This window comes from Brevibacillus laterosporus (assembly GCF_030489605.1).
In the GTDB taxonomy this organism is placed as follows: domain Bacteria; phylum Bacillota; class Bacilli; order Brevibacillales; family Brevibacillaceae; genus Brevibacillus_B; species Brevibacillus_B laterosporus_E.
Map to the genome: position 1 here is coordinate 57,672 of NZ_JAUKFY010000007.1, position 57,671 is coordinate 115,342.

General features: G+C 42.7%; 60 protein-coding genes (2 of these 60 cut by a window edge). 3 read left to right on the forward strand and 57 right to left on the reverse strand.

Annotated features, from left to right (window positions below):
- From fliM to QZ995_RS09870, 29 genes are all read right to left on the reverse strand, one after another.
- Window positions 1-576: the 5' portion of a flagellar motor switch protein FliM gene (fliM, locus tag QZ995_RS09730; RefSeq protein ID WP_018670832.1), read on the reverse strand. Its footprint begins 420 nt before the window's first position; the window shows 576 of its 996 coding nt (coding positions 1-576); the start codon lies at window positions 574-576; the stop codon falls past the left edge of the window.
- Between the two features lie 55 nt (window positions 577-631).
- Window positions 632-1,081, reverse strand: a complete 450-nt coding sequence (locus QZ995_RS09735; protein ID WP_212931459.1) for a flagellar basal body-associated FliL family protein — start codon at window positions 1,079-1,081, stop codon at window positions 632-634.
- A 15-nt stretch (window positions 1,082-1,096) separates the two neighbouring features.
- Window positions 1,097-1,312 carry a flagellar FlbD family protein gene (locus QZ995_RS09740; RefSeq protein WP_031413680.1) on the reverse strand — a complete coding sequence of 72 codons (216 nt, stop codon included), beginning with the start codon at window positions 1,310-1,312 and terminating at the stop codon, window positions 1,097-1,099.
- Between the two features lie 96 nt (window positions 1,313-1,408).
- Window positions 1,409-2,206 (reverse strand): flagellar basal body rod protein FlgG, encoded by a 798-nt coding sequence (gene flgG / locus QZ995_RS09745; protein ID WP_301806120.1) that lies wholly within the window; start codon window positions 2,204-2,206, stop codon window positions 1,409-1,411.
- Between the two features lie 81 nt (window positions 2,207-2,287).
- Window positions 2,288-2,692 (reverse strand): TIGR02530 family flagellar biosynthesis protein, encoded by a 405-nt coding sequence (locus QZ995_RS09750; RefSeq protein WP_301806122.1) that lies wholly within the window; start codon window positions 2,690-2,692, stop codon window positions 2,288-2,290.
- A gap of 25 nt (window positions 2,693-2,717) precedes the next feature.
- The gene (locus QZ995_RS09755) at window positions 2,718-4,052 is read right to left on the reverse strand and encodes a flagellar hook-length control protein FliK (protein ID WP_301806123.1); all 1,335 of its coding nucleotides are present in this window, start codon (window positions 4,050-4,052) and stop codon (window positions 2,718-2,720) included.
- Window positions 4,053-4,108: 56 nt separating this feature from the next.
- Entirely contained in the window at window positions 4,109-5,011 is a 903-nt protein-coding gene (locus tag QZ995_RS09760) for a MotE family protein (RefSeq protein WP_301806125.1), read from the reverse strand.
- A gap of 14 nt (window positions 5,012-5,025) precedes the next feature.
- Complete coding sequence (fliJ, locus tag QZ995_RS09765; RefSeq protein WP_301806128.1) at window positions 5,026-5,478, reverse strand: flagellar export protein FliJ; 453 nt, start codon at window positions 5,476-5,478, stop codon at window positions 5,026-5,028.
- Between the two features lies 1 nt (window position 5,479).
- Window positions 5,480-6,802, reverse strand: a complete 1,323-nt coding sequence (gene fliI, locus QZ995_RS09770; protein ID WP_301806130.1) for a flagellar protein export ATPase FliI — start codon at window positions 6,800-6,802, stop codon at window positions 5,480-5,482.
- Entirely contained in the window at window positions 6,799-7,635 is an 837-nt protein-coding gene (locus QZ995_RS09775; RefSeq protein ID WP_301806132.1) for a FliH/SctL family protein, read from the reverse strand. The genes fliI and QZ995_RS09775 overlap by 4 nt, the downstream gene beginning before the upstream one ends.
- Window positions 7,619-8,632: a flagellar motor switch protein FliG gene (gene fliG / locus QZ995_RS09780; RefSeq protein WP_031413673.1), complete on the reverse strand. Its 1,014-nt coding sequence runs from the start codon at window positions 8,630-8,632 to the stop codon at window positions 7,619-7,621. Before fliG ends, QZ995_RS09775 begins: the two co-directional genes overlap by 17 nt.
- A gap of 12 nt (window positions 8,633-8,644) precedes the next feature.
- Window positions 8,645-10,222 carry a flagellar basal-body MS-ring/collar protein FliF gene (gene fliF, locus QZ995_RS09785; RefSeq protein ID WP_301806134.1) on the reverse strand — a complete coding sequence of 526 codons (1,578 nt, stop codon included), beginning with the start codon at window positions 10,220-10,222 and terminating at the stop codon, window positions 8,645-8,647.
- 37 nt (window positions 10,223-10,259) lie between these two features.
- Window positions 10,260-10,562, reverse strand: coding sequence for a flagellar hook-basal body complex protein FliE (gene fliE / locus QZ995_RS09790; protein ID WP_064016850.1), 303 nt, complete (start codon window positions 10,560-10,562; stop codon window positions 10,260-10,262).
- A gap of 19 nt (window positions 10,563-10,581) precedes the next feature.
- Complete coding sequence (gene flgC, locus QZ995_RS09795) at window positions 10,582-11,043, reverse strand: flagellar basal body rod protein FlgC (RefSeq protein WP_301806137.1); 462 nt, start codon at window positions 11,041-11,043, stop codon at window positions 10,582-10,584.
- 3 nt (window positions 11,044-11,046) lie between these two features.
- On the reverse strand, window positions 11,047-11,457 hold the full coding sequence (gene flgB, locus QZ995_RS09800) for a flagellar basal body rod protein FlgB (RefSeq protein WP_301806138.1): 411 nt from the start codon (window positions 11,455-11,457) through the stop codon (window positions 11,047-11,049).
- Between the two features lie 345 nt (window positions 11,458-11,802).
- On the reverse strand, window positions 11,803-12,582 hold the full coding sequence (gene codY / locus QZ995_RS09805; protein WP_003336902.1) for a GTP-sensing pleiotropic transcriptional regulator CodY: 780 nt from the start codon (window positions 12,580-12,582) through the stop codon (window positions 11,803-11,805).
- Between the two features lie 57 nt (window positions 12,583-12,639).
- On the reverse strand, window positions 12,640-14,040 hold the full coding sequence (gene hslU / locus QZ995_RS09810; protein WP_301806139.1) for an ATP-dependent protease ATPase subunit HslU: 1,401 nt from the start codon (window positions 14,038-14,040) through the stop codon (window positions 12,640-12,642).
- 6 nt (window positions 14,041-14,046) lie between these two features.
- Complete coding sequence (gene hslV / locus QZ995_RS09815) at window positions 14,047-14,598, reverse strand: ATP-dependent protease subunit HslV (RefSeq protein ID WP_301806140.1); 552 nt, start codon at window positions 14,596-14,598, stop codon at window positions 14,047-14,049.
- Between the two features lie 6 nt (window positions 14,599-14,604).
- Entirely contained in the window at window positions 14,605-15,531 is a 927-nt protein-coding gene (gene xerC / locus QZ995_RS09820) for a tyrosine recombinase XerC (RefSeq protein WP_301806141.1), read from the reverse strand.
- A gap of 61 nt (window positions 15,532-15,592) precedes the next feature.
- Window positions 15,593-16,906, reverse strand: a complete 1,314-nt coding sequence (gene trmFO, locus QZ995_RS09825) for an FADH(2)-oxidizing methylenetetrahydrofolate--tRNA-(uracil(54)-C(5))-methyltransferase TrmFO (protein WP_301806142.1) — start codon at window positions 16,904-16,906, stop codon at window positions 15,593-15,595.
- Window positions 16,907-16,965: 59 nt separating this feature from the next.
- A complete protein-coding gene (topA, locus tag QZ995_RS09830; protein ID WP_301806143.1) occupies window positions 16,966-19,044 on the reverse strand; it encodes a type I DNA topoisomerase in 2,079 nt (692 codons plus the stop codon).
- An 84-nt stretch (window positions 19,045-19,128) separates the two neighbouring features.
- Window positions 19,129-20,217, reverse strand: coding sequence for a DNA-processing protein DprA (gene dprA / locus QZ995_RS09835; protein ID WP_301806144.1), 1,089 nt, complete (start codon window positions 20,215-20,217; stop codon window positions 19,129-19,131).
- Window positions 20,218-20,359: 142 nt separating this feature from the next.
- Window positions 20,360-21,262 (reverse strand): succinate--CoA ligase subunit alpha, encoded by a 903-nt coding sequence (gene sucD, locus QZ995_RS09840; protein WP_301806145.1) that lies wholly within the window; start codon window positions 21,260-21,262, stop codon window positions 20,360-20,362.
- A 54-nt stretch (window positions 21,263-21,316) separates the two neighbouring features.
- Window positions 21,317-22,477 (reverse strand): ADP-forming succinate--CoA ligase subunit beta, encoded by a 1,161-nt coding sequence (sucC, locus tag QZ995_RS09845; protein WP_301806146.1) that lies wholly within the window; start codon window positions 22,475-22,477, stop codon window positions 21,317-21,319.
- A 198-nt stretch (window positions 22,478-22,675) separates the two neighbouring features.
- Window positions 22,676-23,743, reverse strand: a complete 1,068-nt coding sequence (locus QZ995_RS09850; protein ID WP_301806147.1) for a hypothetical protein — start codon at window positions 23,741-23,743, stop codon at window positions 22,676-22,678.
- Window positions 23,744-23,779: 36 nt separating this feature from the next.
- On the reverse strand, window positions 23,780-24,670 hold the full coding sequence (locus QZ995_RS09855) for an AlbA family DNA-binding domain-containing protein (RefSeq protein WP_301806455.1): 891 nt from the start codon (window positions 24,668-24,670) through the stop codon (window positions 23,780-23,782).
- Window positions 24,671-24,946: 276 nt separating this feature from the next.
- Window positions 24,947-25,405: a tRNA (N6-threonylcarbamoyladenosine(37)-N6)-methyltransferase TrmO gene (tsaA, locus tag QZ995_RS09860; protein ID WP_301806148.1), complete on the reverse strand. Its 459-nt coding sequence runs from the start codon at window positions 25,403-25,405 to the stop codon at window positions 24,947-24,949.
- A gap of 221 nt (window positions 25,406-25,626) precedes the next feature.
- Window positions 25,627-26,814 carry an outer membrane protein assembly factor BamB family protein gene (locus QZ995_RS09865; RefSeq protein ID WP_301806149.1) on the reverse strand — a complete coding sequence of 396 codons (1,188 nt, stop codon included), beginning with the start codon at window positions 26,812-26,814 and terminating at the stop codon, window positions 25,627-25,629.
- A gap of 398 nt (window positions 26,815-27,212) precedes the next feature.
- The gene (locus tag QZ995_RS09870; protein WP_301806150.1) at window positions 27,213-29,147 is read right to left on the reverse strand and encodes an ABC-F family ATP-binding cassette domain-containing protein; all 1,935 of its coding nucleotides are present in this window, start codon (window positions 29,145-29,147) and stop codon (window positions 27,213-27,215) included.
- Between the two features lie 279 nt (window positions 29,148-29,426).
- Between QZ995_RS09870 and QZ995_RS09875 the strand changes: the two genes are divergently transcribed.
- A complete protein-coding gene (locus tag QZ995_RS09875; RefSeq protein WP_301806151.1) occupies window positions 29,427-31,004 on the forward strand; it encodes a YifB family Mg chelatase-like AAA ATPase in 1,578 nt (525 codons plus the stop codon).
- A gap of 338 nt (window positions 31,005-31,342) precedes the next feature.
- Window positions 31,343-31,594 (forward strand): AbrB/MazE/SpoVT family DNA-binding domain-containing protein, encoded by a 252-nt coding sequence (locus tag QZ995_RS09880; protein ID WP_018670802.1) that lies wholly within the window; start codon window positions 31,343-31,345, stop codon window positions 31,592-31,594.
- A gap of 305 nt (window positions 31,595-31,899) precedes the next feature.
- On the opposite strand, the gene QZ995_RS09885 is transcribed toward QZ995_RS09880, so the two are convergent.
- The 27 genes from QZ995_RS09885 to QZ995_RS10015 all read right to left on the reverse strand — a co-directional run bounded on the left by QZ995_RS09885 (window position 31,900) and on the right by QZ995_RS10015 (window position 55,542).
- On the reverse strand, window positions 31,900-32,280 hold the full coding sequence (locus QZ995_RS09885; RefSeq protein ID WP_301806152.1) for a YraN family protein: 381 nt from the start codon (window positions 32,278-32,280) through the stop codon (window positions 31,900-31,902).
- Entirely contained in the window at window positions 32,280-32,588 is a 309-nt protein-coding gene (locus QZ995_RS09890; RefSeq protein WP_301806153.1) for an EscU/YscU/HrcU family type III secretion system export apparatus switch protein, read from the reverse strand. The genes QZ995_RS09885 and QZ995_RS09890 overlap by 1 nt, the downstream gene beginning before the upstream one ends.
- Before the next feature lie 20 nt (window positions 32,589-32,608).
- Window positions 32,609-34,678 (reverse strand): hypothetical protein, encoded by a 2,070-nt coding sequence (locus QZ995_RS09895; RefSeq protein ID WP_301806154.1) that lies wholly within the window; start codon window positions 34,676-34,678, stop codon window positions 32,609-32,611.
- Window positions 34,679-34,829: 151 nt separating this feature from the next.
- Window positions 34,830-35,612 carry a ribonuclease HII gene (locus QZ995_RS09900; RefSeq protein WP_301806156.1) on the reverse strand — a complete coding sequence of 261 codons (783 nt, stop codon included), beginning with the start codon at window positions 35,610-35,612 and terminating at the stop codon, window positions 34,830-34,832.
- Window positions 35,613-35,824: 212 nt separating this feature from the next.
- A complete protein-coding gene (gene ylqF, locus QZ995_RS09905; protein WP_301806158.1) occupies window positions 35,825-36,721 on the reverse strand; it encodes a ribosome biogenesis GTPase YlqF in 897 nt (298 codons plus the stop codon).
- Between the two features lie 39 nt (window positions 36,722-36,760).
- Entirely contained in the window at window positions 36,761-37,321 is a 561-nt protein-coding gene (gene lepB, locus QZ995_RS09910) for a signal peptidase I (RefSeq protein ID WP_031413644.1), read from the reverse strand.
- 174 nt (window positions 37,322-37,495) lie between these two features.
- Window positions 37,496-37,843, reverse strand: coding sequence for a 50S ribosomal protein L19 (rplS, locus tag QZ995_RS09915; protein ID WP_301806457.1), 348 nt, complete (start codon window positions 37,841-37,843; stop codon window positions 37,496-37,498).
- 254 nt (window positions 37,844-38,097) lie between these two features.
- A complete protein-coding gene (gene trmD, locus QZ995_RS09920; RefSeq protein ID WP_301806161.1) occupies window positions 38,098-38,844 on the reverse strand; it encodes a tRNA (guanosine(37)-N1)-methyltransferase TrmD in 747 nt (248 codons plus the stop codon).
- Between the two features lie 14 nt (window positions 38,845-38,858).
- The gene (gene rimM, locus QZ995_RS09925; protein ID WP_301806163.1) at window positions 38,859-39,380 is read right to left on the reverse strand and encodes a ribosome maturation factor RimM; all 522 of its coding nucleotides are present in this window, start codon (window positions 39,378-39,380) and stop codon (window positions 38,859-38,861) included.
- Window positions 39,380-39,796, reverse strand: a complete 417-nt coding sequence (locus tag QZ995_RS09930) for a YlqD family protein (protein ID WP_301806165.1) — start codon at window positions 39,794-39,796, stop codon at window positions 39,380-39,382. The genes rimM and QZ995_RS09930 overlap by 1 nt, the downstream gene beginning before the upstream one ends.
- Window positions 39,797-39,934: 138 nt before the next feature.
- Window positions 39,935-40,162: a KH domain-containing protein gene (locus tag QZ995_RS09935; protein WP_003336874.1), complete on the reverse strand. Its 228-nt coding sequence runs from the start codon at window positions 40,160-40,162 to the stop codon at window positions 39,935-39,937.
- Between the two features lie 21 nt (window positions 40,163-40,183).
- Window positions 40,184-40,459, reverse strand: coding sequence for a 30S ribosomal protein S16 (gene rpsP, locus QZ995_RS09940; RefSeq protein ID WP_003336873.1), 276 nt, complete (start codon window positions 40,457-40,459; stop codon window positions 40,184-40,186).
- Window positions 40,460-40,554: 95 nt separating this feature from the next.
- The gene (gene ffh, locus QZ995_RS09945) at window positions 40,555-41,997 is read right to left on the reverse strand and encodes a signal recognition particle protein (RefSeq protein ID WP_301806169.1); all 1,443 of its coding nucleotides are present in this window, start codon (window positions 41,995-41,997) and stop codon (window positions 40,555-40,557) included.
- A gap of 11 nt (window positions 41,998-42,008) precedes the next feature.
- A complete protein-coding gene (locus QZ995_RS09950; RefSeq protein WP_003336871.1) occupies window positions 42,009-42,347 on the reverse strand; it encodes a putative DNA-binding protein in 339 nt (112 codons plus the stop codon).
- Between the two features lie 161 nt (window positions 42,348-42,508).
- Window positions 42,509-43,522 carry a signal recognition particle-docking protein FtsY gene (gene ftsY / locus QZ995_RS09955; protein WP_301806171.1) on the reverse strand — a complete coding sequence of 338 codons (1,014 nt, stop codon included), beginning with the start codon at window positions 43,520-43,522 and terminating at the stop codon, window positions 42,509-42,511.
- A 71-nt stretch (window positions 43,523-43,593) separates the two neighbouring features.
- Complete coding sequence (smc, locus tag QZ995_RS09960) at window positions 43,594-47,166, reverse strand: chromosome segregation protein SMC (RefSeq protein WP_301806173.1); 3,573 nt, start codon at window positions 47,164-47,166, stop codon at window positions 43,594-43,596.
- A gap of 316 nt (window positions 47,167-47,482) precedes the next feature.
- Window positions 47,483-47,638 (reverse strand): sigma factor, encoded by a 156-nt coding sequence (locus QZ995_RS09965; protein ID WP_301806175.1) that lies wholly within the window; start codon window positions 47,636-47,638, stop codon window positions 47,483-47,485.
- 113 nt (window positions 47,639-47,751) lie between these two features.
- Window positions 47,752-48,441, reverse strand: coding sequence for a ribonuclease III (gene rnc, locus QZ995_RS09970; RefSeq protein WP_301806186.1), 690 nt, complete (start codon window positions 48,439-48,441; stop codon window positions 47,752-47,754).
- A gap of 33 nt (window positions 48,442-48,474) precedes the next feature.
- Window positions 48,475-49,716, reverse strand: coding sequence for a beta-ketoacyl-ACP synthase II (gene fabF / locus QZ995_RS09975; protein WP_301806188.1), 1,242 nt, complete (start codon window positions 49,714-49,716; stop codon window positions 48,475-48,477).
- Between the two features lie 131 nt (window positions 49,717-49,847).
- Window positions 49,848-50,081 carry an acyl carrier protein gene (acpP, locus tag QZ995_RS09980; protein WP_003336866.1) on the reverse strand — a complete coding sequence of 78 codons (234 nt, stop codon included), beginning with the start codon at window positions 50,079-50,081 and terminating at the stop codon, window positions 49,848-49,850.
- A gap of 52 nt (window positions 50,082-50,133) precedes the next feature.
- Complete coding sequence (fabG, locus tag QZ995_RS09985; RefSeq protein ID WP_003341448.1) at window positions 50,134-50,874, reverse strand: 3-oxoacyl-[acyl-carrier-protein] reductase; 741 nt, start codon at window positions 50,872-50,874, stop codon at window positions 50,134-50,136.
- Window positions 50,874-51,830: an ACP S-malonyltransferase gene (fabD, locus tag QZ995_RS09990; protein WP_301806459.1), complete on the reverse strand. Its 957-nt coding sequence runs from the start codon at window positions 51,828-51,830 to the stop codon at window positions 50,874-50,876. Before fabD ends, fabG begins: the two co-directional genes overlap by 1 nt.
- Before the next feature lie 33 nt (window positions 51,831-51,863).
- Window positions 51,864-52,877, reverse strand: a complete 1,014-nt coding sequence (locus QZ995_RS09995; RefSeq protein ID WP_031413629.1) for a beta-ketoacyl-ACP synthase III — start codon at window positions 52,875-52,877, stop codon at window positions 51,864-51,866.
- The gene (gene plsX, locus QZ995_RS10000) at window positions 52,874-53,887 is read right to left on the reverse strand and encodes a phosphate acyltransferase PlsX (RefSeq protein ID WP_301806190.1); all 1,014 of its coding nucleotides are present in this window, start codon (window positions 53,885-53,887) and stop codon (window positions 52,874-52,876) included. The genes QZ995_RS09995 and plsX overlap by 4 nt, the downstream gene beginning before the upstream one ends.
- A 32-nt stretch (window positions 53,888-53,919) precedes the next feature.
- Entirely contained in the window at window positions 53,920-54,486 is a 567-nt protein-coding gene (fapR, locus tag QZ995_RS10005) for a transcription factor FapR (RefSeq protein WP_031413627.1), read from the reverse strand.
- A gap of 173 nt (window positions 54,487-54,659) precedes the next feature.
- Window positions 54,660-54,830 (reverse strand): 50S ribosomal protein L32, encoded by a 171-nt coding sequence (gene rpmF, locus QZ995_RS10010; RefSeq protein WP_018670782.1) that lies wholly within the window; start codon window positions 54,828-54,830, stop codon window positions 54,660-54,662.
- 193 nt (window positions 54,831-55,023) lie between these two features.
- Complete coding sequence (locus QZ995_RS10015) at window positions 55,024-55,542, reverse strand: YceD family protein (protein ID WP_003336859.1); 519 nt, start codon at window positions 55,540-55,542, stop codon at window positions 55,024-55,026.
- Between the two features lie 167 nt (window positions 55,543-55,709).
- Between QZ995_RS10015 and QZ995_RS10020 the strand changes: the two genes are divergently transcribed.
- The gene (locus tag QZ995_RS10020) at window positions 55,710-56,942 is read left to right on the forward strand and encodes a nucleotidyltransferase (protein WP_301806193.1); all 1,233 of its coding nucleotides are present in this window, start codon (window positions 55,710-55,712) and stop codon (window positions 56,940-56,942) included.
- 14 nt (window positions 56,943-56,956) lie between these two features.
- Here the strand turns inward: QZ995_RS10020 and QZ995_RS10025 are convergent, their stop codons facing one another.
- A protein-coding gene (locus QZ995_RS10025) for a SepM family pheromone-processing serine protease (protein ID WP_301806195.1) crosses the window boundary here: on the reverse strand, window positions 56,957-57,671 show its 3' portion. 374 nt of this gene lie beyond the right edge of the window; only the last 715 of its 1,089 coding nucleotides appear in the window; its start codon lies beyond the right edge, outside the window — the gene reads right to left on this strand; it ends in the stop codon at window positions 56,957-56,959.

A 57,671-nucleotide genomic window follows, 5' to 3' on the forward strand; every position in this document is an offset into this window, starting at 1 on the left:
TGAAACAATCTGCATAAATTGCGGATTCATTTCCAGAACTTCCAAATATGGATCTAATTCAATAATTTGTTTCCAAGCTTCGTGAAAACTATCTAGCGCCTTGCTGAAGACGCGTTCCATTACGGTCGTTTCAATCTCGGTCAATGCTCCCATTTTATCCGGGATCATTCCTTGACCGCCCAATAATCGATCCAGCATCGCATATGCGATATTTGGATTTACTTCCATTACCATTCTACCTTCTAAAGGCGGTGCCTCAAAGATATTTAGGATGGTCATCTTCGGTATAGATCGGATAAATTCGTCGTAAGGCAACTGGTCAACAGAGGCGACATTAATTTGCACGAAGGTCCGAAGCTGCGCTGAAAAATAGGTAGTTAAGAGTCTGGCATAATTCTCGTGAATTCGCGTAAGTCCGCGGATCTGATCCTTAGAGAAGCGAAGCGCTCGCTTAAAATCATATACCTTGATTTTTTTCTCGGCATCTTCTTTTTTAAGTTCATTAGCATCCATTTCTCCAGAGGAAAGAGCAGCTAATAACGCGTCTATCTCACTTTGTGAAAGTACCTCGGCCATGGCGGTCACCTCCTTTTGCGCTTTGTTTCATCCCACTCATCGTTTTTCTCATCTCTTATGTCTTTTTTAGGTTCGTTGTGCTAACAAGAATGATTCTACCATCTTGCATAATTGAATTCACATCATTTAGGACTTTGGCCTCAAGCTTGTTAATGCCTTCCGTTCCTTTTAGATCCTCTGGAGTCAATCCAGCCAGACTTTTAATAATAACCTGCTTTACTTGCGGCAATCTTTTTTCTAGCTCAGCTTTGCCGTCTTTACCGTCTGCTGTAATGCTAAAGCGTACTACCACGAAGTTATTGGTTAAGAGGTTAGTGGTAATATCTTCGGTATCTACCGAGTATTCCTTCATTTCATCTGCATTTAACGCTTTTACTACCTCTGCTCCGTTCGTTTGTTTTGCCGGAGCAAACGTGTACATGTACATAAAGAATGCTGCCACACCTAACAGAGTGATAGCAATTAGAATAATAAGTGCCATATTTACTAATTTATTTTGAAACATAGCGGCCTCCCGTTATTAGCTAGATTCGCCTGGTTGCTCAAGCGTCTTTGCCAAATACGATTCCTGATAGAACTGCTTCATTTGAAGAATGATGTCTTCGACTGTCTCTTTGACCAGATACTTTTTGCCAGTGGTTAAGGTAATAATGGTATCTGGTGTTGCTTCTACTACTTCAATATGAACCGCATTTAAATAAAATGTGTTTCCGTTAAAACGGGTCAAGCGAATCATCGAACGACTCCTTTCAAAGGTGGCAGAGGAGGAGTTATTCCTCCTCTTGCCTTATCGTTGTGATGCGGATGGTTACTTCTTACTACTAGCTGTTACCTAGCGTTTTAGGTTAATCAGCTCTTCCAAAACGGTGTCGGAAGTGGTGATAATACGGGAATTCGCTTGGAAACCACGCTGTGCAACAATCATTTCAGTGAACTCTTCGCTTAGGTCTACGTTGGACATTTCAAGTTGACCTGAGAGAATTTTAGAGTTAGCTCCTGTTGGAGTAGTAGTTTCCATTTCAATGTTCCCTGATGCTACTGTAGTTTTAAATAGGGAACCGCCCACTTTTTCTAATCCCCCTGGATTTGGGACTGTAACCATACCTATTGTAGCAGCTGTTTGTACTTGTTGATCGTTCCCAACAGTAGTGATTACCCCATCAGAACCAATTGAATAAGACACTACATTATCTCTCTCAATCTGAACAGGTTGTCCAGTCTCATCTAGTAGCTTCATTCCTTGTGGGTTAACAAGAAATCCCTCAACATCACGCTCAAAGTTACCGGCACGAGTCAGATATTTATTCTCTCCATCCGAAACCACGAAGAATCCATCACCTTCAATAGATAAATCAGATGTCAAATTCGTGGTCATTGGGCTACCAACAGAGTGAACGACGTTAATGGCAGCAACTGTGGTTCCCAAACCTATTTGCTTTGGATTAACACTACCGCGTGTTTCAGATGGTCCTGATTCACTACCAACCTTTTGGCTTAAAATATCCTGGAACATGACACGGCTCTTTTTAAAACCAACCGTATTCACGTTAGCAATATTATTACCAATTACATCTAATTTTGTTTGAAAACCCTTCATGCCGGATACACCGGAATACATCGAACGAATCATCAATAAACCTCCCTTTTTAAAGTATGGATTACCTCAGTCATTTGGTAATCCGCGGGCTTCCTACATGAGGGCCGGCCCTGTTTATACAAAGACTGCACTGTCAATATTGGTAAATACATTTTCCTTCATTCGGCTTTCATCCATAGCCGTAATTACCTTTTGATTCGAGATGCTCACGACATAGGCGACATTATCCATTAAGATTAGGGACTCTCGTGCTCCTTTGTCCCTCGCCTTTTGAAACCCACTCTCCAACCGCTGCATATCTTCTGGTTGCAGCTCAATACCACTCTCACGCATCCTTTGTACCGCATGCTGGCTAAAGGAGAGGGCTTTTGGAGAGGAGCTCTGACTCTTGTGGGTCGTTAAGGAATCAGAAAGCCATTGATCAAATGGCTTAGTCGCTGGTTGCGAAGCTCCCGTCTTCTTAGGAGTGGAGAGCCGCGAAGGATAATAGGTGCTTCCTACACGTATATGATGGTTCAAAGCTATCCCTCCATCCTTATACCCTTTATGCGTTCAGGTTTACGCGAGATGCTCCCAGTCTTTTACTGCTTTCACGCTCGCCATCGAGAACACTGTCAAAGGAAGCCTCTGATTGCTCGCTCTGTGCACCTTGATCCTGCGATTGCTCACGAGCCTGCTGACCACCATTTCCCTTGTCCTGATCAAATGAGAATGTGGAATTATTGTTTTGTTGGCTTACTTCCAGCTTATCCACTTGTATCCCCTGCTGGGCAAAAGCGGTTCTAAGCTGAGCCATTTGTTGATCCAGCATGTCTTTGCCATGTTTGGATTCAGCAATAAAGTGAGCGGTAATCACACCGTTGTGTGAGCTAATACGCACATCAACTTTACCTAGCTCCTGTGGATAAAGGATTAGCTTTGCTTCCGTTACCCCTTGGAGTGTTCCTACTTTTAGCTGACGGACAAATACATCCGTAACCTGCTGTGGCATCTGTTCTGCTCGAACAGGGAAGCTTCTCATTTCCGGTGTTGTAGCTGATTGCTTTTGTACCGGAGTAGCTGAAATGCTCTCCACGTGAAGTTGAGCGGTCGCATCTGCGTCTCCATCAACTGTCTCTTGGTTCACAGCTACTGGTGTGATTGCTTCCTGCATGGTGGCTTGGAACGATTTCACCTGAATACCCGCTTCCTGGCCATATTGGCTCAGTGCATGATGAACACGAACGGGTTGCATCTGAGTAGGGATTTGGTTGGAAACCTCTACTCGATTAGCTGTAGCAGGCATCGACTGTTTTTTCAATTGAGGAGTAACCAATACGGATTGTTGCTCTTCTAAAGCCCCATCCTTTTGTAAGGAAATCCCCATTTGTCCCAGCGTTTTTTGCACGGTTTCAAGCAATTTTTGATAATCTCCCTTTGCTTGATCAGGAGTCATCGCCGGCAGCTTCTGCAACAAATCAGTTAATTTGTTAGCATCCTCTGAAGACATTCCTTGTGCTGTTAATGCTTGAAGTAAGGTTTGTTTTCCTTCATTCGTTGTAAGTGTGATGATTGGAAGCTTGCCGTCAGCAGCTTCCTCAGCTTGTCCATCCCCTACACTGATTTGCTGTTCCTGTGGCAAGAGCATCTGTTGATTGGCTCCCAGCAACTGCTGAAGCATCGCCATCAGATCCTCCAAAGCACTTGCATCTTCTTCAGAAAGACCAGGAAACTCCACTTCAGGCATGTTGGTAAAGGCTCCAACCGCTAAGCCTAATTGCAAAGAAAAAATTCCTTGCTCCTGGCCGGCTGCAGAAGCTTGTCCTCCATTTGATACTAGAGTCGCTCCTGCAGTACCAGTTCCCATAGGCATCACAGCTTGCATGTTTCCAATATTCATCTAATCACCTCCTATATAATTTCGTTGCTATGTAAACGATGAAGAACATTTGTACTTCATCGAGGCAACGCATTCGTCAAGCGCGCTGCTAATTCGGGGTTTGTCTTGCTAATTTCACTTAGAAACTCGCCCCGTTTATTGTCAGATACTTGTCCCAGTACGCTTAAAGCACGTTCTGAATTAATTTTATACAGTGAGATGATAATTTTAGATGCATCTCCTGCATTCATAGATTCAAAGCTTTTCATTAACTTCTCTGCATCTATTTTGCTTGATTCCCTAGTTTCACTTAAGGCTTTCGTTAAAATTTGGACCCGCTGTTGTAAGGCTGCTATGTCATCATCCTTGGAAATTTGATTATCCTTTAGCAGGATAGAAATGTCTGCGGCCTTTTTTGGGTCCATCTTTGCCAGTAGCTGAGCCTGTTCGTCTGTCTTCATCTTGGAAAGAACAACAACGGCTTCCTCCTTGCTAAGATTACTTACTATCGCGGCTGCATTTTTAGCCGACATAGAGCTGTATATCTTCGCTAAATCCTGAAACTGTTTTTGTCTTTCTTCCTCTTCTACGCGCTTTTCTTCAGTTGCTTTTTGTAAATTGGCAATTTGTTTTTGCAAAGCTGCAATCGTGCTATCTTTTTGACTTACCTCTTTTTGCAATTGATCAGCAACCTGTTTGCTTTTAGCTGCATCCTCATTTACCTGAGCTTTTTTTGCTTCTGTTTTGCTATCTTCTTTGCTACCTTCTACCGTTTGGCTAGTTGGTGTATCGTCTGGTATCAGCTTTTCTACATATGGAATGTTATTTAGCCAATCTTTTACGCTTCCCACGACATCGTAGCCAAGGAGGCTTGCCAAGATTCCAGCTAACAAACTAGCAAATAAGGCAGGAATTACAATGATGTATAAGAGCCACTCTAGCCTGTTATACTCGCGTTCCTCCTGGATTTCCTCTTCCATGAAGACGCCTCCTTTCACACCTGCTTCAATTGTCGGAGGAATCGATTTGTGCCGATCTCATCCATTTCTTTTTGTTCTACTTGATTTTGCCATTCGATATACTTGGTTTGAGCTTTATCACGCAGAGTTGACCACAGCTTGGATTCTTGCAAATGGTAGTGCAATTTCTCCTTGCAGCGCTCAATTTCCTTATCACAACCAATAATGCGGCGTTTTTGCGTCGCAATCTGGCGGTCAACTACCTGCTGAAATCTCGTTACGGCTAATAAGTCAGATGCGCTGCATGCAGAATGTTGCATATCCACAAGCGAATCGGACATCGTATTTCGCTTATCAACAAGTCGATATAGCTTTTGCTCTTCTTGTTGTTTTTGTTGTACCGATCGACCAAATGCCCATTGTGCTTGTTCTGTTTCTTTTTCCTTTAAATCAAGTACTTTTTGCATATGGAAGCGAAAAGGCTTCACGTTACATCACACTCCCAAAATGAGCGGTTAATGCTTGCAGAGTCGTATCAAAATCGGAGGGTTCGTTAACACCCTGTGCCGTAAATGCTCGAATCGTCTCTCTATGACGAATAGCGGCATCAATTTCCCGGTTCGTTCCCATCTTGTACGCTCCAATATTGATTAGATCCTCTGCCTCTTTATATGTAGCCATGTGTCGTTTTAATTCCTGAGCTGCTTGTAAGTGCTGTGGAGTGCAAATCTCACTCATTACCCGACTCACGCTTTGCAAAATATCAATCGCAGGAAAATGCCCTCGTTGGGCAATTTTGCGATCCAATACAATATGACCATCTAATATCCCCCGTACAGCGTCGGCTATCGGATCATTCATATCATCAGAGTCAACCAATACGGTATACAAAGCAGTAATGCTGCCTTTGTCTGATGTACCTGAGCGTTCCAGCAGCTTAGGCAACATAGCAAATACAGACGGGGTATATCCGCGTGTAGCTGGCGGTTCACCAATGGCGAGACCAATTTCACGCTGGGCCATAGCAAAACGTGTCACAGAATCCATCATTAACATCACGTTAAGCCCACGATCTCTAAAATATTCAGCAATCGCAGTAGCAATCATCGCACCTTTAATACGAATCATTGCTGGTTGATCTGATGTAGCAACTACAACAACAGACCGTTTTAATCCCTCTTCGCCTAAATCTCGCTCGATAAAATCTCGTACTTCACGTCCACGCTCTCCGATAAGAGCAATAACATTAATGTCAGCAGTCGTATTGCGAGCAATCATGCTCATCAAAGTACTTTTTCCTACCCCAGAGCCGGCAAAGATACCTACACGCTGACCTTTTCCCATAGACAATAAGCCATCTATAGCTCGAACGCCTAAACTTAGTGGTTCTGCTATTCTCGGTCTCGTCAATGGGTTAGGTGGCATGTTATCAGTTGGATAGTTCGTTAGTCCATAGGGAAGCGACTCATTTGATAAAGGACGACCTAAACCGTCAAGAATACTTCCTAAAATTTCGGGTCCTACCTTCACTGATAAAGGTCTACCTGTAGCTACCACATCACATCCAGGACCGATGTACGACAAATCACCAAGTGGCATTAATAGAACCTTTGTATCTCGAAACCCCACCACCTCAGCCATAATTGGCTCTTTGTGATGAGGCGATTCAATCATGCAAATCTCACCTAATTTAGCTTCAGGTCCTTGGGATTCTACAGTGAGTCCCACTACCTGTGTCACCTTGCCATTTATCCGGTGAGGAGTGATTGTTTGCATAGCAACTTTATATTTATCTGCGTTTAATGTAATCATTGGGATTCACTTCCCCGCGCTACGTCCATCAGAATTTGTTTGATTTCTTTTAGTTGAGTGTCAATTTTGGCATCCACGCTTCCGTAGGCTGTTCGGATAATGCAGCCTTCATCTTCAACGGCATAATCTGGATAAATGCCAAGTTCCGCTTGCCCGTCAATTAACGAAAGCAGCTGTTCACGATGCTCTTCGACAAATGGATATAGTTTGTGATTCACCAAAATAGATACTTCTCCATGCGAGCGTGAGCTTTTTAAAGCCTGTCGAACAATCTCAACGACCTTTTCAGGTGCCAGCGTCAGCTCATCATGAATGATTTTTCGAGAGATATCTAAGCTCAGTTCAACTAAAAATGGCTCGGCTTCCGCTATAATCTTCTCTTTGGTCTCATAAGCTTTCGTTAAAACATCCTTAGCCTTTTGAACATTTTCCTCCTGTTCAAGACGTGCTTGCTCTAAGCCCTGCTCCTGTCCAAGAGTGTATCCTTCCTCACGAGCTATTTCCTTGGTCTGCTGCGCCATTTCCTCTGCTTCTTTTTGCTTTTGCTCCCACCACTCGGCTATCTCCTGCCGGGCTTGTTCGCGCAATTGCTCTGCTTGATTAGAAGCATCAGCCATAATACTTTCAGCTAGCTCTTCCGCATCTCGTATAATGGCTTTCGCTTCTTCTTCCAGTTTCTGATGTTCTAAAACTTTATTTTCCAGCAACATTTCGTCTACTTCATCCGTCTGTACTTGTAAAGCAGCATTCATTTTCTGAGTTGCTTCAAGTACATAGGCATCTACAGACTGGACATATCGATTTGCCTTAAAAATCCTAGACAATGATATCATCTCCTCCACCGCGGGCGATGATGATTTCTCCAGCTTCTTCTAAGCGACGAATCGTAGCAACAATCCGGGATTGTGCCTCCTCAACATCACGCAATCGCACAGGTCCCATAAATTCCATTTCTTCTTTGAAGGTATCCGCCATCCGTTTGGACATGTTGCGGAAAACCGTTTCGCGAACTTCTTCACTTGCCACTTTAAGCGCAAGCTGTAAATCGTTGTTGTCCACATCGCGAATAACACGTTGAATGGAACGATTGTCCAGTGTAGCAATGTCTTCGAATACAAACATCCGTTTTTTGATCTCTTCCGCAAGCTCTGGGTCTTGAATCTCTAGTGAATCAAGGATGGTTCGTTCCGTACTACGGTCAACGCCGTTTAAGATGTTTACGATGGATTCAATACCACCCGCTTGTGTGTAATCTTGGGTTACAGTTGCAGAAAGTTTTTGTTCCAATACCTGTTCGACCTGGGCAATTACCTCTGGAGATGTGCTATCCATTAAAGCTATCCGTTTAGCTACATCTGCCTGACGATCCTGCGACAGTGATGACAAGATCATGGATGATTGCTGCGGTTCTAGATAAGCTAGAACCAAAGCAATGGTTTGTGAATGTTCATTTTGAATAAAGTTAAGGATTTGACTAGGGTCCGCTTTTCTAGCAAAGTCAAACGGGCGCACTTGTAAATTGGCTGTCAATCGGTTCAAGATATCTAGCGCTTTGCTTTCCCCTAATGCTTTTTCCAAAATTTCTTTTGCGTAAGTAATACCACCTTGTGCTATTACTTCCTTGGCAACTGCAATCTGATGGAATTCTGCTAGAATTTTGCCTTTTTCTTCATGATCCACTTTACGTACACTGGCAATTTCCAGTGTAAGCTGTTCAATCTCATCTTCACGTAAATGCTTAAATACCTGTGCCGAGACATCTGGACCAAGCGAAATGAGCAAAATCGCAGCTTTTTGCCTTCCAGTTAACTCTTTTGCGACACGAGCCACTATACTCACTCCTTAGTCTTCTGCTAGCCACGTACGAAGCAGAACGACGAACTCGTCTGGATTGCTTCGAGCCAATTTTTCCAATTGTTTACGAACCACCGCTTCATCTGTATTCTCTTCCAATGAAGATAGGTCTGGAATATCAGGCGATGGAGTAAAAGGAAATTCCTCTTCGAACTCTACTTCTTCTTGTTGCTGTTGCTGTTTGCGTCGACGAATAAGCATAAACGCAAGTGCTCCTATGGCTAATAAAGCAACTGCTCCGACTCCATACATCACGGTTGGAGTAAAGAAGCCGTTGTTGTTATCATCTAGCTTGCCGGAGAACGGTTTTGCAAAAACAGAAATACGCTTGTTCACTTCATCATCGGGTAAATTCTTATTGCTGACGGCTACACGAACAACATTACCAATTACTTTTTGTATGTTTTCTTTGGTAGCGTCATCCAACGTTCCTCCATTTGGAGGCTCAACCCCAACGTTGATAGAAATATCGACAATTTGATATGGACTAGCGGTTACGTTCTTCGTTATACGATTTACTTCACGATTGACAGTATCAGATAGCTCTTCATATTCACTGTTGCTACCTTGAGTTGTAGCAGACTGATAGCTGCCAACCTGGTTATCACCTGTACCGGCTACACCACCGATCGGCGGAGTTCCTTGTCCGGTATATGCTTTTGATAATTTTTGAGAACTAATTATAATACCTTCATCATTTACAACAGGTGAAACTAAATTTTCTACACGGTTTTCTTTTGAGAAATCCATTTGTACCATTGTATGTACGACAACTTTGTCCCGGCCCATAATGGTGGACAGCATGTTGAATAAGTTCTTCTGTATTTCTCTTTCTACTTTGTTACGTATCCGCTCTTGCTGTTCAAAAGCAGTCAATGAACTGCCCTCTTCTTTACCAGCCAATTCCAATGTATTGGAATACTGATCGGTAATCGTTATGTTTTCTAAAGGCAAGTTTTTCACTGAACGTGAAACAATATGATACAAAGATTTGATTTGTGCATCGTTTAATTGAGTACTTGGGTCTACTTCTACCATGACTGATGCTGTGGCTTTATCTGTGTTGTCCGTCACAAACGTGGTTTCTTCCGGCATGGTTAGAATGACTTGGGCAGTACGAACCCCTTTGACTTTTTCTAAGATTTTTCGAATCTCCTGTTGAAGAGCGTCTTTCTTCATCACTTCAAACTGGCGATCGGTCAAGCCAAACATATTATTAGAGAAGATTTCAGAGCTGATCCCAGCATCCTTAGGAATTCCTTGAGCTGCTAAATCAACTATTACATCTTGCGCCATTGTTTGCGGCACCTGAATACCTGTCCCATTTCCGGTTAAACGATATGGGATGTTTTTTGCTTCTAGTTCTTGTTTGATCGCACCAACTTCTTGCTCACTCAATCTGTCATATAAATTTACATATACAGGGCGAGAAGCTATGTATAAATAAAGGGAAAGCGCGATAAGTAGGAAAAGAGCTGAAGCACCTATCAATAATTTTTGTTTTTTCGTGAGCTTGTCCCACATTGTCTTTATCTTGTCTCGATATAACAATAAACGTTCGTTCATGGTTCACCTCTACAGAGCTGCATACCAGTTTGGAACCTTACACCTGCATGCGCATGATTTCCTGATATGCTTCGATCGCTTTGTTACGTACTTGCATCGTCATTTGTAACATGAGAGAAGCTTTTTGACCCGCTACCATCACCTGATGGACATCGTTCACTTCTCCTGCAGCATATTTTATTGCCATTTCCTCTGAAACTAATTGCGCCCGATTCACCTGATCAAGGGCATCGGTCATATAGGCCGAGAAATTGCGCGCTACTTCAGCTGGTGAAGCTGTATTTTTTACTTGTTGTAGCGGCTGCGCATTTATGACTGAACCTATGTTATTAATTTCCACTTGTCAGCCAACCCCTTTATTATTTACCATTAATCTCTAGTGCTTTTTGCATCATGCCCTTTAATGCATTCATAGCTGTAACATTTGCCTCATAAGACCTAGAAGCAGAAATCATGTCAACCATCTCTTTTGTCACGTCTACATTAGGCATCAGGACATAGCCATCTAGGTCTGCGTCCGGGTGCTCAGGATTATAGACCCTTTGAAATTGACTATTGTCCTCCTTAATCGCGGTAACATGTACCCCAGATTCCTGGCGACCTGCTACATTCCCGACTGCTGCTTGTAGAAGATTGTCGAACGACTCTCCTGTTCTTGGTGATAATTCTACCATCTTACGTCGGTACGGTTGCCACGCCCCATTTACGAATTTCCCGCGAGTCGTATTGGCATTTGCGATATTAGAAGCAATCGTATCCAGCCTTAGCCGATTGGCAGTCAAGGCAGAGGCACTTGTATCAATTCCACGAAACAGACTCATCTACTATCTTCCTCCCTCAACAACACTCTTCAGTTTAGTAAAGTATCCATTTGTTAGCTGAACTAGGCCGTTATACCAAATGATGTTCTTAGCCTGTTGGCTCATTTCAGATTCAATGTCCACATTGTTTCCATTGTTTTGAATTGACGTTTGGTTGTTCGTTATGGTCCGGGCCTGAGGGATATTACCTAAACCTGTGCCAAATGGAATGTGTCTCTGATCCGTTCGATATGCTTCTAAGGTTCGACCACTATTTCCTTCCAATGCCTCCTTCAGCAAGCTTTCAAATACTACCTGCTTGCTCTGAAAATGAGGAGTATCAACGTTAGAAATATTGTTGGCAATCACTTTTCCTCTAAGCATAGCGGCGTCCAATGAGTTTTCTAGTACATTTAATTGCGTAGATTGAATCAAGTTTCTCTCCCCTCCTTTGTGCCTAAGCTTACATTTTTCTTCTATTTTCTTTGCAATTCGACATCTAACACGCACCTATAATACCATGAAGAAAACTACTAAGAAAGCCCTATCTTACTAGGACTAGGAAAAATGTTACAAAAGTCTCAATTGGTTAAAATGCCTATAAAAACAGTGCTTTTTACCAATTTTGTCACATTCGTTTCATAAATGTATTAATAATGTGAATACTTATTGTGAATACTATATAAATAAGTGATAAATATGAAAAAAAAGAGAAGAAGGTCAATAGACCCCCTTCTTCATTTTTCAATAAAGCGCATAACAACTGGGTTTTATGTCAGTTTATGGCGTTTTAAGCTTTTCTAATTCCGGAAGAAGTTTGCCATTTAGAACTTTAATAAATGTACCCTTCATACCCAAAGAACGTGATTCAATAACACCAGCACTCTCTAATTTTCTCAAAGCGTTAACAATAACAGAACGTGTAATACCTACACGGTCAGCAATTTTGGAAGCAACAAGTAGGCCTTCTTTCCCATCTAATTCTTGGAAAATATGCTCAACCGCTTCAAGTTCACTATAGGACAATGAGCCAATAGCCATTTGTACAACAGCTTTGCTGCGCGCTTCTTCTTCAATTGCCTCTGCACGTTCACGCAAAATTTCCATACCTACTACAGTAGCGCCCACTTCAGTTAGAATTAGGTCACCTTCGACAAATTCTTTATTTACACGAGCCAAGATCAATGTACCCAATCGATCTCCGCCACCCATAATTGGAACGATTGTAGTCCAACCTGTAGGGAATACTTCTTTCATTTCCACTGGGAAAGCACTATGTGGACTGTTTACATCAAGGTTTGCAGATGTTTCTTCAACTTTTAATAGACCATTGCTATATTCTTCTGGGAAACGGCGATCCTCTAGCATTTTGCGAATACGATCATTGTCGATTTCCTGTGCAATTGCATATCCCAGTAATTTTCCTTTTCTGCTTAAAACGAAAATATTTGCGTCAATAACGTCACTTAGTACGCTTGACATTTCATTAAAGTTAACCGCGTTACCAGCCGTTTTTTGAAGCATACGGTTAATCCTTCTAGTTTTTGTTAGTAAATCCATCGTATATTTCCTCCTGACATCTTCTCACAAATAGATCGCCAATATATGTTTTTCTCTCTATAAAATGTATTGACTTAGGTCGCGATTCTGTACAATACTATTTAACTTTTCTTGTACATACTGAGCGGTAATGTTGATTACACTCAGGTTAATATCTGGTGCTTCAAAAGATAAATCCTCAAGCAATTTTTCTAATAGGGTGTGTAGCCTTCTTGCTCCGATATTATCGGTACTTTGATTCACCTCTGTTGCCAATCGTGCTATCTCATGTATAGCATCTTCAGAAAACACAATTTTAATTCCTTCCGTTTCCAAAAGGGCTTGATATTGTGTAATTAATGCATTTTTAGGTTCTGTCAATATTCTTATAAAATCTTCGGCTTTCAGGCTTGAAAGCTCTACTCGGATCGGGAAACGTCCCTGTAATTCCGGAATAAGATCAGAAGGTTTGGCTACATGGAACGCTCCAGCAGCCATGAAAAGCATATAATCTGTCTTCACTGGTCCATACTTGGTCATAATCGTAGAGCCTTCCACAATCGGTAAAATGTCACGTTGGACTCCCTCTCGTGACACGTCAGGCCCACGACTATCCTTTCCGGCGATTTTATCAATCTCGTCGATAAAGATAATTCCAAATTGTTCAGCTCGAGATATGGATTCTTGAGTCACTTCATCCATATCTACCAGCTTTTGAGCTTCTTGTTGAATCAAGATTTTACGTGCTTCTCGGATGGTCAGCTTGCGTTTTTTGGTTCGCTTGGGCATCAAGCTCCCAAACATCTCCTGCATCTGATTCCCCATCTGCTCTGCACCAGGAATTTGCAACATGTCAAACATAGACGGTGACTGATCTTCTATTTCTATTTCGATCTGTTCGTCCTCTAGCTGACCTGCCGCTAGCTTCCAGGCCATTTGTTTTCGCCGTTGCTCTAGGCTTGGATCTTCCTGATCGCTTTTTTCTGTTTGTTGCTGGTTAGAAAATAACATCTCAAACGGATTCTTAAAGTTGTTTTGCTGTTTCTTTGAAGGAAGTAAAAGCTGAACTAGCGCTTCTTCAGCATTTTTCTCCGCCTGTTCCTTGACTTTTTCCATCTTTTCCATTTTGACAATTCGGATAGACGATTCCACTAAATCGCGTACCATCGATTCTACATCGCGACCTACGTAACCGACTTCCGTATATTTTGTAGCTTCTACTTTTATAAACGGAGCTCCGGTTAGCTTTGCGATACGGCGCGCAATCTCCGTTTTCCCGACTCCAGTCGGTCCAATCATCAAGATATTTTTAGGAATCACTTCATCCCGAATTTGTTCCGGCAAGCGACTGCGACGATATCTATTGCGAAGCGCTACAGCAATGGCACGTTTGGCCTGCTGCTGCCCTACAATGTATTTATCCAAATGTTCTACAATCAAGCGGGGGGTCAATTGCTCCCAATTTAATAACAAGGACATCTCTCCCTACCCTTCCATTTTCATGTCTTCAATTACTAAATTCGTATTCGTAAAGACGCAAATTTCAGCGGCGGTTAAAAGACTGGCTTCAGCAATCTGCCGAGCAGTAAGCTCTGGCGCATATTTTTTCAAAGCCCGTCCCGCTGCAAGGGCAAAATTGCCGCCTGATCCGATGGCTAGTATGCCGTCGTCCGGTTCAATAATTTCACCATTACCTGAGATTAAAAGAAGATGCCTGCGATTGCACACAATCATCATGGCCTCCAAACGGCGCAATATTTTATCCGAACGCCATTCTTTAGCAAGCTCGACCGCCGATCTCTGTAAATTCCCATGATACTCTTCCAGTTTGCCTTCAAAAAGTTCAAACAAGGTAATTGCATCAGCTACAGAGCCAGCAAATCCTGCCATAACTTCCTCTCGATATAGTCTTCGTACTTTTTTGGCTGTATTTTTCATTACCATACTGTTGCCAAACGTAACCTGACCGTCTCCTGCCATCGCCGCTTCACCCTTATGCTGGATGGCAAAAATGGTTGTAGCATGAAATTGTTCCATAGTCGTTCACCCCCTGTGAAAATTTGCACGCGGATGTGCAGTATCGTATACCTCGCGTAATCTTTCTTTTGTAATGTGAGTGTATACTTGTGTAGTGGAGATATTCACATGTCCTAATAGCTCTTGTACCGTCCGCAAATCTGCCCCTGCATTAAGTAAATGAGTAGCAAAAGAATGACGGAAACTGTGCGGTGAAATCCCTAGATGAAGGGCTGCTTTCTGTAGATACTTATCTACCATTCGGCGTACACTACGATCAGATAAAGGGGTTCCCCTATAATTTAACAAGAGTATCGGGTTATCTTTTTCAGCCTTGGCTAATAGCTTCGGACGACCTGCCTGTAAGTATTCTTGCATAGCTTTGATAGCAAAACTCCCAATTGGCACATATCTTTCCTTAGCACCTTTACCGAACACAAGAGCAATTCCGTTCTGAAGGTCAACATCACTAATAGACATTGTTACCAACTCAGACACGCGCATTCCACTTGCATATAAAAGCTCCATAATAAGGAAATCACGAAGGCCAAGCGGTGTAGATGTATCAATTACTCCCAATAGAGCTTCTATTTCATGCGGATACATAAAGGTAGGTAGCTTCTTCTCTACTTTTGGTGTAGACACCATTTGAAAAGGATTTTGATCCAAATGTTCTTCACGCATTAAAAAGCGGTAAAAGCTCCGCAAGCTAGACAATTTTCTCGCAATACTTCGACGGGAAAGACCTTTTCTCGCAAGATGAGCTAAAAAAGACCGACCATGTAAATAAGAAACAGCAGCAAATTCATTGATTTGTTGCTGTTTCATAAATACGACAAATTCATTGATATCTGCTACGTATTGCTTCAGCGTATGAGGAGAGACGTTTTTTTCCACCTTTAGGTAATGGATGTAAGATGTGATCCATGCGGAAAACTCTGATGAATTGTCCATCTGAGATGTACTCCTCCCAAATCACATATATAGTAACATAGCGTTAAACAATGAAACAACTTTAATTATGTCTTTTATGTGTAAAATTCTGAATACTGCCAAGCGCCCGTTCAGCAAGCTTTTCGTTTTTTTCCTTTTTGTTCCTAATTTTAATTCCTAAACTTGGCAAAAGACCAAAATTAGCGTTCATTGGCTGGAAATGTTTGGCGTTGGTTGTTGTGATATAATGTGCCATACTGCCCATTACGGTTTCAACCGGAAGAATCATTAGCTCTTCACCCTTAGCAAGACGCGCTGCATTGATACCCGCCAGTAACCCAGAAGCCGCAGACTCAACATAACCCTCAACACCGGTCATCTGTCCAGCAAAAAACAAACTATCCCTATCTTTATATTGATAAGTTGGTCGTAGCAGCTTTGGTGAGTTGATAAATGTATTGCGATGCATAACCCCATAGCGAATGATTTCACAATTTTCCAGTCCTGGAATCATTTGAAAAACTCTCTTTTGCTCTGGCCATTTCAAATGAGTCTGAAAACCTACTATGTTATACAAAGTTGCAGCACTATTGTCTTGTCTTAACTGAATAACAGCATGTGGTTGTTCCCCAGTACGTGGGTCTATTAGCCCTACTGGTTTTAAAGGACCAAACAGCATGGTTTGCCGCCCGCGGGAAGCCATGACCTCAATCGGCATGCATCCTTCGAAAAAGACCTCTTTTTCAAATTCCTTTAGAGGAACGGTTTCTGCAGAAATTAATGCATCATAAAAACGATTAAATTCCTCTTCGTTCATTGGGCAGTTTAAGTATGCCGCTTCCCCTTTATCATACCGCGAAGCAACAAACACTTTTTCCATGTCAATTGAATCCTTCTCGATAATAGGCGCCGCTGCATCATAGAAATACAGATACTCTTCTCCCGTAAGCTGCTTTAATTTGTCAGAAAGTGCTGGGGAAGTAAGCGGACCAGATGCAACGATCACAATACCCTCTGGAATCTCCGTAATTTCTTCATTAATTACCTCAATTAACGGATGGTTACGTACAGATTCCGTAACATACTCTGCAAATTCATGACGATCAACAGCCAAGGCTCCGCCAGCAGGAACCTGGCATCGGTCGGCTGCCTTCATGATTACAGAATCAAATTGACGCATTTCTTCTTTTAAAACCCCAACGGCATTGGTTAATGAATTAGCTCTAAGCGAATTGCTGCAAACCAATTCAGCAAATTTATCTGTGTGGTGCGCAGGAGTTTGCTTAACCGGTCTCATTTCGTACAGCTTTACAGAAACACCAGCCTGAGCAATTTGCCAAGCAGCTTCACTCCCGGCAAGACCTGCTCCAACCACGGTTACAAAAGGTTGTGTCATGGTGAAAAATCCTCTCTATACCTACTATTTAATTGATCAGGGGAATAGAACAAAAAGTTCTAAGAATCCCCTTCTTCTTCGTAATCACATTTTGTACAGACAATATTTACGCCTTGTTTTTTCCGTTTCTTTTCAACGAGCAACTCGCCACACTTTGGACAAGGTCTGGAAATTGGTTTATCCCAGGATAAAAATTCACATTCCGGATAGTTGGTGCATCCATAGAAAATACGATTCTTTTTGCTTTTACGCTCGACTACCTCACCATCTTTACAGCTAGGGCATTTAACACCGATATGTTTGACAATTGGTTTGGTATTTCTACAGTCTGGAAAACCAGAACAAGCGAGGAACTTTCCGAAGCGCCCTAATTTGTAAACCAAATGCTTGCCGCATAGTTCACAAATCTCATCAGACACCTCATCCTTTAGTTCCACTTCCTTCATTTCTTCTTCTGCAACTTTAACCCGTTCAGAGAAGCCTTGATAGAAAGAATCGAGAACCTTTACCCAGTCTGCTACCCCTTCCTCAACCTGATCCAGCCCGCCTTCCATTCCAGATGTAAATTCTACATCTAAAATCTCAGGGAAAAACTCTTCAATCAAAGAGATGACGATTTGACCAAGTTCGGTAGGTATAAACCTCTTCTCTTCTAAAGCAACGTATCCACGCTTTTGAATTGTTTCTAGAGTAGGAGCATAGGTGGATGGACGACCAATTCCGTTTTCCTCTAACGTTTTGACCAATCTTGCTTCTGTATAACGTGGCGGCGGCTGTGTAAAATGCTGTTTTGGCTCAATGGTTCTCTCAGATAAAATCTGACCTTCTTCGATTGGAGGTAACAGCTTATCATCTTCATTGGAACCGTCATCATTTCCCTCAATATACACTTTCATAAAGCCTGCAAATTGTACTTTAGAACCGCTGGCGCGAAACATCACACCATTGTTTTCTATGTCTACGCTCATTGTATCGAGAACGGCTGAAGCCATTTGGCTTGCTAAAAAACGTTCCCATATTAAGCGATACAATCGCAGTTGATCTCGACTTAAGTACTCCTTCATGTCATCAGGTGTACGCAAGACAGACGTAGGGCGAACTGCTTCATGTGCATCCTGAGCATTTTCCTTCTTAGGTGCTTGACGAGGTTCCTTTACAGAAAACTCCTGCCCATAATGATTGATTATGAATTCCTTCGCTTCGTCTTGAGCAGTTTGGGATACGCGTGTTGAGTCTGTACGCATATACGTAATTAAACCAACCGTACCTTCTTTGCCTAAATCAATACCTTCGTATAGTTGTTGAGCAATCATCATCGTCTTAGCAGTACGGAAATTCAGCTTACGAGCAGCTTCCTGTTGCAAGGAACTCGTGATAAAAGCAGGAGCCGGATGACGCTTGCGTTCCTTCTTTTGCACTTTTACGACTCTGTATTCGTCTTTCTTGATTTTTCTCAAAATCTCTTGGACATTCTCTTCTGAAGAGAGTTCTACCTTTTCGTTAGCATATCCATAAAAACGAGCTTCAAATGGTTTTTTATTGGATTCTAATGTAGACGTAATCGTCCAATACTCTTCTGGAATAAACTGCTGAATCTCTTTTTCTCGATCGTTTATCATTTTTACTGTTACAGATTGAACACGACCTGCACTCAAGCCCTTCCGTACCTTTTTCCATAGGATAGGACTAATATTATAGCCCACGAGACGGTCTAAAATTCTGCGAGCTTGTTGAGCGTGAACCAAATCCATATTAATGTGTCTCGGATGCTTAAATGCATCTTTAATAGCTTCTTTCGTGATTTCATTAAACACAACACGCAGAGGCTTAGTCATATCAAGACCAAGATATGTGGCTAAATGCCAAGCAATAGCTTCCCCTTCACGATCCGGGTCGGCTGCGAGATATACTTTAGTCGCTTTCTTAGCTGCATCTTTCAATCCTTTTAAAATGTCACCTTTACCACGAATGGTTATGTATTTGGGTTCAAAATGGTTACCAACATCAACCCCCATTTGACTTTTAGGGAGGTCGCGCACATGGCCCATTGACGCTTTCACGACATATTTGCTGCCCAGATATTTACCTATCGTCTTTGCTTTCGCCGGGGACTCGACGATAACGAGAGTATCAGCCATTCTATTTTTTTCCCCCTTACAAAATGAATCTCCCCTATTATTCAATACGGGATATCCATTTGTCAAACTTCTAATATTTTCCTTCTACACTTTTCTTCTTCTATAAAATTGTCCAGCTTCCTCTTCAATCAAACCTTTCCCTACCAATAAAAGTAAAAAAACATGAAAATCACTCTGAAATTCCTTTGCTATTTTACCCTTGATCTCATCAATATGAAGACTTTTTTCCTGCATACTTGACAATAGTGCTATTTCACCTGCTGATAAATCTATCTCCTTCGTATCTACAGATTTTTTCTGAAATGTAGATTGTAAATGATAAGGCAGTTCCTCTATGATATCTTCCAATGAACCTATTAATTTCGCTCCCTCTTTAATTAAGCAATGAGTCCCTTCACTTCCTTTAGCAAAGATGGAGCCAGGAACAGCAAAAACCTCTCTATTTTGTTCCAGTGCACAACGCGCCGTAATAAGTGATCCGCTTTTCTCTGCTGCCTCTACAACTATTGTCCCCCAACAAAGCCCGCTAATAATCCGATTGCGTTCAGGAAAAAAACCAGTCCTCGGAGCTTTTGCTTCTGAATATTCAGATATAAGCAATCCATGCTGTACCATTTGCGTATATAATACCCTATTTTGAGCGGGATAAATCCGATCCAGTCCGTTTCCAAGAACACCAATTGTTTCCGCCCGATGCTGGAGGGCAGTCTGATGTGCTATGGTGTCAATTCCTTTCGCTACCCCCGACACAATAACCATGCCAGATTCAACTAAACTACTCACCAGCATCTTACAAGCATCTCGACCATAAGCTGAAGGATTTCTTGTTCCCACAACTCCAATTGAGATTTTATGCAGCAGTTCTAAATTCCCGCGATAATATAAAAGGATGGGAGGATCAGGTATCTCGCGTAAATTCTCTGGATACTCTCGATCCCAATATGTAATAAATTGGATTTTCTTCCGTTCTCTTTCTACTTTATCCTCATACACCTGTTTTGTAGTGAGATTAGTAAGAAAGCTCCCGTCTTCCTTTCTGTTTCGGAGCCAATCTAAGTTATAAGGAGGTTCAAAGCCTCTCTTTTCTTCATAAATAGCCCACAAAGCTTTTCGCCCTATTCCATGCTGTCTACTCAATGTATATACCCAATCACGTTCCTCTAGCACTCTCATCTGCCTTCACTCTTTCTTTTTCTTCATTATAAAAAGAGTAAGAGGGGTAGCACAAAAATAAAAACAAAAAGCCAAGCAAACCCAAACCTCTCTCCAAGTCTTGTTTTTGGAGCAGTTTAGTCTGTTGACTTTTTGTAACCAATTATTTATTCATTACTTTATCTAGCATACCTTTTTCTGTCAGGAATTCTACTAATGTTTCACCGATAACAGCAGGAGTTTTAGCAACACGTACACCGCATTCCTCTAGTTTCGCAATTTTCTCAGCGGCTGTTCCCTTACCACCTGAGATAATCGCTCCTGCATGACCCATACGTTTGCCTGGAGGGGCTGTTTGACCACCGATGAATCCAACCACCGGCTTTTTCATGTTAGCTGCAATCCACTCAGCCGCTTCCTCTTCTGCTGTACCCCCGATTTCTCCGATCATAATAACCGCTTCTGTATCAGGATCTTCATTAAATAATGATAATACATCGATAAAATTAGTGCCGTTTACTGGGTCGCCACCAATACCAACTGCTGTTGATTGGCCCATACCACGCGTTGTCGTTTGATGAACTGCTTCATATGTCAATGTACCGGAGCGGGATACAATCCCCACTTTGCCTGGTGTATGGATATAACCTGGCATAATCCCGATTTTACACTCCCCTGGAGTAATGACCCCTGGGCAGTTCGGACCGATTAAACGCGTCTTTTTGCCTTCCATGTAGCGTTTTACTTTAACCATATCAAGAACAGGAATTCCTTCAGTAATGCAAATAACTAAATCTAGATCGGCATCTACTGCTTCCATGATGGCATCTGCTGCACCTGCTGGCGGTACGTAGATTACAGAGACAGTGGCTCCTGTTTTTTCTACAGCTTCCACAACGGTATCAAAAATTGGAATCCCGTCTACTTCTTGTCCACCTTTTCCAGCGCGTACTCCACCTACCATTTGTGTTCCGTATTCAACAGCACCGCGAGTATGGAACAAAGCTGTAGAGCCTGTAATCCCCTGTGTAATCACTTTCGTATTTTTATTAATTAAAATACTCATCGCGTATGTTTCCCACCTTTTTATCGTCTTCTTGCTTCTGTAACGGACAACATCCTACTTTACGAGAGCAACGATTTTCTCGGCTCCATCAGCCATGGAATCAGCTGCAACGATATCTAATCCTGAATCCTTCAGAATTTGTTTGCCAAGCTCAACGTTTGTACCTTCCAGACGAACGACTAGAGGTTTGTCCAAACTTACTTGTTTCGCCGCTGCTACTACACCGCTCGCGATAATGTCACATTTCATAATACCACCAAAGATATTGATGAAAATACCTTTTACTTTAGGGTCTGACAGAATGATTTTGAAAGCTTCCGTTACTTTCTCTTCTGTTGCACCGCCCCCAACATCTAGGAAGTTAGCCGGATCGCCACCATAGAATTTAATAATATCCATGGTTGCCATTGCCAAACCAGCACCATTTACCATACAACCAATGTTACCATCCAGAGCGATATAGGATAGATCATATTTAGAGGCCTGAATCTCTTTTTCGTCTTCTTCTTCTAAATCACGTAATTCCACTACATCAGAATGACGATAGAGAGCATTGCTATCAAAGTTTAATTTTGCATCTAAAGCCATTACTTCGCCGTCACCTGTGACAACTAGTGGGTTAATTTCAGCGATGGAACAATCCTTGTCAACAAATGTTTGATATAAGCTCATCATGAAACTAGCTGCTTTATTGACTAACTCAGCAGGAATATTGATCGCAAAAGCCAAGCGGCGAGCTTGGAATGGCAGTAAACCCGTAACAGGATCAATTACTTCTTTAAAGATCTTCTCAGGTGTATGAGCTGCTACTTCTTCAATCTCCGTACCGCCTTCTTCTGATGCCATCATGACAACGCGATTGGTGGCGCGATCAACTACTACCCCTACGTAATATTCTTTCTTAATGTCACAGCCTTGCTCAATTAGTAAGCGCTTAACTTCTTTGCCTTCTGGACCTGTTTGGTGGGTTACAAGGACCTTACCAAGAATCTCGTTTGCATATGTACGGACTTCATCCAGATTCTTAGCGACCTTAACACCACCAGCTTTTCCGCGACCACCAGCATGGATTTGTGCTTTTACCACTACGACCTGGGTGCCAAGCTCTTCTGCTGCTTTCACTGCTTCATCTACGGAAAAAGCTACTCGGCCTTCCGGTACCTTTACCCCGTATTGTTTTAGTATCTGTTTTCCTTGATACTCATGAATGTTCATTCTGCAACCTCCTATGGCAGTTTGAATCAATAATGGTGAGCAAAAGTATAATTTCTTGCTAGACCAAGCAAAAACCAGCCCCAAAAGGCTCTGGTCGGACAAAAAGTGTCAATGTTATGACGTATTTATTTTACGATAAGATATGAAAAAAGTCACTCACTTAATGGTACGTTATCATTTATGAACTCAGTAAATTATTTAGTCTTCTCTCGTAAATAGAATCGCTTCCAAATTCGGTTGTAAATTAGGCCAATAGTATTTCTTTCCTTGATAAAAAACATAATTTCCTTCTATCTTCATCGGATATTGTTGTTTATTGATATAAAAGGTCAGATTCAATGATGCTGTGGAGCTTTCTTCTTGCCGCCACACGGTAGAAGTTGAAGGCTGAGTGCGTGAAAGCACACGAATTACTTGATGCATTCTGCCCTGCTGCATGAAATTCTGTTTGATAAGATAAGCTTCTCGCTTATTGTCATGTGAGCGGTAATCTGCTTCTAATTGTGTTGCTTCATATAATTCTTCCCATACTGACTTTTTGGGACTATCTGGCAATAACTTGGATACAAGTTGATACAGGGAAGGATTTGCTTGATAATAAATCGTTTCCCTTCCTACCACACAGCGAAGCAATGTTGGCTGAAGGAGTTCATAATGAGGTTCACTCGGTCGCTGAGGATCGTTCATCTGAAAGGCAGGATAAATCGGGTATGCCTGAACAGGTTGATCTAACATTTTGCTTTCTGCTAATAACCTGATAGCCTCCTGGGCTACTGTCCCTTTCACTGTCAGGGTATTGGATTGGGGTAAATCCAGTGCTTTGAATTCTACCCCATCCAATTCTTGAACTCTTATGATAGCTAACCCAAGTTGCTTACGTGCAGTTTGGTAGAACACGCTGGCATTTTCACCACGATAGGTATTATTTGCATAGGTGAAGCCCTGCTCGCCAATCTCCAAAACCAGTGGAGCCTCTTTTTGTCTATAGGCAATTAGTCTAAATTTAATTTCCTGATCCTGCAGCCTATCCTTGGACATGGTCAATGATAGACGACTGCCGGTAAAATTTTTCTCAAATTCTTCTATAGATAGTGGTATTTCTTGTCCTGTTGTAGTGAGGACAGAGACTCCTTCCAATGCCTGAAAAACTTGTGAAAGGTCTACTTTTTCCTCATACCCATAGCCGTTTGACTGCGCAGAGCACCCAACAACGACAAGACAAGTCCATATAACGGACATTAAGCAAACATGCCAGCTTTTTTTCACGCATGTCCCCTCCTAATCTACTTCTATGTTGTCTATCTACAGCAGACCTAGACGACGGCTGATATCGCTGCCTAATCTACGCTTTACATAAATTTCGCCGATTTGATGAGGGTCTTTGACAATAAAGGAACGATTGTTGGTTCGAATTGAGACATATTTCTCATTATTTTTATCAAGTCCGCATATCAATTCATTGCCAACCTCTACGAATATACTAACTACAAATTTCCCCTCAACCTCTCGCAACGAGATTTTTGGAAAAGGATGTAATATCGGCGTAGTTTTAATTTGAATATATTGAGTAATAGCAAGTAAGTATTTATCTGGATCACCATAATGGGCAAGCTCATCGTTCACGCCTATAATCTTTGAATCGTCGCTAATCCCTAAAAAGATATTTCCATTATTACTATTAGCAAACGCGACAATCGCTTTGATGATCGCTTGCTTTGAATGTAAGAAGTCCTGTTTAAATTCAATCATATCGTTCTCACCGAGCTTAGTAGCAATGATTGGGTCATCCAGCCTGCCTAGATGGCGAAAACGACTCAGTGCTCCTAGTCGATAAACATAATCCTCAAATAGATCGGCCGGTAAGGATATATCTTCAATAACTGCATCCACCTTCTGCCATAGCTGATAGGTTTCTCCAGAAAAACACATATCGAATAAAACTGTGCTTCCTAATGATTTCATGTTCATTCCAACTGCGACACTGTTACGAAAGGCAGGCTGATAAGTATCCACTCCCCTTACCTGCATAACTCCTTTTTCAATAAGGAAATCAAAATAGATACGCGGTAATACAAGTAACCGTTTAAGCAGCATTGGATGTAGGGAAGGAAGACGATCATGGAACAAATCAAACAGAATATCATTTTCTGATACACGATGGATCTCAGCAAGAAAAGTACATAAGGTTTTCATCATTCACCCCGTTGCTCCTCTATTGTTTTATGAAGATGTTCATTATGCACGCTTTTCGTTTAATCATTCATCCTGAATAAGGTTCCTTGCTCTTACATTCTTATTCCTTTTTAGTTTATGTTACCTATACTCATTTCAATTAATTTTTCTTATCATACTAAAGTAATATTACAAAACAAAGACAAAAGCTGATTTGATTTCAATTTCTTCGTTCTTCCTGTTTTGTTAACAGAAAAAGCGCCCCGCAACGGATCGCTTTTCTGAAAATGAACATATTTAAAAATATTGTTTCATTAAATGGTCTACCCAATCTGGCACTTGTATATCTGAAACATGATCAAAAGCTGGAAAATATGGTTTTATGTCAAGTACAGGTGTTTCGTGTATAGCATCTAATCCTTTTACAATCAAGCGATCCTTGTGAATATCCATAATTCTGACAGCAGTGGAACCAATAGGTGTGGGTCGATGCTTAGCCCGTTGTGCGAAAATGCCGGTTAAGGGCATATCTACTCTATCCTGCGGTCTCCTAATAAGATGCTCCTTCATTTGAAATGATGATTTGTGCATATAAAACAAAATGATTACGTGTGAAAAGTTTTCCAGACCAAGTAAGCCCTCCTGAAAAGGAGGATAAATAAGTATTTCTGATATGACCTCTCCCCATTTTTCATCCTTTCCTTCAAGGACTGGGGATTGAACTACCCCGATGGCTTGCACAGTAAATGACGTCATATAAAGATCACCCCTTCTTTTTTCTGCTCTGTATTGAATTTACGCTCAGAGGATATCTATAGCGTATCCTGCTTGTGATTTTTAACAGATATTCAGAAATACCGATCCGTTATCAAAATTTTGATCCATACAAAAAAAGGGAATCACTTATTAACAAACATAAGTGATTCCCGTCAATTCATATGTGTAGGCTATTCTCTTGCCTATTTTTTTATAATCTGTTACTTCCCAACAGCCGTCACACATCCATTTTGAGATACCAGATAAATAGTACCATCTGCTCCGATAGCAGGGGAAGATACAGTATTGTCTTTCATATTGTATTCCCAAATTCGATTTCCTTTTTGATCAAGCGCACACAGCACACCGTTTCCTGTTACCATGTAAATCACTCCATTGGCGTCAAGGATTGGTGCTGATTCGATTTTATGCCCTCCATTATAGGACCACTTGGTTTTCCCGTTTTTAGAATCTAACGCAAAAAACATACCGCTATCTGTTCCAACGTAAAGTGTTCCATTAGAATCAATAGCAGGGGATGAGGTTATTTTTTTTCCAACTGAAGTAGACCATTTTTCTTTCCCATTGGATGCAATTGCGTATATCTTTCCGTTTTCTGTACCAAAATAAAGCGTTCCATCATTTCCAATAACCGGAGATTGCTTCATTGGAGCATTCAAGGCCAACGTCCATTTCGTTTTTCCTGATGCCGCATGAACAGCATATAATTTACCGTCGGAATTCCCTACATAAACCACTTGATCCTTTGAAATGATTGGCGCTGTAGTTACAGGGGCTTTTGAGCTAAATGTCCATTTCTCGGAACCATTCTCGTTAAAAGCTTGTAGTTTGCCATCGCCAGTTCCTACATAAATCGTTCCATCTGAACCAAGAGCAGGGGACGTAGTTACTTCACCAACCGTACGTTTCTCCCATTTTTTCACTCCGCTTGGATAAACAGCAAACAAGAGGTGTTCAGTCGAAGCCGTATAAATCGTTCCATCCTTACCAATTACACTACTGGACAGATCGCCTTTGAGCAGAGTTTTCCAATTAATGCGGCCGTTTTGATAAGCATAAAGCTCTCCTCCATTAGAGGTTACGTATACCGTGCCATTAGCTGTAACTACAGGTGAGGATTTGATAGATTTTCCTGAGGTAATCGACCATTTCTCTACTGGGTTCGGAGCAACATTATAACGCGATTGGCGGGTCCAGTTATATGTAGAAGGTTGTGCTGCTTGATAATCATAGCTTCCAGCTTGATAACCTGTTCCTTGTGTAAAGGCTGTTGTTGTTTGAACTGGCTTTACGGCTACAGGCTTAGCCAAAATTGCCTGAGGTACTACCACTGAAGACAAAATCATGGTTCCCGCTACTAACAGTTGGATTCTATTCTGTTTTTTCATGTTCATTCCCTCTCTCTTATACAGGTTTTTAATGAAATCATCATGTTATGCTTTTATTCTGACTACACGCACAGAAAATGATGGGTTAACTACCAGAAACGTGCGTGATTTCCTTTTGAATATACTGTAAATTGCTAGGTGAGTCTACCGTTTATTGTCAGGTAATTTCACCCATTCTATCTTAGGACTTTTGTCTGAATATTAGTAAAGATAAATGAAGATGGTCATTCTGAACAGATCGTATAATGTTATGTAAGGCGCCTTATAGCATAACTTTACACGTTTGACATAGGAATGAATCAGTGTGATTTTTTCCAAAAAAGAAGGAAGGTTTTCTTCAACCTTCCCCTCCATGATCCAACAATTACCTGTATACTGTTAAACCCTTTATCATTTTGTTACCCTCTTTTATTGGCTTCCTCTAGCTCTTCCACCATGATCGATAGCTCGGTCCAACGTTCCATAGCTTGCTCCAATTGATTAGCTATCTCCTGTTCCTGGGCAAACAGCTCCTGCGCTCGCTCTACATTACTACCAGCATTGGCAACTTGATTTTTTATCTCTGAGAGCTTTTCTTCCAAATCGGCGATACGATCCTCTATTTCATCCCAATCTCGTTTGTCTTTATAGGATAATTTTTTGGTTCGGTTTCCACCCCTAGTGGCTTGAGCAGATGACTGATCTGATTTTTGTTCATTCGCTTTTTCTTTTGCTGCTTTTTCAGCTGATGCCTTCTCTTGCTTGCTCTCGTCTAGGTATTCAGAATAATTTCCCATGTAATGACGAATTCTCCCTTGCCCTTCAAAAGCAAACAGATGCTCAACTGTTCGATCTAAGAAATAACGATCGTGAGAGACAGTAATCACAGCCCCTGGGAAGTGATCCAGATAGTCCTCTAAGATACTAAGCGTTTGGATATCCAGATCATTTGTTGGCTCATCAAGGAACAAAACATTTGGTTCTCCCATTAACGTCCGTAGCAAATACAGACGGCGACGCTCCCCACCAGATAGCTTAGAAATATACGTCCATTGCTGATTAGGGGTAAATAAAAATCGTTCCAGCATCTGTGAAGCGGACAAGGTAAATCCATCTGCTGTTTTGATTTGTTCGGCTACTTCCTTGATATATTCAATGACCCGCAAATTACCATCCATCTCTACATTTTCTTGTGTGTAGAATGCAAGCTTCACCGTTTCACCTGTTTCAATCGTTCCGCTATCGGGCTGAATGCGACCTGCAAGCATGTTCAGCAGTGTTGACTTCCCGCTACCATTAGGGCCAATAATCCCAATTCGATCTCCAGGTACTACAATATAACTAAAATCGGTAAGCAGTATACGTTCGCCAAATGCTTTTGAGACCTTTTCTGCTTCTATGACCTTTTTACCAAGACGGCTTGCCCCCAAAGCAATATCCAGCTTAGCCTGCGGACCCTCCACCTTCTTGTCTCGTAGCTCCTCTGCTCGCTGTACTCGGGCTTTTTGCTTGGTAGTTCGGGCTTTAGCCCCTCTTCTCAGCCATGCCAGTTCTCTACGCAATAAATTTTGTCGTTTGCTTTCTTGTGCCAATTCATTCTCTTCGCGCTCTGCCTTCTTTTCTAAAAATGAAGCATAGTTGCCCTCATAGCTGTATAGCTTGCCGTTATCCAATTCAAAAATGCGATTTGTAACTCGATCGAGGAAATAACGGTCATGGGTTACGAGTAATAGTGCACCTTTAAAGGAAGAAAGATACTCTTCTAGCCACTCTACTGTTTCATTGTCAATATGGTTGGTCGGCTCATCTAAAATAAGCAAATCGGCAGGCTGAATTAGTGCACGTGCCATCGCTACCCGTTTACGTTGTCCCCCAGAAAGCTCGCCTACTTTCTGCCCAAACTGGGTAATGCCTAATTTGGTCAGTATCGTTTTTGCCTTCGTGTTTGCATCCCAAGCATTGGTTGCATCCATTTGTTGTTGGGCACGTAATAATCGTTGTAGCTTGTGCTCATTTTCCTGATCCTGCTGCAGTTCTTCCAAAGAAACCTCATATTCCCGTAGGGCCTGCATAAGGGGGGTATCCCCATAAAATACTTGCTCAAGGACAGTTGAGTCTCCATCAAATTCTGGATTCTGCGGCAAATATTCTACACGAAAATGATTGGAATGAATAATCTCCCCCTGATCTGCTTCCTCTATCCCCGCTAGAATTTTAAGCAAGGTAGACTTACCAGTGCCATTAACGCCAATCAACCCAATCCGTTGATTCTCAGCAATATGAAAGGAGATGGTGTCAAACAAGACCTTTTCTCCAAAACTTTTTTTAATATGTTCTACTGTTAATATATTCAAATTGACCATCCTTACTTCTATTTAAGATGTCCGTTCGTAATACTCTACAAAATCTGATTTTAACGAAACGTAGAGTAAAATATTGTTATCGTACATGGACTTACTTCTCATTGTACAAAATGACAGGCCTAATGGGAACAGCTAGCGGGATTTTGAGACACGAAATCATTTTTGTTGCAGATACCCTTTAACTTTTTATACAGTCAAACTTAGATGGCTTGAAAATGGATTATTCTAGTTCAAATCAATTTGTAACGACTGGTAAAGGGGTTATCTAACATGTATGCAAAAATTTATTCAGCTACCATTCATGGAATAGATGGCATGCTAGTTACGGTAGAAGTGGATATTTCGAATGGATTGCCACATTTTGAAGTGGTGGGTTTAGGAGGTAGCGCTGTTAAAGAAGCACGGGATCGTGTCCGAGCCGCCTTGCGAAATTCCGGATTCGACTTCCCTATGCAGCGCATTACCGTCAATCTAGCCCCCGCAGATGTGCGAAAAGAAGGCTCCGTTTTTGATTTAGCTATCGCTTTTGGAATCTTGCTGGCATCTAAACAAATTGAAATGACATCAGCTATTCCACTTATTATCGGTGAGCTGGCGCTAGATGGTAGCCTACGTCCCATTCCAGGTGTCTTGCCCATGCTACTGGAGGCTCAGCAAAGAGGATTTAAGAGAGTCATTTTGCCCATTGCCAATCGAGCAGAAGCAAAACTCGTTCCCTTAGAAATTATGGCTGTACCCCATTTGCGAACCGCTGTGGAGGCTAATAAAGGAAACGAATGGGTCCATGTAAGCGATCCTACTGCAGTTCATTTGGACTGTACCAATTCAAGTCCCATTGAGCTTAAAGACGAAAGTAGCCATCCTCCTGATACGATTCCTGCATGTGATTTTGCTGATGTCATGGGACAACACTTCGTAAAAAGGGGTCTAGAGGTTGCAGCCGCTGGATTTCATAATGTAATGCTAGTTGGTCCACCAGGTTCTGGAAAGACCCTATTAGCCAACTGCTTTCCAACCATCATGCCTAAAATGACTCAGGAGGAATCCTTTGAAGTTACTAAGATTTACAGCATTGCGGGCTTAACAACGCGACATGGTCTTATGGAGACCCGCCCCTTGCGCGCGCCACATCATACAATCACCCAAGCCGCTTTAGCAGGTGGGGGATCTCAAATCCCACGTCCAGGAGAATGTAGTTTGGCCCATGGCGGAATTCTTTTTCTTGATGAAATGCCTGAATTTTCCAGAGGGGTTCTTGAGGTACTACGACAACCCCTTGAAAATGGTCACGTTACCATCAGCAGGGCCAAACAAGCCTATTTGTATCCAGCGCGCTTCTTACTCATTGGATCTATGAATCCTTGTCCATGCGGATATTATGGTTCCAAAGATCAAAATGTCTGTCGATGCTCACCCTTACAAGTATTAAAATATCGGTCAAAAATTTCTGGTCCCTTGCTAGACCGCATCGATATTCATTTAGAAGTGCCTCGTGTTTCAGTAGAACAGTTAACAAAGCGAAAGGAGGAGGAAAATTCAGCTTCAATCCTCGCACGTGTAGAGATGGCTCGTAGTATTCAACGTCAGCGTTATCGTCAAAACAAACGTTTTTCATTTAATAGCTCAATGACTGGACAAGATTTACGAGCATACTGCTCTCTTGATAAAGGCGGACAGGAGTTAATGAGCATAGCTTTTAATCAACTAGGACTGAGCGCTCGCGGATATGATCGAATTGTAAAAGTGGCTCGTACGATTGCTGATTTAGACGGTTCTGAGAACATCCAATCTTCACATGTAGCTGAAGCGATTCAATATCGTTCACTTGATAAGGCTATTTTAGCATGATCCAAAAATATCTTTTCAAAACAGGTTAATCATACACCTTTTTTGGGTAAATGTTTGTTGAGCATACTCTGCTATCTATGATTCCTGTGCAATTGCCCTTCGATAAGATAGCAATGTGTTCATACACTGTTTAGAAGATTGGGTACTATTTCACGGGCAAGAATCACAATAAGTAAACAATCTCATGTAAGCGGAATCAACGTTATAAATGTTAGTGGAATATTCACTTTTTTAAAAGAAGTAAAGATTGACTTATTTATTAAATATTGGTACTATAATAATCAGATAACCTGTCGAATTTTGACTAAATACATCTGACAGAGAGGGGATTTACACCTATGAAATCAACAGGTATTGTAAGAAAAGTGGATGAACTAGGACGTATCGTTCTTCCTATTGAATTGAGACGAACATTAAACATTGAGATCAAAGATCCTATGGAGATCTATGTAGATGGAGAACGCGTAATCCTGAAAAAATACTTGCCATCTTGTATTTTTTGCGGAAATGCTGACCAAATTACTCACTTCAAAGGTAAAATCATTTGCCATGATTGTCTGAATGATATGCCTGTTGGCACGAAAGAATAAGTTTTCTTGTTACATACGCACTAAATATGCTTTCCTTTATGTTTAACTAAAGAAACCGTTCTCTTCCTCCGAAGAAAACGGCTTTTTTATTTCATCATGCAAAATATGGTATTTATAAAAAATGGCTGTCTTCACGTCATTTCTGACTAAAGACAGCCAAACCCAGATGTATTACATAATATGGAGGAGTTACAACTCGTCGAGTACATTGTATTTTACGCTCGAAGGTGTACTATTGATGTAGTTAAATCACTATGAACTGCCTATTTCTTGCAAATTTAGGTAGTTATCATATTATCTGTCGCCTAAATAAATTTGTAATGCTCAAGACCTTCTTTACTCTGTGAAAGATCAGGCGGAATCCATACTGCAATAGCATCAATTCGAAATGATTCATAGGACTGAGTATGATTTTGCAAATAGGCTAGAGCTAGCTGTCGCAATTTTTGCTGTTTGCGTGGAGTAATTGATTCAACAGGACTTCCGTACCTAGGAGTAACTCCTTTTTTACCTATACGAGATCGAACTTCAACAAACACAACTGTTCTCTGCTCCATTGCAATAATATCAATCTCTCCCTGAGAAAGTCGGACATTACGGCCAATAATACAGTAGCCTAGGCTTTCAAGGTAATCGCATGCCCTTGCTTCCCCAATTTGACCAATCAGCCTTCTTCGGTCTGTCATTAACTCCACTCTTTCTTATCTAGACGATAAACAAAAGCAAGAATTTCTGCCACCACCTGATATAATTCAGGGGGAATTTGCTGCTGTAAATCCAATTTAGACAGAACCTCTAATAACGAAGGGTCTTCCTGAACAGGGATGTTATGCTCTTTTGCCTTTTGCAGGATACTCTCAGCGATATAACCTCCCCCTTTAGCAACCAGACGTGGAGCATCATCCTGATCCTCTTTATAGCGCAACGCTACTGCCTTTTTTAATCGTGGTACTGATTTTTCTTGAAAGGCATTGTTGGTAAAGGACCGATCCATTACGTTCCCCCCTTCCTATATTAGACACGCAAATCAACACCTGTGTAATTACTGTTCAATTGCTCTGTTTCTCTTATAAGTCCCCCGTTACCAGATTTGGCTTCTGGTAATGGCAAGACACGTAAAATAGATAACTGATACCCTACTTCTTGGAGTTGCTGAGTAAACGTTTGCTTTTCTGACTGAATCAGTTTTTCCAACCAAGCTTGATTGTTATAAACCTGAATCGTTGTAATTCGATTGACAATACTCACATCTACCATCGTCATTCCTAGGGCATGTAGATCTAATTGAAAAAATAATCTACAATTTCCCGGATCTAATTGCCCGCCTTTTTGCTTACGTGCTTCCACTTGTACAAAAGCTGTATCTTCTCCTTGCTCAGTCTTAATTGGAATTTGCATCATCACATGTGTCAGTGGTTGTGTTTGCTGAGAAGTCGACATCATTAATTGTTGTCCGGTAATATGCTGAAGCAATTGCTCTGCTGTTTCCTTTAATGCTAAAGATACGCCTTGGGAAGCCTGTGTAACTTGTAATAACAAGCTTTTGATATTTTGTAATTGTTGCTGATCAATTGCTTCTTTACCTGTCCGTCCAGCCTGAAAAATATGTCTTTCATTAGAGACACCTAATAGTTCCAGTTTTTGCTGTAAAATTCCAGTTTCCTTCCGTAACTGAGCTTGATCCGCTGACGTTCCCTCATTTGATTGGGGAGATCCTGTTTGATTACTTATTGCAGATGGCTGTTTCAATGATTCTTCTGGAGCAAGCATGCCAGAAGCCTGAATCCTTGTATTTACGGAAGAATTCTGCATTGGAGCTTGCATACTGGTTTGTTGTTGTCTATTTTGGTTAGATTCTTCTGCACCTGTGAGTGTTTGGTTGCTATTACCTGTGATAATGACTGATTCTGTAAGAGTACGTGTAGTTCCTGATGAAGGAAGTGAAGACGATTGACTTGTACCCTCTGTTTGCTTCAGAGTAGCCTGTCCATTTCCTCCATTTATGCTCCCATTCAATCGTGATTGCGCATCTGCTTCCGCTCCGCTTATAACTCCACCATTTCCTCCTTGTTGCGCATTTGAACCTTGAGCGGATGGAAAAGGTGCTGTGTTATCAGGTAAGGCTGACGACACAGGTTTCTGTTGGATTGGACTTTGATTCAAGAGATTCGTCTGTTGCCCTGTTTGCTGGCCAATCCCAACAGATGAAGCACCATTTTGTACTCCTGCCCCTGTTTGTTGCCCTGCTTCAGCTTCTTGGTTGCCAATATTTTGAGGCAATGACGTTTGCGTAGAATTCCCAATCGCTTGTTTTCCTAGCATTCCTGAGTTCCCGTTTAGCAAAGGCATATCTTCATTGAGCTGTAGCGGCAACGACTGTAATAAGCTTGCCAGAGTTCGTAAGGATTGTTGTAATTGTGGTGACGCAGTGGTTGAGGATCCACCTTGCGGGGTTGTTTGAGTCTGCTCATTAGTCCCCAAAGCCTCACTTTGCAATGAAAGCGTAGCCAGTGTATCTGTCACCTGCTGCAAAAAAGCTCGAATAGAGTCTGAGATGTTATTTCCAAATAAAAAGCTGCGCAACGCCAAGACTACATCCTGCGTGATCGGGATTTGTTTCGTAAGTGCTGTCTGCACTGCTTGCATGACATCTGTACCTGATCCTTGCGTCTTTATGATTTGACCAAGCTCCATTAATGTTTGCTTGTTTACAGGCAAATTCTTATCAAGTAAAAATTGCAGAGCTTCTTTTAATTCTGGTTGATTCGGTAAACCAAAAGAGCGTAATAAGCCCTCTTGGGAGGCTTCTTTTGTGGTTTGACCTGCCTCTGTATGAACCACTTTTAACGTAAGTGGTTCTGTATTCCCCTGAACCTGTAACCATGCTTTTTGGCCTGCTTCCAAATTCGTCTCCATTTTAGCTACCATTTGCATTCCGCCAATTTGCACGATAGCACCCTGTTCCGGAAGTACCTTTACGATGGTTCCCTTTACCACCTGATTCGGGCTTAGCTCTATCTGTTTGCTTCCGTTTGTGCGTGTTTGCTGCAACATATTAGATAGCAATTGACCAGCTTGGATCATCGGTTCCTCCTCCTTTCATGTAAAACGAATAAACCTTTATTCCAAAAAGAAATTTATGTACGAAATAGGCTGAAATGATTCTTATCCATGCTGATTTTGATCAGGAAAGATTTTTGGCCTCACAAACGCTTCGAACATATCTTATACCCCTCTATCCAGTAATAAGCTCCTTAACTCCCCCAAAGGTTTTACGATGCAATGCGGAAGGGCCATGCGTGCGTAAGGCTTGTAGATGTTCGGCTGTGCCATAACCGGCATTTTGTTCAAACCCGTATTCCGGATACTCTGCCGCATATGCTTCCATAAGACGGTCACGCGTCACTTTTGCCACAATTGATGCAGCTGCGATGGAAATACTTTTGCCATCACCGCCAATAATCGAGAGCTGTGGAGCTTCTAAATGTGGCAGATGTACAGCATCAATTAAGTAGAGGTCTGGAGTGATTCCTGCGTCATTTATGGCTATATACATTGCTTCGCGTGTCGCTTCTAGAATATTAATTTCGTCAATGCGCTCAGCAGAAACGATCCCAATACCTACAGCGATTGCGTCGCGCTTAATTACTTCATAATAAGCTTCACGCATGGAGACATTCACCTTTTTCGAGTCATTTAAACCTGGAAGATAAAAATCAGCGGGTAAACAAACGGCTGAGGCAACCACGGGTCCTGCTAGAGGCCCTCTTCCAACCTCATCTATTCCTACTATGTATTTCTTACCTTGTCCCCAGTACAATTTCTCTGCTTCCGTCATAGCTTCCCAAAGGGCTTGCTGCTTTTTCAAATGATTTTCCTGAGCAATGAATCTGCGCCAAATTGCTTGGACGCCCTTTCTTGGGTCTGCAGAAAGCTCCAATCGTTCCTCTGAGGAAAGCTGGTCTGCCCCTTCGACCCATTCTCTTATCTTTTGTATCGACATTTCCGCAATGTTCATTAATTCTCTCTCCCGACTTCCTTTATATTCTCTCTTTATTCTATCGTAAGACTAGCCCCGCGACAAAAATTTTTCACATCTATCGTATCCAAACAATCTGTTATATTAATTCCTACATAGAGCAATACTGATTGAATGATTCACACATTTTATCATTTGATCGAACAACTAAAAACCCCTGCCGTGTCGGCAAGGGTCAATACGTACATTTTTTATTCATCATAGATAGAGCGGGGCTCGCCAATGGCTACTTCCATTTCCCAATCAATCGGACGTTCTAACGAAATTTGACCAATCTTTCCTGAGCGTAGTTCACGTAGCAACAGTTCAGAAGCTTTGTCATAGTCAATATATCCACCTGACGCCATACAGCCACGTTTTTTACCGATCATTTCTAGTAATTCTACGCCATCCTCAGGTAAATCAGTCAGCTTAAAGCGGTCTTTTAGTCGCTCTGGATAGTAATGCATCATATAACGAACAGCATACAGGGCCACCTCAGAGAAATCAATCAGTTCATCCTTAATAGCACCACTTGCAGCTAATCGTAACCCTACCATTTGATCCTCAAACTTAGGCCAAAGAATACCTGGTGTATCGAGAAGCTCTAGTGTATCGCCCATTTTTACCCATTGCTGTGATTTGGTCACGGCAGGGCGATCTCCTGTCTGTGCAACAGAGCGTTTTGCTAAACGATTAATCAGTGAGGATTTACCAACGTTTGGAATACCTAAGATCATGATTCGTACTGCTCTTGCCAGCATTCCACGATCTGCACGTTTTTGCAACATATCCGAAGCTAATTCCTGGCATAGCTCAGGGAGCTTATTAACTCCTCTTCCTGATAAAGCATCAATCGGCAGCGTGCGGAGGCCTTGTTCTTTAAAATATCTTATCCACATTTCTGTTACAGATGGATCAGCCAAATCCGCCTTGTTTAGCAATATTAAACGTGGTTTTTCTGCCACGATCTCATCGATCATCGGATTACGACTAGATAAAGGTAGTCTTGCATCCAGAAGCTCAATGACCACATCAACCTGCTTTAATTTCTCCGTTACTTGGCGGCGAGCTTTAGCCATATGTCCCGGAAACCATTGGATTGTCATCGTACATTCACCTACTTTGTTTACACAGCTATTTGCCTATTAGCGTGTCATGCGTATATCTTTTAACGGCCAGAAGACAAACTCTGCCCGGCCTACCACCTTACTTATTTCAACTGGGCCAAACTCTCGGCTATCTGAACTATTTTGGCGATTATCCCCCATCACATAAATATGTCCAGGTGGAATCGTTATTTTTTCGAAAGGAGTGGTTAGTGGTAGATCCTTCTCTTTTTGCGCAATTTCACGTTTCTCTTTTAAGTATGGCTCTTCCACTGCCTTATCATTAACGTACAAAACATCATCTTTTACTTCAACGGTGTCTCCAGCAACAGCGATGACCCGTTTGATATAATCACGCTTCTCAGACGCATGGAATACGATAATTTCCTCACGTTGTGGCTCTCTTAGATGATAGAGAGCTTTGTTAACCACGAGTTTTTCTTCGTTATGCAAAGTAAAATCCATGGAATGACCCTCGACGATAAACGGGGCAAATAAAAAGGTACGGATGAAGAATGCTAAAGCTATGGCTATGACAATCGCTTTAATCCATTCCCAAGCTTCATTTTTCTTCTTGGTAGTCGAGGCGTTTTCGCTCATAATCTTTCCTCCTGCTCTAGAGTCTCATTTATCTATTATATATGACAGAAGATATCTTTACACTTTATAAGTGCATCTATCTGAGATGAACTGTATATTCTAGAGGGCTGAAGGCATTTAAAAACCGCGTGTAACTGAAAAAAGGGGGACTGGCAAGCAGCCCCCCTCTTATTCTTATCGACGAATTTCTTTAATACGAGCAGCTTTACCTACGCGATCGCGAAGATAGTACAATTTCGCACGACGTACGCGACCATGGCGAACTACTTCAAGTTTGTCGATCTTCGGTGTGTGTAGTGGGAATGTACGCTCAACACCCACGTTGTAAGAAATCTTACGAACAGTGAAAGTTTCGCTTACACCAGTACCACGGCGGCGGATAACGATGCCTTCGAACACCTGAATACGCTCACGAGTACCCTCGATAACCTTAACGTGTACACGTACAGTGTCACCAGGACGGAACGCAGGAATATCCTGTTTCAGTTGTTCTTTTTCCAATTCACGAATAATTTGATTCATCATGATTCACTCCTTCCACACAGACGTTCTTACTCGCCTTCCTTTGGTTAACCTCTGCTAGGTTAACGAACGAGTAGCGGACCGTCGTAGTCAGCGGCAAAATTGCCACAAGTGATATTTTAGCATAACTATAGGCTGTTAACAAGCATTATTGGAAAATAATCAAGGATAAAATTCCCTCAATCTATTACTATAACGGGATCATAAAAAATCAGCGGCAAATAGGCAGGATTAATCTTCCCATGCTGATAAAATCAAGAGTTATTCTCTTCTTGCTGAATCTCTATGAGTAGCTTTTCAATTTCTTTGGTTTTCTCAATCTTCTCCAGTAACTCTGGTCGGCGTTGCAGGGTGCGCTTTAGAGATTCTTTCAGTCTCCATCTCTCAATGTTCGCGTGATGTCCAGACAAAAGGATATCGGGCACCTTCCAGCCTCGGAAATCGGCAGGACGTGTGTAATGAGGATGCTCTAAAAGTCCCGTAGAAAAAGAGTCTGTTACAGCAGACATTTCATTACCCAGAGCTCCTGGCTGTAAGCGAACAACACTATCAATCACAACCATAGCGCCTAATTCTCCACCTGTAAGTACATAATCGCCTATCGAGATTTCATCCGTGACCAGATGCTCACGAATCCGTTCATCATATCCCTCGTAGTGACCACAAATAAATACGAGGTGCTCTTCACGGGCTAACTCCTCAGCCATTTTCTGATCATATCGTCTTCCTTGCGGGCACATTAAAATAATACGCGGATTCGTGGTACCCTCACGTGCCTGAAGGTCTTCCACGGCATCAAAGATCGGATCTGGCTTTAAGACCATGCCACCACCGCCTCCATAGGGAGTATCATCTACGTTGCCGTGTTTGCTTTTCGAATAATCGCGAAAGTTAATGACTCCAAAATCGACGATTCCTCGCTCCGCTGCTTTTCCTAAAATACTGGTAGAGAATACCCCTGTAAACATTTCTGGAAACAGTGTTAGTACATCAATACGCATGATCTAACTCTCCTCTATAGCAATCCATCCATGAGGTGGCAAATTACTTTTTTGTTCTGAACATCTACCTCTTTAATGCAATCATCAATGAAAGGTAGCATGATTTCTTTGCCCTTGTTGCCTTTTACTACCCAAACGTCATTGGCACCTGGCTGTAAAACCTCTGTAATCTTGCCTAATACCTCACCTGTGTCCGTAATCACTTCGCATCCAATGAGCTGATGAATATAAAATTCGTCTTCCTCAAGCTCTAGCAATTCCGTTTCCGGAACCTTTAATTCTCCGCCCTTATACTTTTCCACGTGATTAATAGACGGGTAACCTTTAAAGGTTAGAATGGTAAAATCTTTGTGTTCGCGATACGAAGCTATTTCCACAATCACTGGTTCGGTCAAGCTTGGATGGAACAAATGCAATTTATTCCCTTTTTTAAAGCGAACATCTGGGAAATCTGTTGTAGAAACGACACGCATTTCTCCACGTAATCCCTGTGTATTAACCAATTTTCCTACTGTATAAAATTTTGGTTGTGTCACTAGCCTTTGCCTCCTTGACGTATTTCTATTACAATCCCGTCACGAATGATAATTTCAGCATCTGCCATTTTTTCATTCCAACGGTCCCCTACTTTCATTTCAACCTGACTTTTAAGGGTTTGCCGATGGAGTTCACTTTCTAAGGGAAGCCTTTCTACCTGTTCAAGCTGCATAGAAATCAACTCCAATTTCTCACGTAAGGTTCCTTCCTCCTGATCCAACCTCTCCAGAGCCAGACGTACCCCTTCGCTTCCTCTTTTTTCAGCCTCAGCTAATATTTTTTTACGCTGGAATCGCCATTGCTCCAATTCCATATGCACATATTGTGCTTGTTTTTCATATTCTTCCCGTAATAACGCCTTAGTTTTCTCTGTCAAAACAACTTTTACATGCACCAATCTCTCAATGCTGATCATAGGCACCGCCTCCCGACAGCTAAGAAAGTTATTTCGTTGCTTTCGTTTATATAAACACATGTAGTAACGTTATATTTTGCATGTGGGGTTAACACGTATGTAGATACGAAAAAAGACTGGAGAACCCCCCAGTCTTTTTTATACGATTTCAACGGTAATCCGCTTATCAGTCTGAACTGCAGCAGCCGTTACAACCGTCCGCAGGGCTTTCGCAATGCGACCTTGTTTTCCAATAATCTTACCCATATCATCTGGATGAACGGAAAGCTCGAAAACCAAGATACGCTCCTTGTCCACTGCGTTCACTTTCACATGTTCCGGATGATCCACAAGAGCTTTCGCGATCGTTTCGATCAAAGCCTTCATCTAAAGATCACCGTCCCAATCTTACTTCTTGCCGATTTTTGCTTCGTGCACTTTCGCAAGTACGCCTACTTGAGAAAGCAAGTTACGAGCTGTATCGGTAGGTTGCGCTCCGTTCATGATCCATTGAACAGCTTTCTCGCTGTCAATGTTAACCACTGCTGGTTGAGCAACTGGATTGTAATAGCCGATCTCCTCAATGAAACGACCATCACGTGGGGAACGAGAATCCGCAACTACCACACGGTAGAAAGGAGCCTTTTTAGAACCCATGCGCTTTAGACGAATTTTAACTGCCATGTTGTTCACCTCCTAAAAGAATCAACGAAAAACGTTGTATGTGTCTATATATCTGAACTATCGCCTTTATAGAGCGAAGAGAGTTCAAGCTTACATTATTTAAACGGATTAAATGGGAAATTGAAGCCGCCTTTTTTATCATCGGCATCTCCGCCCATGCCACCAAACGGATCAATCGGTGCATTTCCTTTAAAAGGAAAGAATCCGCCTTTTTTCTTGCTTTTCTTTTTCATTTTGTCCGTCATGCCTGTGAATTGCTTCATCATTTTTTTCATATCCTCGAATTGCTTGATGAAACGATTCACTTCTTGGATCGTGGTTCCGCTACCAGCAGCAATACGCTTGCGGCGGTTTGCATTCATGATATCAGGGTTAGCCCGCTCTTCCTTTGTCATCGATTTTACGATGGCCTCCGTACGAGCAATTTGCTTTTCATCCACTTTTAGATCCTTCATGCCCTTCATCTTATTCATGCCAGGCAACATACCCAACAGGTCCTCAAGCGGCCCTAGCTGGCGCATTTGCTGCATGGAATCCAAGAACATGTCAAAAGTGAATTCCCCTTGGCGCATTTGGCGCTCCATCTCTTTTGCTTTATCCACATCGACGCTTTCCTGTGCTTTTTCTATCAAGCTCAGTACATCGCCCATCCCCAGAATGCGTGATGCCATACGATCTGGATGGAATGGTTCCAAAGCATCAAGCTTTTCACCCATTGCTGCGAACTTGATCGGCTTACCAGTCACTGCTTTAACAGAAAGGGCCGCACCGCCGCGCGTGTCTCCATCCAGCTTAGTAAGAATCACACCTGAGATCTCTAGTTGATTGTTAAAGCTCTCTGCTACATTGACTGCATCCTGACCAGTCATAGCATCCACAACCAACAAAATCTCATCTGGCTTCGCCACTTCACGCACTTGTTGAAGCTCTTCCATGAGAGTTTCATCAATGTGCAATCGACCTGCCGTATCAAGAATCACATAATCGTAGTGATTTTCTTTAGCATGTTCAATCGCTTTCGCAGCGATTTCTACTGGACTTACCTGATCACCCATAGTAAATACAGGAGCACTCAATTGTTCACCTAGTACTTGTAGCTGCTTAATGGCAGCAGGGCGATAAATATCGCAAGCAACCAGCATAGGCTTACGATTTTGTTTTTGTAACAGCTTGGCCAGTTTACCGGTTGTGGTCGTTTTACCGGCACCTTGTAGACCAACCATCATAATAACAGTCGGTGGTCGGTTAGAGACAGCCAGCTTGGAGACGTTACCGCCCATAAGCTCAGTCAGCTCTTCATTTACCACTTTAATAACCATTTGTCCTGGCGTTAAGCTTTTCAAAACATCTTGTCCAACTGCACGTTCCTTGACCCGAGCAACAAATTGTTTCACGACTTTAAAGTTAACGTCTGCTTCCAATAAAGCCAGACGCACCTCCCGCATCGCCTCATTCACGATGGTTTCGTCGATTTTACCTCTGCCACGCAGCTTATCAAAGGCGCCCTGCAATCGGCTTGCCAAGCTTTCAAATGCCATATGTGCCCCTCCTAATCCATCTCTGACAGTTGGCGGAGCAAGATAAGCAATTCCTCTCTCGTATCGTCCCCACCTGTGGCCTCTACCAGATTGATCATCATCCTCACAACCTCTTGACGCTGTTCATACTTCGCTGTTAGCTTCAGTTTCTCGTCATATTCATAAAGCTGCTTTTCAGCTCGCTTAATATGATCATAAACGGCTTGTCGGCTTACTTCATGCATTTCTGCAATCTCGCTTAGCGATAGATCATCCAGGTAGTAAAGCTCAAGGTATTCGCGTTGCTTTCCCTTTAACAGGGAAGCATAGAAGTCAAATAAGAGATTCACTTGATTCGTTTTTTCCAGCATGGAACCAATCCTTTACAGTTAGATCGGTTGCTACTGTGTAAAGTTTTTTTCCTTTACAGAGCCAAGTAATATACTATACAATCCTGCGCCTACTGTCAAGTCTTTTTGTTGACATTAATTTTTTCAAGAGATATTCTGCAAAAACAGTACTCGTGAGCTTGCTATTCTTGCTCGGATTCCGCTTCCTGCTCTGTCTCTTTTTCAATCAAGCCAGCAAACAAAGCATGAACGAATTGCTCTGGATCAAAGGCTTGCAAATCATCCATTTTTTCACCCAAACCTACATATTTCACCGGTATATCCAGCTCATTGCGGATAGCAATAACGATACCACCCTTGGCTGTCCCGTCTAGTTTGGTCAAGACAATACCTGTGACACCAGCGGATTGCCCAAAAGCCTTGGCTTGGTTCATAGCATTCTGTCCAGTCGTAGCATCCAGAACCAGCAATACTTCATGAGGAGCATCCGGGATTTCACGTTGCAGGACACGAAAGATTTTATTTAGCTCTTCCATTAGATTCACCTTGTTTTGCAAACGGCCTGCCGTGTCGCAGAGAAGAACATCTGCCTTACGTGACTTAGCCGCTTGTACCGCATCATAGATAACGGCTGCCGGATCAGCGCCCTGCTGGTGCTTAATTACATCTACACCAACACGGTCCCCCCAAACCTCCAACTGTTCAATCGCAGCAGCACGGAAGGTATCCCCTGCAGCCAAAACTACTTTTTTTCCTTGTTGTTTAAACATATGAGCCATTTTACCAATCGTCGTGGTTTTTCCTACACCATTAACCCCTACGAATAACACAACGTTTAAACGTCCGTCCTCTATCTGCAGGGCCGTATTGTGGGCTTCATCATTGCGTAATAAGTTAACTAGCTTTTCCGATAGAATCGGTTGCAGATCTAAGGCATTCTCAATTTTGTTCTTGCGAACCTCTCCCCGCAAATCATCCACGAGCTCCATCACTGTATTTACGCCTACATCGGCTGCTATTAGAATCTCTTCTAGCTCCTCGAAGAAATCCTCATCAATTTTTTTGTAGCGACGGACTAAATCCTCTACCTTCTCTACTAAAAGATCTCTTGTTTTGGTTAATCCATTCGTAAACTTCTGCGTTACCTCTTCTGATTTTTTTACGATGGAATCACGAAGTTTTTTAAAAAAGCTCACAACTGACCCTCCTTGAATGTTGGCTGTTTGATTTAGTGAATGGGCGAGTCTGCAAAGACTACAAATATTATCTAAGAAGCGGATTCAATCAGTTTTTTCGTATCTTCTAGCTTAACAGACACCAGCTTGGAAACGCCGCCCTCCTGCATGGTGATACCGTACAGAACATCAGCACTCTCCATGGTTCCTTTCCGATGCGTGACACAAATAAACTGGGTCTCACCGCTAAATTGATGCATATATTCGGCAAAGCGGCTAACATTGGCTTCATCCAGTGCAGCCTCTACCTCGTCTAATACACAGAATGGCACTGGCTTCACACGCAGGATAGCAAATAAGAGAGCCATAGCTGTTAATGCGCGTTCTCCCCCAGATAATAACGCTAAATTTTGCAGTTTTTTACCTGGCGGTTGGGCTACAATATCAATCCCTGTTTCCAGTAATCGATCTGGTTGTGACAACAGCAGATCAGCCCTGCCCCCTCCAAATAACTGCACAAACACATCTTGGAATTGGACTCGAATCTCATCAAATGTCTGTTGGAAGCGGCGTGACATCTCTGTGTCCATTTCAGCAATCACCTGATAGAGCATTTCTTTTGCCTCTATTAGGTCATCCTCTTGTTTCCGCAAGAAATCTAATCTCTCTGCTAGGCGGTCAAACTCTTCAATTGCACCTAAATGAACGGTTCCGAGTGCAGCGATTTGTTTCTTCAATCCATTAACGACTCCCTGCTGCTCAGCAATCTCTCCCAACGAAGGATATTTTTGCTTAGCGAGATCAAAGCTTAGCTCGTACTCTTCCGATAGTTTGTGTAGCAAATGATCTAATTCTACTTCATACCGGTTTCCCTTTACTTCTTCAGCATGCAGCTTCTCTTCAAGTGCTTTTACTTGTTTGCGAATCTCTTTTACCTCAAGCTCCAATTGTTCCTGCTTAGCAAATAGACTCGATCGGTCTCCACGCCGTTCGGAAATCAGATTTGCTACACGATCCTTATCCTGACGAAGCTCGGAGATTTTCTCATCCAGCTCTCCAAAAAAGGAATCGTTATTATCATCTAGGCTATGCAGATCCATCAAAGCCTGATTTGCTTCTTCCCATTCCTTTGTCAATAAGGTACGTTGTTCACGCAAACGCTCGACCTGTTCGATTCGGGAAGCATGTTCCTGCTTTACTTGTGCCACTAGGACCTTCAGACTGGTAATCTGCTCATTCATTTCTTCCTTGCTGAGCATATGTTCTTTTCGTCTTGTTTCGGCTGTAGCGATGGCGGTTGTGAGCAAATGCTCTTCTTCCTCTAACACCTTCAATTCCTGGCTAAGGTCCGTCAGCTTTTGCTGAGCATCATTCATCTCTTTTTGATAAAGAGCCATATCCTGATCAAGTACAGCCATACGCTCGCGTAAGGATTTTCCAGATAACTCCGCTTGTTGTAGCAAACCTTTTAATTCCTGTTCACGTAAACGAAGGACCTCTCCTTGTTCACGCAGCTTTTCCTGTTGCTCTTCAGCTTGTTTTGCTGTCTTTGTAACAGCTTCAATGCTAGCTTTCTTCTGTGCAATTTCATTTTGCAAGGTATCTAACATGCCTTCCAGCTCTTCTACCTGACGGTTGCGGCCTAGCAGATTTGCATTGTTCTTCTTCACAGCTCCGCCCGTCATAGAGCCGCCTGCGTTAACGATATCACCATCTAGCGTGACCACCCGATAGCGGTAATGACAGCTTCTGGCCACACGGTTTGCCTGCTCCAATGTTTCTGTAATAATGACATTGCCAAGCATAGACTCGACAACAGCCCGATAGGCTTCATCAAAAGAAACAAGACGACTGGCAATGCCTACCACTCCGCTTTCATTGCGCAACTGGCGTTCATCTTCACTAGTAAGGGAACGAGAACGAATTACTGATAACGGTAAGAAGGTAGCACGCCCCAGATTATGCCGTTTCAGGTAGGCAATCGCTTCACGCCCCGCTGCTTCATCATTTACGATTACATTCTGCAGGGCTCCTCCCAAAGCAACCTCAATAGCAGTTTCAACCTTGCGCGGCACTGTCATTAGCTCGGCAACCGCTCCATGGATTCCCTTCATGCCTTTTTCACGAGCGCGCAGGATTTCTTTAACCCCCTGCTGGAAGCCTGCGAAATCATGCTGCATCTCTTTTAATAAATCTAGCCTAGAGCGGGTAGCTTCGCGTTGCTGTTCAAGACGGCGAATCTCCATTTCAGCCTCTTCGATTTGTTGCTCTTGTCCGCGGGTTTGGGCCATTAGTTCACGAAAACGGGTTAGCGTTTCATTTAGCTTTTGCTCAATTGCTGCAAGCTCAGCGGCATGCCCTTCCCCTGTATTTAGCTGAGTAGATTCTTCGCTAACTAGGCGATTCCTGTCTGCCTGCAAACGCTCCATTCGCGCCTTGCTGGTATCGCGCGTCTGTTCCTGATGCCGAATATCATTACGGAGGCGAGCCATTTCATTAAGCTTGTCAAAGTAGTCGCTTTTCAGCTTTTCCAGATCATCTGTCAACCCGCGCACGACCACTTGGAATTCAGATTCCGCCTTCTTGAGCTTTCCTTCTGCTTCTCGCATCTTTCCCTTGGCTTCTTCTCGGCGTGCTTCTTCGGCTGTCAGCTCTTCCTCTATGGCATGCTGTTTCTCGGTTAACCGATGCATTTGCTCCATCGTTTGCTTACGATTCGCTTCGAGATTTCTTTTGCGCTCCCGCAATACCTCCCGGCGACCCTCTACCTTTTCCGCCTCTTCACTGACCGTAAGCAAAACCTGCTGTAGCTCTTCAATTGATTCGTCAATCTGATTAACCTTGTAGCGAGCCTGCTCCAGCTCCGCTTCTTGCTGCCCTGCTTGCGCGGCACGCTTGGCTAATTGATTTTCAAAATCAGCAGATTGTCTTTTCGTTTCCTCCCATTTAGCATGCGTCTGTTCAATTTGCTGCACGTAGAGAGCTATCTCGTGCTGGACAAGCTTTTCATGCAGGCCTTTATAGGTCTTGGCTTTTTCCGCCTGCTCCTGCAGGGGACCTACTTGCTCTTCTACCTCATTGCGAATATCATAAATACGCACTAAATTTTGGGTGGTTTCATCCAGTTTCTTTTCTGCTTCCCGCTTGCGAGTCTTATATTTTACAATTCCGGCTGCTTCTTCAAAAATGCCCCGGCGATCTTCTGATTTCGTGCTCAGTATTTCTTCGATTCGGCCTTGTCCAATAATCGAGTAGGCCTCTTTTCCTACACCTGTATCCATAAACAGTTCCATAATGTCCTTTAATCGGCAGGAACGCTTGTTAATAGAATAGTCGCTGTCCCCTGAACGATAGACTCGACGTGTTACGGTCACTTCGGAGTATTCGGTATCCAAAGAGCCATCCGAGTTATCTAGGGTCAAAGATACTTCCGCGAAATTTACCGGTTTGCGCGTATCGCTGCCGGCAAAAATAATATCTTCCATTTTGGAGCCACGAAGCGACTTGGCGCTTTGTTCACCAAGCACCCAACGTATTGCATCCGATACATTACTCTTGCCGCTACCGTTTGGACCAACTACCGCAGTCACTCCCGGTACAAACTCCAATTCGGTCCGGTCTGCAAACGACTTAAAGCCGATCAGTTCCAACCGTTTTAAATACATGATAATCTCCCCTAAACATACTCAATCCTCTTTAACTCTCCTAGTTTATCACAGATGACCCATTTGGCGTAGGGTGACTTGGGAAATACCTGATTTTCTGTCTAAATAGAAAAATGAAGAATTTATTTCAGGAATGAGCACAAAAAAGTCCTTACTCTGTTTTCAGCCAAAGTAAGGACACACGATTCCTTCTAAATCAAACTATGTTTCTACTGAGATTGCTCTGCACTTTTCTACTCATTCATTCGTTAATGGTACTTTCCAATTAATGCTGCGGTCTATCACAAGCGTTTCATCAAGCACCAAGTTTAATTCCTTAGGCAAGTGTGTAAGCCCTTTCATCCATGCAAGCATTATGGGCAATTCGGAATAACCAAGCAGAGAAATTAGAACCAAGGTCAAATTTGTGCAAACGGTAATAAACTTTGGTAAACACTTCTTGTGCCAAGTCTTGTGCTGTTTCTTTACACATGATTTCAAAATAACTTGCAAATAACTTTTTCAGTAAAAAAACCAGGCTTCTACCTTGCAGAACACACAAAGTAGAAGCCTAGTTTTTTAACAAGCTTTGAGCGATTTTTAAAGCTACGTTTTCGTTTCAATTTTCATGAGAGCAAGTGCAGCAGCGCGTTGTTCTGCTTCTTTCTTGGAACGACCGGAGCCTACTCCCAACTGATTTCCGTTCAATATCACTTCGGATACGAACTCACGGTTGTGGGCAGGTCCTCTCTCTTGCAAAATGCGATAAATGATTTCTCCCAAGCTGTCCTGTTGAACAAGCTCTTGCAATTGACTTTTAAAATCGGTCACTTGTGTAAATTCACCTTTATCAATGCGCGGATACACATATTTTTCCAGGAATTGAAAAACCGCATCCAAGCCTTGATCAAGGTACAAAGCGCCGACAAAGGCTTCAAAAACGTCAGCAAGGAGAGCTGGTCGTTGTCGCCCACCTGTAAGCTCCTCGCCTTTTCCCAATAGCACCAGTTCACCAAACTGAAGCAACTCTGCAAACTTAACGAGTGACGGTTCACATACGATCGCCGCACGAAGCTTGGTCATTTCACCTTCACTCATTTTCGGGAACATTTTGTAGAGAAATTGGGAGACCGTTAGCTCCAACACCGCATCACCTAGAAATTCTAGGCGTTCGTTGTCGGAAATCCGTTTGCCCCTTTGCTCGTTCACATAGGAAGAATGGGTGAATGCTTGCCGCAACAAGGACTCATCAGTAAATGCGATTCCGATTTTTTCTTGCAGCTCTTTAAAATTCATCCCTCTCTCACCTTCCCTCACCGAATGCATGCCCTACTCCGCATAACGTTTTAAAAGAATGGTCGCATTATGCCCGCCAAAGCCAAATGTGTTAGACAAAGCATATTCTACCTTTGCCTCTCTCGCTTTGTTTGGTACATAATCCAGATCGCATTCCGGGTCAGGGTTCTCTAAGTTGATGGTTGGAGGTAAAATTTGATCACGCAGGGCGTAAGCTGTCGCCATCGCTTCGATAGCTCCTGTCGCTCCCAGCAAATGACCTGTCATTGATTTGGTAGAACTCACAGCTAGCTTGTAGGCGTGCTCACCAAACAGGCTCTTAATTGCTTTTGTTTCAGCCACATCACCGGCTGGAGTAGACGTGCCATGTGCATTGATGTAGTCCACTTGCTCTGGAGATACACCCGCATCCTTTAACGTATTTAACATACAGCGCCGTGCACCGTCTCCATTTTCATCCGGAGCAGTAATATGGAACGCATCAGCGCTCATACCATAGCCAACTACCTCGGCAATAATGGTTGCTCCACGCTGTTTAGCATGCTCTAGCTCTTCCAAAATCAATACTCCAGCACCTTCACCCATAACAAAACCATCTCGACCTTGATCAAAAGGACGACTTGCCTTTTGTGGTTCGTCATTGCGAGTAGACATTGCCTTTAATGAACAAAAACCAGCCATACCCATCGGACGAATTGTCGCTTCTGTACCACCTGTAATCATAACATCAGCTTGACCGAACTGAATGAGACGGAAAGCGTCACCAATTGAATTCGTACCTGTTGCACATGCAGTGATTGCACTCGAGGTTGGACCCTTTGCACCTAACTCAATAGAAGCAATTCCAGAAGCCATGTTAGCGATTAGCATAGGAATAAAGAACGGACTAACGCGACGCGGACCCTTCTCCACCAAAATTTGATGTTGTTCTTCCCATGTACTAAGTCCACCTATTCCTGAACCAATATAGACACCGATACGTTCAGCATTCTCCTCAGTAATGGTCAAGTTTGCATTTTTCACTGCTTCCTTCGCTGCTGCCAGACCAAATTGCACGAAACGGTCCATCCGACGTGCTTCTCGTTTGTCCATATATTGTTCGGGATCAAAATCTTTAACTTCTGCTGCAATTTTTGTAGGATAATCGGCTGGGTCAAAATTCTCAATCCGGCTGATCCCTGATTTACCTGCAAGCAGGTTCTTCCAAAGAGTTTCTGGGTCTTTTCCAAGTGCGGTTATACACCCAAAACCCGTAATGACTACTCTACGTCTCATGTTCATTCACCTCTATATAAATCAGCTTGCGCATCCTAGCTTAACATTATTAGCAACGTATCGTTTGTTGAAAAAATCACTTATTTGCGTAAAGGGAGAAGCCCCGTCGAAACGGAGCCCCTCCTTAGCGATTACTTGTGGGAAGATATGTAATTAACTACTTCACCCACAGTAGTAATTTTTTCTGCATCTTCATCAGAGATCTCTAGGTCGAACTCGTCTTCTAATTCCATAACAAGCTCAACAACATCAAGGGAGTCTGCCCCTAGATCTTCTTTGAAAGAAGCTTCCAACGTTACTTTATCTTCGTCTACGCCTAAACGGTCAATGACGATTTTCTTTACACGATCAAGAATTTCTGCCACTTACTTCACCCCCTCTCACGTATTATACGGGATGTCCCTTGTAAAAACCAGTTTACATATACATACCGCCGTCTACATGTAAAGTTTGTCCTGTCATGTAGCTAGAGGCATCAGATGCTAGGAAAAGTGCCACACTAGAAATTTCGTCAGCTGATCCAAGACGGTTAAATGGAATCTGAGCTAAAATACCACTCTTCACGTCTTCCGGTAGAACATCTGTCATATCAGTGTCAACAAATCCTGGAGCAATAGCATTTACCTTAATGTTTCTGGAAGCGAGTTCACGAGCAGTGGTTTTGGTTAAGCCAATGACTCCAGCCTTGGCAGCCACATAGTTTGCCTGTCCTGCGTTACCTAATACACCTACAACCGATGTAATATTAATAATGCTTCCGCTGCGCTGTTTCATCATTGGACGAGTCAACGCTTTTGTCATATTAAATACGCCTTTTAAATTAACGTTGATAACCTCATCCCATTCTGACTCTTTCATGCGCATTAAGAGATTATCTCTGGTAATTCCTGCGTTATTTACGAGAATATCGATTTTTCCAAAGCGCTCTAGTGCTTCTTTTACCATATTCTCCGCTTCTTCCGTATTTCCTACATTGGCGCGAATCATAATTGCTTCACGGCCTAATTTTTCGATCTCGGCTACTGTTTCCTGAGCTTTCGCTTCGTTTCCTGAATAATTAACGATGATATTGGCTCCAGCTTCCGCATATTTTAGTGCGATGGCACGACCGATACCACGAGAAGCCCCTGTAATCAAAGCTACTTTACCTTCTAACATTAACATGCTTCTCCTCCTCCAACGAATTCAGTAAGTGAATCCATGTCTTGCAGGCTAAAGATTTTTATGTTGGCTTCTTTTGGTGCAATTTTTTTCACCAAACCAGCTAATACTTTTCCGGGACCGATCTCAACAAACGTAGTGACGCCTTGTTCGATCATCCAAGCAACTGAATCCTCCCAGAGAACAGGAGAAGATACCTGTTCAACCAAGCTCGTAGCAATTTCGCTAGATTTCGTCACAGGACGTGCTGCAACGTTTGTCACTACTGGTACATTGGCATCATTGATTTCAATATCTGCTAAAACAGCCTGTAAAAGCTCAGCGGCTGGTTGCATCAAGGAAGAATGGAAAGGTCCGCTAACATTTAGTGGCATGACGCGCTTAGCGCCCGCTTCTTTTGCCAGTGCTCCTGCTTTTTCTACACCTTCAGCACTGCCTGAAATTACAATTTGCCCTGGGCAATTCATATTTGCAAGCTGAACAGGGTATCCGGCTTCGGTAACTTGTTCACATATGCTTCGCAGCTTTTGGCGATCCATATTAAGTACGGCCGCCATAGCCCCTTGCCCCGCAGGCACTGCTTGTTCCATATATTGTCCACGTGCGCGCACGGTTTTAACAGCATCGGTAAAGCTGATTGCTCCTGCCGCTACCAGTGCAGAATATTCGCCCAAACTGTGTCCTGCCACGAAATCCGGCTTCAAATCAGGGCATTTTTCTTGTAAAACCTTAAGAACAGCAACGCTCATGGTCAAAATAGCTGGCTGCGTGTTTACTGTCAAACGCAGCTCTTCTTCAGGTCCTTCATAGCAAAGATGTGAAAGCGAGAACCCTAAGGCTTCATCCGCCTGACTAAAAATCGCTTTTGCCGCTGACGATTCTTCACATAACTGCGCTCCCATTCCAACAAACTGAGAGCCTTGTCCTGGAAAAACAAATGCTAGTTTATTCAAATCCATTCGACTCCAATCCCTGTGTACTTCGTATTATTCGTCGTTTTGCTCACGTGTGCACCATGTGAGCAGTGCGGCTCCCCAAGTCAAGCCGCCACCAAAGCCAACGAGAATAACATTGTCTCCTTCTTTAACTCTTCCCTCTTGGATAGCTTCATCCAACGCAACGGGAATAGAGGCAGACGACATATTTCCATAGCGATCTAAGTTAATTACCACTTTATCTTCTGACAAACCAAAGCGTTTCACAGCCGAATCAATGATACGTAAATTCGCTTGATGTGGCACCAAGAGATCGATTGCTTCCTTTTCTAGTCCTGCTTTTGTTAACACTGTTTCAGTTGCACTGTTCATAACGCGTACAGCAAATTTAAAAACCTCATTGCCAGTCATGGTCAAATAGTGCATTTTGTTCTCTACGGTTTCTTTTGTAACTGGGTAACGTGAACCGCCACCTGGAAGAGTTAACAGCTTAGCACCTGATCCATCCGCACCAAGGTCAAAGGCTTTAAAGCCCATTCCCTCTGGAACAGGACCAAGAACAGCCGCTCCTGCACCGTCACCAAACAGGACGCATGTATTACGGTCTTCATAGTTTGTGATTTTGGATAAGGACTCTACTCCGATAACCAGCACATAACGATACATGCCGTTCGCGATAAATTGTGTAGCAGTCGTCACCCCGTAAATGAATCCAGTGCATGCTGCAGAAAGGTCGATCGCCGACGCTTTCTTCGCACCCAATCTTTCTTGAAGTATGCATGATGTAGATGGAAAGGAATGGTCTGGAGTCACTGTTGCCACAATAATCATGTCAATGTCTTCAGCACTGATGTTTGCCTTGTTCAGCGCTCTCACGGCAGCTTCATAGGCTAGGTCTGAAGAAGCTTGATCTTCCGCACAAATTCGACGTTCACGAATCCCTGTACGAGAGGTAATCCATTCGTCAGAGGTTTCCACCATCTTTTCCAAATCGGCATTACTTAACACTTTATCAGGTGTATAGGAGCCTGTTGCCAGGATTCCTACAGGACGTAATCCATTCATTCTTTTTCCCCTTTTCCGCTATGATCGATCTGTAGCTCTTTTAAGATGAGCTGATTGACATCAGACTTGCAAAAACGCGCCGCTGCTAGCAGGGCATTTTTAAATGCTTTTGCATCGGATGAACCATGCGCCTTAAAGACAGGGCGTTTCAATCCAAGCATCGGAGCACCACCGTACTCTGCATAGTCCATGCGGTTAGCAAAACGTTTTAGACTTGGCTTTAAAATGGCAGCAGCCAGTTTATTCATGAAGGTTGAGGTAAGCTCGCGCTTCAACTGAGAGAAAATAGCTAAAGCCGTTCCCTCTGTGTTTTTCAATAAAATGTTGCCAGAAAATCCTTCGCATACTAGTACGTCACAAGCATCCTCTAGTAAATCCCGCGCTTCTACGTTCCCAATAAAATGTACCGGACTTTCCTTTAGCAAGGGAAAGGTGCTTTTAGCCAGTTCATTCCCTTTTGCTTCTTCTGTGCCGACATTCAGCAAGCCAACGCGCGGTTTTTTTATGCCTAACACTTTTTCTACATATAGGCTACCCATAATAGCATATTGCACGAGGTGTTGGGGTTTGGCATCCATATTGGCGCCAACATCAAGCACCAATGTAACTCCACCCTTGATTTTGGGAATCATCGCAGCTAGAGCCGGACGTTCAATTCCCTTCATGCGTCCCGTAATTAATAACCCCGCTGTCATCAATGCTCCGGTGTTGCCAGCAGAAATGACCGCCTCTACTTCCTCTTGACGTGCCAGTTCTACTGCTTTTACTAAAGAAGAATCTTTTTTACGGCGCACAGCTTTAACCGGTTCTTCATCTGATGCTATTTTTTCTGTTGTATGTAAAATCTCAATATTAGATGGACGGGGTGTAGGCAGATAGCTGCCAATAGCTGATTCATCCCCAACTAAAACAATTTGTAAGGAGGGTTCAACAGAGATAGCCTCCAAAGCGCCTTCTACGGCACTGCGGGGTGCATGGTCGCCCCCCATGGCATCAAGTGAAATACGCAAGTACAATTCCCTCCTGTTTTTTCCTGACCTTACTACTCACGGATACGAAAAACCCTAAACGTAGCAGTAAACACATTTTCTCCTTGAACCTTCGTTTCGACGCGCACCTTGCTTTCGTCCCCTTCCGTAGAACGAACCACAGCCTTAGCAACCAGCTTCTCGCCTTGCTTTACAGGCCGAATAAAACGCATGCGGGCTGTAGCCGTTAAAGCAACATCCGCGTCGATAACAGCAACCGCCAGGGAGTTTGCTTGAGCAAAGATATAATGTCCACGAGCAATCTGTGTTCGAGTAAACACATGCTCCTCTGTTATTTCTAAGACAGAAATTCCATAATCATCCAGTTGTAGATCTATTACTTCGCCAATCACCTCTTCAATTCCTAGTGATTTGACTGGATCTAAACTTTTCTCTGCAACAGATTTAATCCGTTCACGTAATTCCGGTATGCCTAGCTCTAATCGATCAAGCCGTATCGTTTGAATGCTAACATCAAACATCGCAGCCAAATCTTCATCCGTAGCGAATGGATTTCGTTCTAGACTATCCACGAGCTGTCTTTGACGATCTCTCTTAGCTATGCGAGCGATTTTCGGCACCCCCCTTAGCTTTTTCTATCTATGCTTACGAGTTGTTTTTAATACCAGGTACTAAATTAGTATACGGGAGGGAGACCATTTTTACAACCCTATTCATAAAAATAACTTAATCCGTTAGATTTTCCCGTTTGAACAGAAAAAAAGCAAGGTGATCACCTCACCTTGCCTCTTGCTTATTGAACCACTTTCTTACCTTTGTAAGTTCCGCAGCTTGCGCATACGCGGTGAGCTAGTTTGTGTTCGCCGCAGTTATCGCATTTAACCATACCTGGAATCTCTAATTTGAAGTGCGTACGACGCAATCTTTTACGAGTTTTGGAAGTTCTACGTTGAGGTACTGCCATCTTCCTTACACCTCCTTCGAAGTCAAAATGTCTGAAGGTTCCCCATATAGAAACTCAAGGCATAAAGCCGTAAGTGAAATGGTTATCTGTGGAACCGATGTATGTGGGTTAGGACTAATTCACAGGAATCGACCAACCCGTTCAAAAATGAAGCAATTCATCCAAAGAGATGCGCTTCATCTTGAAAACAAGCTTATTCTTCTGCTTGAATGAAGAATTTCTTTAGGGCTTCTAAACGCGGATCAATACGTTCTGTGGAACAATTACATGACTGTTCATTGCGATTAATTCCGCAACTCGCGCACAGTCCCTGACAATCCTTGGAGCACAATGGGAATGCTGAAATTGACAACAGGAAGTCTTCTTCCAGGAACGGGTCCAACTCGATCTCTTCGCCAGTCACCTGATGAATATCGCTATCCTCATCAAATTCGATATCGGATGTATTCGGCGCAAAGGTTTCAGAAAAAGGAATCGAAAGCTGTTCCGTGTACGGTGTCAAGCAACGCGCACAAACGAACTTAGCTTCTGCTTGTATTTCTCCCTTGATATAGATTAAGCCACCGAGCTCCATAGCCTCTCCTGTAACAGTAACAGGTGATAAGTCTCGAATCTCTTGATGACGCTTCTTTAAATCCTGGGAATCCAAGTTTGTTTGAAAAGGAAGTGGTTCTCCTTTTCTGTGGTGCAATTCTATTAGTTTAATATTCATGTTATCACCTCATGCACAACAAAGATGATTATAGCTTTTGCCTACATCTTTGTCAACCTATTTTCCTTGACACCTTATCGGCTGCAAATAGAATTTGCCAGAACAAATGAACTTGTCTACACTACCAGTACAGATAGGTTCTGGTAGAAAGGATGTCGTTTTTACAAATGAAATCAGTGGGCCTTATAGTAGAATACAACCCTTTGCACAATGGACACAAGCTTCATTTTGCATTAGCGAAAAAAATGACAGGAGCTGATGCCTGCGTCGCCGTCATGAGCGGCAACTTCTTACAACGGGGAGAACCTGCCATCGTCTCGAAATGGGCTCGCACGGAGATGGCTCTGCGTTTAGGGGTTGATTTAGTAATTGAACTCCCTACACTCTTTGCCACCTCGAACGCTGAGTTGTTTGCCCATGGAGCAGTCTCGCTGTTAGATCGCATCGGAGTAGTTGATACGCTATGCTTTGGTTCGGAGTGCGGAGACATTAGCTGGATGAAAGAAGCCGCACAGCTACTCGCGCATGAAGCACCTGAATTTTCTCATTTACTAAAAGCAGGGTTACGCGATGGTCTTCCGTACCCTAAGGCATACGCTGAAGCAGCTCACACGTACCTCACCGATCACGGCATTCATGGCGCGACTCTCGATCAACCAAATAATATACTCGGTTTTAACTATCTCCTATCACTGGCTAGGTTAAACAGCAAAATTGTACCTGTCACCATCCAACGTCAAAAAGCAGGCTATCATCAAGAAACAATCACAGACGAGCAGATAGCAAGCGCTACCGCTTTGCGAAAAATATTGACAGAGAAACAGCAAAATATAGCAGCAGTCGCAGGATACGTGCCGAAAGCTACTGTAGATGTGTTGCAGCGTGAATGGCTTTCTGGCCTTTGTCCTATGACGTGGGAAAATTTCGTTCATCCTCTCTTCCATCGTCTGTTACAGCTCACTGCACAAGAGCTTGCTACGTACCATGAAATAGAAGAAGGAATGGAGTATAGGCTCCTAGAATCGGCACGGCGATCAAAAACAGTTGCACAGATGATTACCTCCGCTAAAAGTAAACGATATACGCAAAATCGCATTCAGCGTATGTTGCTTAACGTGCTACTCGATGTGAAAAAAGAACAGATATCTGCTTTTAACCTCCGCCATGGCGCCTCATACGCCCGTGTCCTTGGATTCAGCCAGAAGGGAAGAGAATTACTTCAGCAGGCTAAACAAAAAAGTGCAATCCCCCTCTACACGAATGTAAGAGACGGATTGCATCCTATGCTTGATGTTGATATTCGCTCAAATGCTTTATACCGTTTGGCGCATTCGATTCAAATTGAGCAGCCCTTTTTGGAAGAATATCGCCGGATTCCTTTACAAATCACACCTGAGTAAGAGAGGTAGTTTTTTTATTCTATTCCCTTTGGCTTTAGGTGTTGTAGGTATTGCAGTGCATCATCTACCGTTTTTACTGGAACAATCCGCATAGAGGTGTGAATGCGTTTCGCTGTTTCCACCGCTACTTCATAGTTTGATTTATCGCCGCTCGTATCGTTTGGCGCAAAGAAAATTTCTGCTCCTGCGGCATCAGCGGCGATAACCTTGTGATTGATACCACCGATTCTTCCTACAGTGCCATCGGAATTCATTTCACCCGTTCCAGCGATACGATAGCCACGCGTGATATCAATTTCTGGACGCAATTGGTTATAGATTTCCAAGGTAAACATTAGTCCTGCAGACGGACCACCAATATTATTAGCGGCAATCGTAATTTTCTTATCAAATAGGATGCGCTTTTGATCCTGCGGTGTTATACCGAACCCGGCTCGATGGGACGTTGCACCATTATTTTCGGGTAATTGCGCCAGAATCAATTCGGCCTGTTCTTGTTTTCCATCCCGTTTAAATTGTAGTTGGATAGCATCGCCCGCCTTCTTACCTTCCAATAAGAGGAATAGATCATTCTTATTTTTAACGGGCTTGTTGTTCAGCGAGGTAATGACATCTCCCACCTTCAACACGTTTTTAGCAGGAAAGCCATCCATAACAGACAAGACTAAGACTCCTTGATCCTCCATTTTCACTGGATAGCCCGCTTTTTTCAGAGCGACCGCTTCTGCA

Coding starts and splice junctions, on each gene's coding strand:
- hslV (WP_301806140.1), bottom strand. CDS start 14,598: ATGGAACAATTTCATGCTACAACCATTTTTGCCATCCAGCATAAGGGT.
- sucD (WP_301806145.1), bottom strand. CDS start 21,262: ATGAGTATTTTAATTAATAAAAATACGAAAGTGATTACACAGGGGATT.
- QZ995_RS10015 (WP_003336859.1), bottom strand. CDS start 55,542: ATGAATATTAAACTAATAGAATTGCACCACAGAAAAGGAGAACCACTT.
- rplS (WP_301806457.1), bottom strand. CDS start 37,843: ATGAATCAAATTATTCGTGAATTGGAAAAAGAACAACTGAAACAGGAT.
- QZ995_RS09885 (WP_301806152.1), bottom strand. CDS start 32,280: ATGACAGACCGAAGAAGGCTGATTGGTCAAATTGGGGAAGCAAGGGCA.
- rpmF (WP_018670782.1), bottom strand. CDS start 54,830: ATGGCAGTACCTCAACGTAGAACTTCCAAAACTCGTAAAAGATTGCGT.
- QZ995_RS09775 (WP_301806132.1), bottom strand. CDS start 7,635: ATGATATCATTGTCTAGGATTTTTAAGGCAAATCGATATGTCCAGTCT.
- QZ995_RS10020 (WP_301806193.1), top strand. CDS start 55,710: ATGAAATCAGTGGGCCTTATAGTAGAATACAACCCTTTGCACAATGGA.
- trmD (WP_301806161.1), bottom strand. CDS start 38,844: ATGCGTATTGATGTACTAACACTGTTTCCAGAAATGTTTACAGGGGTA.
- fliI (WP_301806130.1), bottom strand. CDS start 6,802: ATGATTACATTAAACGCAGATAAATATAAAGTTGCTATGCAAACAATC.
- fliF (WP_301806134.1), bottom strand. CDS start 10,222: ATGAACGAACGTTTATTGTTATATCGAGACAAGATAAAGACAATGTGG.
- dprA (WP_301806144.1), bottom strand. CDS start 20,217: ATGAGAGTGCTAGAGGAACGTGATTGGGTATATACATTGAGTAGACAG.
- QZ995_RS09965 (WP_301806175.1), bottom strand. CDS start 47,638: ATGTGTAAAGAAACAGCACAAGACTTGGCACAAGAAGTGTTTACCAAA.
- sucC (WP_301806146.1), bottom strand. CDS start 22,477: ATGAACATTCATGAGTATCAAGGAAAACAGATACTAAAACAATACGGG.
- xerC (WP_301806141.1), bottom strand. CDS start 15,531: ATGGACAATTCATCAGAGTTTTCCGCATGGATCACATCTTACATCCAT.
- QZ995_RS09890 (WP_301806153.1), bottom strand. CDS start 32,588: ATGGATCGGTCCTTTACCAACAATGCCTTTCAAGAAAAATCAGTACCA.
- QZ995_RS09760 (WP_301806125.1), bottom strand. CDS start 5,011: ATGGAAGAGGAAATCCAGGAGGAACGCGAGTATAACAGGCTAGAGTGG.
- tsaA (WP_301806148.1), bottom strand. CDS start 25,405: ATGACGTCATTTACTGTGCAAGCCATCGGGGTAGTTCAATCCCCAGTC.
- rnc (WP_301806186.1), bottom strand. CDS start 48,441: ATGAATTTTAAAGAGCTGCAAGAAAAAATCGGAATCGCATTTACTGAT.
- lepB (WP_031413644.1), bottom strand. CDS start 37,321: ATGAGCGAAAACGCCTCGACTACCAAGAAGAAAAATGAAGCTTGGGAA.
- flgG (WP_301806120.1), bottom strand. CDS start 2,206: ATGATTCGTTCGATGTATTCCGGTGTATCCGGCATGAAGGGTTTTCAA.
- QZ995_RS09880 (WP_018670802.1), top strand. CDS start 31,343: ATGAAATCAACAGGTATTGTAAGAAAAGTGGATGAACTAGGACGTATC.
- QZ995_RS09855 (WP_301806455.1), bottom strand. CDS start 24,670: ATGAAAACCTTATGTACTTTTCTTGCTGAGATCCATCGTGTATCAGAA.
- flgC (WP_301806137.1), bottom strand. CDS start 11,043: ATGAGTCTGTTTCGTGGAATTGATACAAGTGCCTCTGCCTTGACTGCC.
- hslU (WP_301806139.1), bottom strand. CDS start 14,040: ATGTCCTTGTTATTAAATTGGGAGCAATTGACCCCCCGCTTGATTGTA.
- trmFO (WP_301806142.1), bottom strand. CDS start 16,906: ATGACACAACCTTTTGTAACCGTGGTTGGAGCAGGTCTTGCCGGGAGT.
- QZ995_RS09935 (WP_003336874.1), bottom strand. CDS start 40,162: ATGAAGGCTTTGATCGAAACGATCGCGAAAGCTCTTGTGGATCATCCG.
- QZ995_RS09900 (WP_301806156.1), bottom strand. CDS start 35,612: ATGAACATTGCGGAAATGTCGATACAAAAGATAAGAGAATGGGTCGAA.
- fabG (WP_003341448.1), bottom strand. CDS start 50,874: ATGTTAGAAGGTAAAGTAGCTTTGATTACAGGGGCTTCTCGTGGTATC.
- ylqF (WP_301806158.1), bottom strand. CDS start 36,721: ATGACAATCCAATGGTTTCCGGGACATATGGCTAAAGCTCGCCGCCAA.
- QZ995_RS09895 (WP_301806154.1), bottom strand. CDS start 34,678: ATGATCCAAGCTGGTCAATTGCTATCTAATATGTTGCAGCAAACACGC.
- topA (WP_301806143.1), bottom strand. CDS start 19,044: ATGGCTGATACTCTCGTTATCGTCGAGTCCCCGGCGAAAGCAAAGACG.
- ffh (WP_301806169.1), bottom strand. CDS start 41,997: ATGGCATTTGAAAGCTTGGCAAGCCGATTGCAGGGCGCCTTTGATAAG.
- QZ995_RS09930 (WP_301806165.1), bottom strand. CDS start 39,796: ATGATCAGCATTGAGAGATTGGTGCATGTAAAAGTTGTTTTGACAGAG.
- QZ995_RS09995 (WP_031413629.1), bottom strand. CDS start 52,877: ATGAATGGATTACGTCCTGTAGGAATCCTGGCAACAGGCTCCTATACA.
- QZ995_RS09865 (WP_301806149.1), bottom strand. CDS start 26,814: ATGAAAAAACAGAATAGAATCCAACTGTTAGTAGCGGGAACCATGATT.
- rpsP (WP_003336873.1), bottom strand. CDS start 40,459: ATGGCAGTTAAAATTCGTCTAAAGCGCATGGGTTCTAAAAAGGCTCCT.
- fabF (WP_301806188.1), bottom strand. CDS start 49,716: ATGAGACGTAGAGTAGTCATTACGGGTTTTGGGTGTATAACCGCACTT.
- QZ995_RS09875 (WP_301806151.1), top strand. CDS start 29,427: ATGTATGCAAAAATTTATTCAGCTACCATTCATGGAATAGATGGCATG.
- smc (WP_301806173.1), bottom strand. CDS start 47,166: ATGTATTTAAAACGGTTGGAACTGATCGGCTTTAAGTCGTTTGCAGAC.
- codY (WP_003336902.1), bottom strand. CDS start 12,582: ATGGATTTACTAACAAAAACTAGAAGGATTAACCGTATGCTTCAAAAA.
- QZ995_RS09950 (WP_003336871.1), bottom strand. CDS start 42,347: ATGCTGGAAAAAACGAATCAAGTGAATCTCTTATTTGACTTCTATGCT.
- QZ995_RS09740 (WP_031413680.1), bottom strand. CDS start 1,312: ATGATTCGCTTGACCCGTTTTAACGGAAACACATTTTATTTAAATGCG.
- QZ995_RS09755 (WP_301806123.1), bottom strand. CDS start 4,052: ATGAATATTGGAAACATGCAAGCTGTGATGCCTATGGGAACTGGTACT.
- QZ995_RS09735 (WP_212931459.1), bottom strand. CDS start 1,081: ATGTTTCAAAATAAATTAGTAAATATGGCACTTATTATTCTAATTGCT.